Origin of the sequence: Streptomyces tamarix, assembly GCF_032423885.1 — a bacterium.
GTDB classification, from domain to species: Bacteria; Actinomycetota; Actinomycetes; order Streptomycetales; family Streptomycetaceae; genus Streptomyces; species Streptomyces tamarix.
On the sequence record NZ_JAWCTQ010000003.1, the window covers coordinates 1 to 56,806 of the forward strand.

At 73.5% G+C, this 56,806-nt stretch carries 52 protein-coding genes and 1 pseudogene (1 of these 53 cut by a window edge); 27 read left to right on the forward strand and 26 right to left on the reverse strand.

From position 1 onward, the window contains the following. Positions 1-407: 407 nt before the first annotated feature. From RND61_RS03350 to RND61_RS03360, 3 genes are read right to left on the reverse strand one after another with little or no spacing between them, the layout of a single operon-like run. Complete coding sequence (locus RND61_RS03350; RefSeq protein ID WP_315876330.1) at positions 408-1,187, reverse strand: sugar phosphate isomerase/epimerase family protein; 780 nt, start codon at positions 1,185-1,187, stop codon at positions 408-410. 35 nt (positions 1,188-1,222) lie between these two features. Next, positions 1,223-2,395 (reverse strand): dihydrodipicolinate synthase family protein, encoded by a 1,173-nt coding sequence (locus tag RND61_RS03355; protein ID WP_315876126.1) that lies wholly within the window; start codon positions 2,393-2,395, stop codon positions 1,223-1,225. Then, positions 2,392-3,543: a Gfo/Idh/MocA family protein gene (locus RND61_RS03360; protein ID WP_315876127.1), complete on the reverse strand. Its 1,152-nt coding sequence runs from the start codon at positions 3,541-3,543 to the stop codon at positions 2,392-2,394. The genes RND61_RS03355 and RND61_RS03360 overlap by 4 nt, the downstream gene beginning before the upstream one ends. Before the next feature lie 193 nt (positions 3,544-3,736). Between RND61_RS03360 and RND61_RS03365 the strand changes: the two genes are divergently transcribed. Together RND61_RS03365 and RND61_RS03370 are read left to right on the forward strand one after the other, a co-directional pair. Further along, positions 3,737-4,795, forward strand: coding sequence for a LacI family DNA-binding transcriptional regulator (locus RND61_RS03365; protein WP_315876128.1), 1,059 nt, complete (start codon positions 3,737-3,739; stop codon positions 4,793-4,795). A gap of 995 nt (positions 4,796-5,790) precedes the next feature. Next, positions 5,791-7,335 (forward strand): trypsin-like serine protease, encoded by a 1,545-nt coding sequence (locus tag RND61_RS03370; protein WP_315876129.1) that lies wholly within the window; start codon positions 5,791-5,793, stop codon positions 7,333-7,335. A gap of 292 nt (positions 7,336-7,627) precedes the next feature. Here the strand turns inward: RND61_RS03370 and RND61_RS03375 are convergent, their stop codons facing one another. From RND61_RS03375 to RND61_RS03385, 3 genes are all read right to left on the reverse strand, one after another. Next, positions 7,628-8,860: a multidrug effflux MFS transporter gene (locus RND61_RS03375; RefSeq protein ID WP_315876130.1), complete on the reverse strand. Its 1,233-nt coding sequence runs from the start codon at positions 8,858-8,860 to the stop codon at positions 7,628-7,630. 143 nt (positions 8,861-9,003) lie between these two features. Next, positions 9,004-9,990 (reverse strand): amidohydrolase family protein, encoded by a 987-nt coding sequence (locus RND61_RS03380; RefSeq protein WP_315876131.1) that lies wholly within the window; start codon positions 9,988-9,990, stop codon positions 9,004-9,006. A gap of 50 nt (positions 9,991-10,040) precedes the next feature. Next, positions 10,041-10,604 (reverse strand): quercetin 2,3-dioxygenase, encoded by a 564-nt coding sequence (locus RND61_RS03385; protein ID WP_315876132.1) that lies wholly within the window; start codon positions 10,602-10,604, stop codon positions 10,041-10,043. A gap of 223 nt (positions 10,605-10,827) precedes the next feature. On the opposite strand from RND61_RS03385, the gene RND61_RS03390 reads away from it, so the two are divergent. The 4 genes from RND61_RS03390 to RND61_RS03405 all read left to right on the forward strand — a co-directional run bounded on the left by RND61_RS03390 (position 10,828) and on the right by RND61_RS03405 (position 16,264). Next, positions 10,828-11,790, forward strand: a complete 963-nt coding sequence (locus tag RND61_RS03390; protein ID WP_315876133.1) for a helix-turn-helix domain-containing protein — start codon at positions 10,828-10,830, stop codon at positions 11,788-11,790. Between the two features lie 611 nt (positions 11,791-12,401). Next, positions 12,402-13,988 (forward strand): carbohydrate-binding protein, encoded by a 1,587-nt coding sequence (locus RND61_RS03395; protein WP_315876135.1) that lies wholly within the window; start codon positions 12,402-12,404, stop codon positions 13,986-13,988. Positions 13,989-14,076: 88 nt separating this feature from the next. Then, positions 14,077-14,862 (forward strand): sugar phosphate isomerase/epimerase family protein, encoded by a 786-nt coding sequence (locus RND61_RS03400; protein ID WP_315876136.1) that lies wholly within the window; start codon positions 14,077-14,079, stop codon positions 14,860-14,862. 361 nt (positions 14,863-15,223) lie between these two features. Next, the gene (locus RND61_RS03405; RefSeq protein WP_315876137.1) at positions 15,224-16,264 is read left to right on the forward strand and encodes a hypothetical protein; all 1,041 of its coding nucleotides are present in this window, start codon (positions 15,224-15,226) and stop codon (positions 16,262-16,264) included. A 223-nt stretch (positions 16,265-16,487) separates the two neighbouring features. Here the strand turns inward: RND61_RS03405 and RND61_RS03410 are convergent, their stop codons facing one another. After that, positions 16,488-17,267 (reverse strand): SDR family NAD(P)-dependent oxidoreductase, encoded by a 780-nt coding sequence (locus RND61_RS03410; RefSeq protein ID WP_315876138.1) that lies wholly within the window; start codon positions 17,265-17,267, stop codon positions 16,488-16,490. A 286-nt stretch (positions 17,268-17,553) separates the two neighbouring features. On the opposite strand from RND61_RS03410, the gene RND61_RS03415 reads away from it, so the two are divergent. After that, positions 17,554-19,395: a glycoside hydrolase family 3 protein gene (locus RND61_RS03415; RefSeq protein ID WP_315876139.1), complete on the forward strand. Its 1,842-nt coding sequence runs from the start codon at positions 17,554-17,556 to the stop codon at positions 19,393-19,395. 184 nt (positions 19,396-19,579) lie between these two features. Here RND61_RS03415 and RND61_RS03420 read toward each other — a convergent pair whose 3' ends face one another. The 7 genes and pseudogenes from RND61_RS03420 to RND61_RS03450 all read right to left on the reverse strand — a co-directional run. Continuing rightward, entirely contained in the window at positions 19,580-21,004 is a 1,425-nt protein-coding gene (locus RND61_RS03420) for a S28 family serine protease (RefSeq protein ID WP_315876140.1), read from the reverse strand. 95 nt (positions 21,005-21,099) lie between these two features. Continuing rightward, the gene (locus tag RND61_RS03425) at positions 21,100-21,459 is read right to left on the reverse strand and encodes a hypothetical protein (RefSeq protein WP_391652833.1); all 360 of its coding nucleotides are present in this window, start codon (positions 21,457-21,459) and stop codon (positions 21,100-21,102) included. A 401-nt stretch (positions 21,460-21,860) separates the two neighbouring features. After that, positions 21,861-22,328 carry a type II toxin-antitoxin system VapC family toxin gene (locus RND61_RS03430; protein ID WP_315876141.1) on the reverse strand — a complete coding sequence of 156 codons (468 nt, stop codon included), beginning with the start codon at positions 22,326-22,328 and terminating at the stop codon, positions 21,861-21,863. Beyond that, the gene (locus tag RND61_RS03435) at positions 22,318-22,587 is read right to left on the reverse strand and encodes a type II toxin-antitoxin system Phd/YefM family antitoxin (protein WP_315876142.1); all 270 of its coding nucleotides are present in this window, start codon (positions 22,585-22,587) and stop codon (positions 22,318-22,320) included. The genes RND61_RS03430 and RND61_RS03435 overlap by 11 nt, the downstream gene beginning before the upstream one ends. Positions 22,588-23,167: 580 nt before the next feature. Continuing rightward, complete coding sequence (locus RND61_RS03440; RefSeq protein WP_315876143.1) at positions 23,168-23,782, reverse strand: GNAT family N-acetyltransferase; 615 nt, start codon at positions 23,780-23,782, stop codon at positions 23,168-23,170. 23 nt (positions 23,783-23,805) lie between these two features. After that, positions 23,806-24,003 (reverse strand): hypothetical protein, encoded by a 198-nt coding sequence (locus tag RND61_RS03445; RefSeq protein WP_315876144.1) that lies wholly within the window; start codon positions 24,001-24,003, stop codon positions 23,806-23,808. Beyond that, positions 23,982-24,329 (reverse strand): annotated as a pseudogene (locus RND61_RS03450) (GNAT family N-acetyltransferase); the annotation flags it as partial. The pseudogene RND61_RS03450 and the gene RND61_RS03445, both read right to left, overlap by 22 nt. Positions 24,330-24,345: 16 nt before the next feature. On the opposite strand from RND61_RS03450, the gene RND61_RS03455 reads away from it, so the two are divergent. Together RND61_RS03455 and RND61_RS03460 are read left to right on the forward strand one after the other, a co-directional pair. Next, on the forward strand, positions 24,346-24,612 hold the full coding sequence (locus RND61_RS03455) for a hypothetical protein (protein WP_315876145.1): 267 nt from the start codon (positions 24,346-24,348) through the stop codon (positions 24,610-24,612). Then, complete coding sequence (locus RND61_RS03460) at positions 24,609-25,055, forward strand: hypothetical protein (protein WP_315876147.1); 447 nt, start codon at positions 24,609-24,611, stop codon at positions 25,053-25,055. The genes RND61_RS03455 and RND61_RS03460 overlap by 4 nt, the downstream gene beginning before the upstream one ends. A 400-nt stretch (positions 25,056-25,455) precedes the next feature. On the opposite strand, the gene RND61_RS03465 is transcribed toward RND61_RS03460, so the two are convergent. After that, on the reverse strand, positions 25,456-29,244 hold the full coding sequence (locus RND61_RS03465; RefSeq protein ID WP_315876148.1) for an ABC transporter ATP-binding protein: 3,789 nt from the start codon (positions 29,242-29,244) through the stop codon (positions 25,456-25,458). Between the two features lie 529 nt (positions 29,245-29,773). Here RND61_RS03465 and RND61_RS03470 point away from each other — a divergent pair. The 3 genes from RND61_RS03470 (at position 29,774) to RND61_RS03480 (ending at position 32,831) form a co-directional block, all read left to right on the forward strand. Further along, positions 29,774-29,935 carry a hypothetical protein gene (locus RND61_RS03470; protein ID WP_315876149.1) on the forward strand — a complete coding sequence of 54 codons (162 nt, stop codon included), beginning with the start codon at positions 29,774-29,776 and terminating at the stop codon, positions 29,933-29,935. Between the two features lie 98 nt (positions 29,936-30,033). Beyond that, a complete protein-coding gene (locus tag RND61_RS03475) occupies positions 30,034-31,410 on the forward strand; it encodes a glycosyltransferase (protein ID WP_315876150.1) in 1,377 nt (458 codons plus the stop codon). Between the two features lie 596 nt (positions 31,411-32,006). Next, positions 32,007-32,831, forward strand: a complete 825-nt coding sequence (locus RND61_RS03480; protein WP_315876151.1) for an endonuclease I family protein — start codon at positions 32,007-32,009, stop codon at positions 32,829-32,831. Positions 32,832-33,050: 219 nt separating this feature from the next. Here the strand turns inward: RND61_RS03480 and RND61_RS03485 are convergent, their stop codons facing one another. Then, positions 33,051-34,739: a thiamine pyrophosphate-binding protein gene (locus tag RND61_RS03485; protein WP_315876152.1), complete on the reverse strand. Its 1,689-nt coding sequence runs from the start codon at positions 34,737-34,739 to the stop codon at positions 33,051-33,053. Between the two features lie 300 nt (positions 34,740-35,039). After that, a complete protein-coding gene (speB, locus tag RND61_RS03490; RefSeq protein ID WP_315876153.1) occupies positions 35,040-36,017 on the reverse strand; it encodes an agmatinase in 978 nt (325 codons plus the stop codon). Positions 36,018-36,148: 131 nt separating this feature from the next. On the opposite strand from speB, the gene RND61_RS03495 reads away from it, so the two are divergent. After that, complete coding sequence (locus tag RND61_RS03495; RefSeq protein ID WP_315876154.1) at positions 36,149-37,558, forward strand: PucR family transcriptional regulator; 1,410 nt, start codon at positions 36,149-36,151, stop codon at positions 37,556-37,558. An 80-nt stretch (positions 37,559-37,638) separates the two neighbouring features. On the opposite strand, the gene RND61_RS03500 is transcribed toward RND61_RS03495, so the two are convergent. Continuing rightward, positions 37,639-38,001, reverse strand: coding sequence for a VOC family protein (locus RND61_RS03500; RefSeq protein ID WP_315876155.1), 363 nt, complete (start codon positions 37,999-38,001; stop codon positions 37,639-37,641). Here RND61_RS03500 and RND61_RS03505 point away from each other — a divergent pair. Beyond that, complete coding sequence (locus tag RND61_RS03505; RefSeq protein ID WP_449343272.1) at positions 38,000-38,179, forward strand: hypothetical protein; 180 nt, start codon at positions 38,000-38,002, stop codon at positions 38,177-38,179. The two genes, RND61_RS03500 and RND61_RS03505, sit on opposite strands and share 2 nt — an antisense overlap. Before the next feature lie 206 nt (positions 38,180-38,385). Beyond that, positions 38,386-39,912, forward strand: a complete 1,527-nt coding sequence (locus tag RND61_RS03510) for an NHL domain-containing protein (RefSeq protein ID WP_315876157.1) — start codon at positions 38,386-38,388, stop codon at positions 39,910-39,912. A gap of 50 nt (positions 39,913-39,962) precedes the next feature. On the opposite strand, the gene RND61_RS03515 is transcribed toward RND61_RS03510, so the two are convergent. Together RND61_RS03515 and RND61_RS03520 are read right to left on the reverse strand one after the other, a co-directional pair. Then, entirely contained in the window at positions 39,963-40,469 is a 507-nt protein-coding gene (locus tag RND61_RS03515) for a hypothetical protein (RefSeq protein WP_315876158.1), read from the reverse strand. Between the two features lie 40 nt (positions 40,470-40,509). Further along, complete coding sequence (locus tag RND61_RS03520) at positions 40,510-41,604, reverse strand: hypothetical protein (RefSeq protein ID WP_315876159.1); 1,095 nt, start codon at positions 41,602-41,604, stop codon at positions 40,510-40,512. Positions 41,605-42,013: 409 nt separating this feature from the next. Here RND61_RS03520 and RND61_RS03525 point away from each other — a divergent pair, with 409 nt between their 5' ends. Further along, positions 42,014-42,733: a hypothetical protein gene (locus RND61_RS03525; protein WP_315876160.1), complete on the forward strand. Its 720-nt coding sequence runs from the start codon at positions 42,014-42,016 to the stop codon at positions 42,731-42,733. 69 nt (positions 42,734-42,802) lie between these two features. Next, positions 42,803-44,647, forward strand: coding sequence for an FG-GAP-like repeat-containing protein (locus tag RND61_RS03530; protein ID WP_315876161.1), 1,845 nt, complete (start codon positions 42,803-42,805; stop codon positions 44,645-44,647). A 374-nt stretch (positions 44,648-45,021) separates the two neighbouring features. On the opposite strand, the gene RND61_RS03535 is transcribed toward RND61_RS03530, so the two are convergent. Then, positions 45,022-45,531, reverse strand: a complete 510-nt coding sequence (locus RND61_RS03535) for a DUF1203 domain-containing protein (protein ID WP_315876162.1) — start codon at positions 45,529-45,531, stop codon at positions 45,022-45,024. Between the two features lie 106 nt (positions 45,532-45,637). Between RND61_RS03535 and RND61_RS03540 the strand changes: the two genes are divergently transcribed. Then, positions 45,638-45,937, forward strand: a complete 300-nt coding sequence (locus RND61_RS03540; RefSeq protein ID WP_315876163.1) for a hypothetical protein — start codon at positions 45,638-45,640, stop codon at positions 45,935-45,937. A 23-nt stretch (positions 45,938-45,960) separates the two neighbouring features. Here the strand turns inward: RND61_RS03540 and RND61_RS03545 are convergent, their stop codons facing one another. Together RND61_RS03545 and RND61_RS03550 are read right to left on the reverse strand one after the other, a co-directional pair. Continuing rightward, positions 45,961-46,257 carry a hypothetical protein gene (locus RND61_RS03545; RefSeq protein WP_315876164.1) on the reverse strand — a complete coding sequence of 99 codons (297 nt, stop codon included), beginning with the start codon at positions 46,255-46,257 and terminating at the stop codon, positions 45,961-45,963. Next, complete coding sequence (locus tag RND61_RS03550; protein ID WP_315876166.1) at positions 46,254-46,556, reverse strand: hypothetical protein; 303 nt, start codon at positions 46,554-46,556, stop codon at positions 46,254-46,256. Before RND61_RS03550 ends, RND61_RS03545 begins: the two co-directional genes overlap by 4 nt. A 197-nt stretch (positions 46,557-46,753) precedes the next feature. Here RND61_RS03550 and RND61_RS03555 point away from each other — a divergent pair, with 197 nt between their 5' ends. The 3 genes from RND61_RS03555 to RND61_RS03565 all read left to right on the forward strand — a co-directional run bounded on the left by RND61_RS03555 (position 46,754) and on the right by RND61_RS03565 (position 48,035). After that, a complete protein-coding gene (locus RND61_RS03555) occupies positions 46,754-47,548 on the forward strand; it encodes a helix-turn-helix domain-containing protein (protein ID WP_315876167.1) in 795 nt (264 codons plus the stop codon). Continuing rightward, positions 47,541-47,756 carry a DUF397 domain-containing protein gene (locus tag RND61_RS03560; protein ID WP_315876168.1) on the forward strand — a complete coding sequence of 72 codons (216 nt, stop codon included), beginning with the start codon at positions 47,541-47,543 and terminating at the stop codon, positions 47,754-47,756. The genes RND61_RS03555 and RND61_RS03560 overlap by 8 nt, the downstream gene beginning before the upstream one ends. A gap of 63 nt (positions 47,757-47,819) precedes the next feature. Beyond that, a complete protein-coding gene (locus tag RND61_RS03565; RefSeq protein WP_315876169.1) occupies positions 47,820-48,035 on the forward strand; it encodes a DUF397 domain-containing protein in 216 nt (71 codons plus the stop codon). A 203-nt stretch (positions 48,036-48,238) separates the two neighbouring features. On the opposite strand, the gene RND61_RS03570 is transcribed toward RND61_RS03565, so the two are convergent. Further along, positions 48,239-48,844 carry a hypothetical protein gene (locus tag RND61_RS03570; protein WP_315876170.1) on the reverse strand — a complete coding sequence of 202 codons (606 nt, stop codon included), beginning with the start codon at positions 48,842-48,844 and terminating at the stop codon, positions 48,239-48,241. Between the two features lie 167 nt (positions 48,845-49,011). Between RND61_RS03570 and RND61_RS03575 the strand changes: the two genes are divergently transcribed. From RND61_RS03575 to RND61_RS03585, 3 genes are all read left to right on the forward strand, one after another. Beyond that, complete coding sequence (locus RND61_RS03575; protein WP_315876171.1) at positions 49,012-50,262, forward strand: helix-turn-helix domain-containing protein; 1,251 nt, start codon at positions 49,012-49,014, stop codon at positions 50,260-50,262. 103 nt (positions 50,263-50,365) lie between these two features. After that, positions 50,366-51,523 (forward strand): acyl-CoA dehydrogenase family protein, encoded by a 1,158-nt coding sequence (locus RND61_RS03580; protein WP_315876172.1) that lies wholly within the window; start codon positions 50,366-50,368, stop codon positions 51,521-51,523. Positions 51,524-51,529: 6 nt separating this feature from the next. Then, positions 51,530-52,402 (forward strand): acyl-CoA thioesterase, encoded by an 873-nt coding sequence (locus RND61_RS03585; RefSeq protein WP_315876173.1) that lies wholly within the window; start codon positions 51,530-51,532, stop codon positions 52,400-52,402. A 10-nt stretch (positions 52,403-52,412) separates the two neighbouring features. On the opposite strand, the gene RND61_RS03590 is transcribed toward RND61_RS03585, so the two are convergent. Further along, complete coding sequence (locus RND61_RS03590) at positions 52,413-53,192, reverse strand: phosphatase (protein ID WP_315876174.1); 780 nt, start codon at positions 53,190-53,192, stop codon at positions 52,413-52,415. A gap of 255 nt (positions 53,193-53,447) precedes the next feature. Here RND61_RS03590 and RND61_RS03595 point away from each other — a divergent pair, with 255 nt between their 5' ends. Then, on the forward strand, positions 53,448-53,963 hold the full coding sequence (locus RND61_RS03595; protein ID WP_315876175.1) for a hypothetical protein: 516 nt from the start codon (positions 53,448-53,450) through the stop codon (positions 53,961-53,963). A gap of 97 nt (positions 53,964-54,060) precedes the next feature. Here RND61_RS03595 and RND61_RS03600 read toward each other — a convergent pair whose 3' ends face one another. After that, positions 54,061-54,705, reverse strand: a complete 645-nt coding sequence (locus tag RND61_RS03600; RefSeq protein WP_315876176.1) for an SACE_7040 family transcriptional regulator — start codon at positions 54,703-54,705, stop codon at positions 54,061-54,063. A 96-nt stretch (positions 54,706-54,801) separates the two neighbouring features. On the opposite strand from RND61_RS03600, the gene RND61_RS03605 reads away from it, so the two are divergent. Beyond that, positions 54,802-56,433, forward strand: a complete 1,632-nt coding sequence (locus RND61_RS03605; RefSeq protein ID WP_315876177.1) for a carboxyl transferase domain-containing protein — start codon at positions 54,802-54,804, stop codon at positions 56,431-56,433. Positions 56,434-56,453: 20 nt separating this feature from the next. Then, positions 56,454-56,806: the 5' end (the start) of an acetyl/propionyl/methylcrotonyl-CoA carboxylase subunit alpha gene (locus RND61_RS03610; protein ID WP_315876332.1), read on the forward strand. It continues 1,600 nt past the right edge of the window; 353 of the gene's 1,953 nt are visible here — the first part of the coding sequence; it begins with the start codon at positions 56,454-56,456; its stop codon lies beyond the right edge, outside the window.

The window sequence follows — 56,806 nt, forward strand, 5'->3', positions numbered from 1 at the left end:
CCCAGGACGAACGACACCCGACTCTTACAGTGGCCCACGCGCCACCGGGACTCCCGCCCCGCCCAGCCGGGCCACTGGTGCGCCCCCTCCCCCCCCCCCCGCCTGCCCATCCCCCCCCCCCCACCCCCCCCCCCCCCCCCGCGCCCCGCGGCTTGGGTCCTACCCGCCCCGGGGGGGCGGCCGGCGCGGGAGGGCGGACGGGACCCGTCCGGGCCCGTCCGCTCCTCCCCCGCCGGTGCTCCCGGCCCCCCGCGTCCCCTTCCGGCGGAACCCGGCTCCCGGGGATCCCGGAAGCCGGTGGCGGCACGCGCCGCGCCGGAAGGGCCGCACAGACGACGCGGGGGGCGGGTCCTTCGGGGTCCCGGCGCCGGCACGGGGCGCCGGGACCCCCGTCAGAGGGTGTGCTCTCAGAGGGTGTGCTCGACGTACCGGCGGGCGGTCTCCTCCAGCAGTTCCACGCCGTCGCGCGCCCACAGGACGTCGTTGAACAGCTCGACCTCGATGGGGCCCGTGTACCCGGCCGCGTCGACGCGCGTCCGCCACTCCCGCATGTCGATCGAGCCGTCGCCGATCTGCCCGCGCCCGTTGAGGACGCCCTCCGGCAGGGGCGTGACCCAGTCGGCCAGCTGGAAGGAGTGGATGCGGCCCTGCTCGCCCGCGCGGGCGACCGCCGCCGGGGCCCGGTCGTCCCACCAGATGTGGTACGTGTCCACGACCACGCCGACCTGGGTGGCCGGGAAGCGCTCCGCGATGGCCAGCGCCTGGTCGAGGGTGGAGACCGCGCAGCGGTCCGCCGCGTACATCGGGTGCAGCGGTTCGATCGCGAGGCGCACGCCGCGCTCGGCCGCGTAGGGCGCGAGTTCGGCGATGGCGTCCGCGATGCGCTCGCGGGCCGCGGCCAGGTCCTTGCTCCCGGGCGGCAGGCCGCCGGAGACCAGGACGAGCGTGTCCGTGCCGAGCGTCGCCGCCTCGTCGATCGCCGCGCGGTTGTCGTCGAGGTCCTCGGCGGTGGTGAAGAAACCGCCGCGGCACAGGGTGGTGACGGCGAGCCCGGCGTCGCGGACCAGCTTGGCGGCCGCCTCCACGCCGTACTCCTGGACCGGCTCGCGCCACAGGCCGATCCCCGGGACGCCCAGGCGCGCGCACGCCTCGGTGAGCTCCGGGAGGGCCAGCTGCTTGACGGTCATCTGGTTGATGCTGAAGCGGGTCAGGTCGAGGCCGGTCACCGGGTCACCCCGTACACCGCGAGGAGGGACGTCATGCGGGCCGCCGCGAGCTGCGGGTCGGGGAACAGGCCGAGGCCGTCGGCGAGTTCGTACGCGCGTGCCAGGTGCGGCAGGGAGCGCGCCGACTGCAGGCCGCCGACCATCGCGAAGTGGTCCTGGTGGCCGGCGAGCCACGCCAGGAACACGACGCCCGTCTTGTAGAAGCGGGTCGGCGACTGGAAGAGGTGCCGGGAGAGCTCGACGGTGGGGTCGAGGAGCTTGCGGAAGCCCTCGGTGTTCCCGGTGTCGAGGAGCCGGACCGCCTCGGCGGCCAGCGGGCCGAGCGGGTCGAAGATGCCCAGCAGGGCGTGGCTGAAGCCGCGGTCGTCGCCCGCGATCAGCTCCGGGTAGTTGAAGTCGTCGCCCGTGTAGCAGCGCACGCCCCCCGGGAGGCGGCGGCGCAGGTCGACCTCGCGCTGCGCGTCCAGCAGGGAGATCTTGACGCCGTCGACCTTGTCCGGGTGGGCGGCGATGACCTCCAGGAAGGTCTCCGTCGCCGCGTCGAGGTCGGAGGAGCCCCAGTAGCCCTCCAGCGCGGGGTCGAACATCGGGCCGAGCCAGTGCAGGACGACCGGTTCGCTCGCCTGCCGCAGCAGGTGGGCGTAGAGCTCCAGGTAGTCGTCCGGGGTGCGGGCGGCGGCGGCCAGCGCGCGCGAGGCCATGAGGATCGCCTGGGAGCCCGTCTCCTCGACGAGGGCGAGCTGCTCCTCGTACGCGGCGCGGACGGCGTCCAGGTCGGCCGGGCCCGTCAGCTGGTCGGTGCCCACGCCGCAGGCGATGCGCCCGCCGACCGCCTTCGCCTCGGCGGCGGAGCGGCGGATCAGCTCGGCGGCGCCCGCCCAGTCCAGGCCCATGCCCCGCTGGGCGGTGTCCATGGCCTCGGCGACGCCCAGGCCGTGCGACCACAGGTGGCGGCGGAAGGCGAGGGTGGCGTCCCAGTCGACGGCCGCCGGGGAGTCCGGGGTCGTGTCGGCGTACGGGTCGGCGACGACGTGCGCGGCCGAGAAGACCGTGCGGGAGACGAGCGGGGCGCCGGTGGTGAAGGCGCGCGGCTCGGTACGGGGCCGGTACGCGCGCGTGGAGCCGTCCGGGTTCGGGAGGTGGACCGTGGGTCCGGCGGGGGCGGTCACAGCGACAGCTCCGGCACCTCGAAACGGCGGCCCTCGGCCGAGGACTTCAGGCCCAGCTCGGCGAGCTGCACGCCGCGCGCGCCCGCGAGGAGGTCCCAGTGGTACGGCTCGTCGAGGTAGACGTGGCGCAGGAACAGCTCCCACTGGGCCTTGAAGCCGTTGTCGAACTCGGCGTTGTCCGGCACCTCCTGCCACTGGTCGCGGAAGGAATGGGTGACGGGCAGGTCCGGGTTCCAGACCGGCTTGGGGGTCATGGAGCGGTGCTGGACGCGACAGCCGCGCAGCCCGGCGACGGCGGAGCCGTGCGTACCGTCGACCTGGAACTCGACCAGCTCGTCGCGGTGGACGCGGACCGCCCAGGAGGAGTTGATCTGGGCGACGGCGCCGCCCTCCAGCTCGAAGACCCCGTACGCCGCGTCGTCGGCGGTGGCGGTGTACGGCTTGCCCTGCTCGTCCCAGCGCTGCGGGATGTGCGTGGTGACGTGGGCGCTGACGCTGGTCACCCGGCCGAACAGCTCGTGCAGCACGTACTCCCAGTGCGGGAACATGTCGACGACGATGCCGCCGCCGTCCTCGGCGCGGTAGTTCCAGCTGGGGCGCTGGGCGTCCTGCCAGTCGCCCTCGAAGACCCAGTAGCCGAACTCGCCGCGCACGGAGAGGATCTCGCCGAAGAAGCCGCCGTCGATGAGGCGCTTCAGCTTGAGCAGGCCCGGCAGGAAGATCTTGTCCTGGACGACGCCGTGCTTGATGCCGGCTTCGCGCGCGAGGCGGGCCAGTTCCAGGGCGCCGGCCAGGTCGGCGGCGGTGGGCTTCTCGGTGTAGACGTGCTTGCCGGCGGCGATCGCCTTGGTGAGGGCGCCCACGCGCGCGGAGGTGACCTGGGCGTCGAAGTAGATGTCGGTGCGGTCGTCCGCGAGAACGGCGTCGAGGTCGGTGGACCACTCGGTGAGCCCGTGGCGCTCCGCGAGCTCGCGCAGGGCGTGCTCGCGGCGGCCGACGAGGACCGGCTCGGGCCACAGGACGTGGCCGTCGCCGAGGTCGAGGCCGCCCTGCTCGCGGATCGCGAGGATGGAGCGCACCAGGTGCTGCCGGTAGCCCATCCGACCCGTGACGCCGTTCATGGCGATCCGCACTGTCCTGCGTGTCACGAAGGTCCCTCCATGTCTGACTGTGTGAGCCGCGTGTGCTCTCTGGGGCGTACGCGAGGGGCCGCGACTTCTGCGAGAAGTGCGGCTCATCGTCATAGCAAGCGCTTTCTATCGCTGATGACGCTAGCCTGCCGACAGCGGCCGGTACAAGAGCCGCGGCCGACTTCCCCGACTTCTCCTCGGAGGGCACGCGATGACAGTCACCCTGGCCGACGTGGCGGCGCGCGCGCGGGTGTCGCCGGCGACCGTCTCGCGGGTCCTCAACGGCAACTATCCGGTCGCCGCGTCCACCCGGGAACGGGTGCTGCGCGCCGTCGACGAACTGGACTACGTCCTGAACGGCCCCGCCAGCGCCCTCGCCGCCGCGACCTCCGACCTCGTGGGCATCCTCGTCAACGACATCGCCGACCCGTTCTTCGGGATCATGGCGGGCGCCGCGCAGAGCGCCATCGGCGACACCGGGACGGGCCGCGCGGGCGGCGAGAAGCTCGCCGTCGTCTGCAACACGGGCGGCTCCCCCGAGCGCGAACTGACCTACCTGACGCTCCTTCAGCGCCAGCGCGCGGCCGCCGTGGTCGTCACCGGCGGGGCGCTGGTCGACCCGGACCACATCGCCGCGCTCACCGCCAAGTTGACGAAGCTCGGCGACGCCGGGACGCGCGTCGTGCTGTGCGGACGGCCGCCCATGCCGGGCGACGCCGTCGCGGCGACCCTCGCGTTCGACAACCGGGGCGGCGCCCGGAGCCTCACCGAGCACCTGCTGTCCCTCGGCCACCGCCGCATCGGGTACGTCGCCGGCCCGGTCGAGCGGAGCACCACCCGCGACCGGCTGGACGGCCACCGCGACGCGATGACCGCGGCGGGCCTGGACGGGCCGGGCCTGGACCGGCTCACCGTCTACGGCCGGTACACCCGCGCGTCCGGGTACGACGCCACCCGCGAACTCCTCGCCCGCGAACCGTCCCTCACGGCCGTCGTCGCCGCCAACGACACGGTCGCCCTCGGCGCCTGCGCGGCGCTGCGGGAGGCGGGGCTGCGCATCCCGGACGACGTGTCCGTGGCCGGCTTCGACGACCTGCCGTTCTCGGTCGACGCGGTGCCGTCCCTGACCACGGTCCGCCTGCCGCTGCACGAGGCGGGGGTGCGGGCGGGCCGCCTCGCGATGGGCGCGGACACGCCGCCGCCGGGCGGCGTGTCGACGATCCGGGGCGAACTGATGGTGCGCGCGTCGACGGCGCCTCCGCGCGCGTAGGGGCACCGGGCACTCCTCGCACGTCCCGACGGCGTGGCCGCTGGCGCCTCCGCGCGCGGAGGGGCGCCGGGGCCGGTCCGGCGCGGCCGGGCCGCAGGCGTCTTCGCGCGCAGGGGGCGTGCTCGCCGAGGGCCGGATCGGGTTCGGCACGGCGGCACTTCCGCGCGCAGACACCTCCGCGCGCAGGCACTCCGTGCGCAGGGGCGGCCTCCGCGTGCGCGGTCCCCCTACCGCGCGGGACAGGGCGCCTCCGCACGCGTAGAGGTGACCTCCGCACCCGGACCGGGACGGCCTCCGCGCGCCTGGTCCTCGTCCGCGCCGAACAGGGTGCCTCCGCGCGCGGAGGGTCGGCCCGTCCCGCCGACGGCCGCGCCCAGCGGCGCGGTCGGCACCTCCGCGCGCGGGGACCCCATCCCGTACATCCCGCCGAGCAGCGCCGCGTCGGCGCCTCCGCGCGCGTGGGGACGGCCTCCGGGGTCGGTCCCGCGGGCACACTCCCGCGTCCGCGCGCGGACGGCCGCACCGTTCGGGAGGGCCGTCGAAGCCCGTTCGCCGTCCCGCCCGGACACGGCCCGGGACGCCCGGGGCGCGTTCCCGGCGCCGGACCGCGCCACCCGCCTGCTCACCCGTCCGCGACATGACGAAGATCACAAGAGCTTCACACCTTTGCCCCTTTTGCAAGGTTTTGCTGTGCAAAAAATGATCATAGGGTGAGGCTCGACCACAAGATCGAACTGTTTCCCCGGGCGCCCCCGAGGCCCTCCCCTTCCAGACGACCCATGAGAAGAACCCCGCCCAGCGGCCCTCCTCCCGGCCGCCACCACGCCCGCCCCGGACGCGCGCCCGCGACCGGCGGCGAGGCCGGCAGACAGAGGGCCACGGGCACGGACTCGTGGGGGTCGAGGTCTCCGCGTGACGCCCGGGCAGTTCTCCACCCGCCCTTCTGCGCTCCGCCGGCCGGCCGCGCGCAGACCTTCCGCCAAGGAAACAAGGCCATGCGACACACCAGACCCCTGCGCCTCGCCGCGCTCGCCTCGGCCCTCGTCGCGGGTCCGCTCGCACTGTGCGCCGCGCCCGCGGCCGCCGTCACCGGGACCGCCGTCACGGACGACTCCCACGCGTTCACGGCGCGGTTGGAGATAGGCGCGGGCGACGCGCTCCGCTCCTGCTCCGGCGCCCTCGTCGACGCCCAGTGGGTGCTGACCGCCGCGTCCTGCTTCACCGGTGGCCTCACCGAACTCGCGGTCGGCAAGCCCGCCGAGAAGACCGTCGCCACGATCGGCCGCGCCGACCTGACCACCACCGGCGGACACGTCAGCGAGATCGTCGAGCTGGTGCCCCACACCGGCCGCGACCTGGTGATGGCGCGCCTCGCCACGCCCGCCACCGGGATCACCCCGGTCGCGGTCTCCACCGCACCCGTGACCGCCGGTACCGCGCTCACCGCCGCCGGCTACGGCCGCACCAGGACCGAGTGGGCTCCCCTCGCGCTCCACACCGCTTCCTTCACCGCCGACGCGGTCGCCGCCACCACCCTCGACATCACGGGGAAGACCCCGGGCGACGCCGTCTGCAAGGGCGACACCGGCGGCCCCCTGCTGCGGCAGGTGAACGGCGTGCCCGAGCTCGTCGGCGTCAACAGCCGCTCCTGGCAGGGCGGTTGCTTCGGCACCGACGCCGCGGAGACCCGCACGGGCGCCGTCGCCGCCCGCGTCGACGACGTCAGCCACTGGGTCCAGAAGACGCGGCTGGTCCACGGACTGTCGAACGTCACCGACGTGATGACGGCCGCTGACTTCAACGCGGACGGCCGCACCGACATCGCCGCGGTCCTCACGGACGGCGGTCTGCACGCCTTCTACTCCGGCCCCGACGGAACCCTCGGATACGGCCGCAACCTGTGGAAGGACAACGGCTGGAAGACGGTCAAGAAGATCGTCGGCGGTGACTTCAACGGCGACGGCAACACCGACATCGCGGCCATCTCCTCCACGGGGAGCCTCCTGCTGTACCCGGGTACGGGCAGTACCGGGAAGCTGGGGGCGAACGTGAAGATGTGGCCCGACTCGAGCTGGAGCGGAACGGCCCCCATGACCCGCTTCAAGACGGACGCGTCGGGCCGGGACGGCCTGGTGGTCCAGGCGGCGGACGGCGCGCTGCTCGGCTACGTGCCCGGCCCGAACGGGGTCCTGTCCACCACGACCCGGTCGATGTGGCCGGACAAGACGTGGACCAAGAAGACGATCGGGGGCGGGGACTTCAACCTGGACGGCAGGGACGACATCGTCGCCGTCGCCGAGGACGGCAGCCTGCACCTGTACGCGGGCAACGCCAGGGGAACGCTCGACCCCGCCCGCTCCCTGTGGCCCGACAAGTCCTGGATCAACATGAAGGCCGTGTTCGTCGGCGACGTGGACGGCAACGGCAAGGCCGACGTCATCGCCCGGGCGAACAACAACAACTTCTTCCGGTACTCCGGTGACGGTACGGCGCTTGCTCCGGCCCGTCCCCTGTGGCTCACGACGCCGGCGACTTCCTGACCGGCCCCCGGGCAGTCCCGCGCCGCCGTGCCACCCGGCACGGCGGCGCGGGCCCCGGAGCCCCGGACCGCCCTCCCGCCCCACGGCGTGCCGGTGCCGGTCCGCGCCCTGCCCCTCGGAACGCCCCGGGGCGATCGCCGTCGCGCCGGGCGAAGCGCGCGGAACGCCGTGGCCCCGCCCATGGGACGACCCCCGGACGTCAAGCGCGCTTGAGGACGAGCCCCGCCCGGGTGTGCCCGCCCCCTCCGGGGGTTCCGGCACCCGGGGCGGACGCGCGGGCGCCCGCCGTTCCTCAGCGACCGGCCCCGGTGACCTCCCCGTGGCCCTGCCGGGGGCGGACGAGGAGGACCAGCGCGAGCGCGGCCAGGGCCAGGGAGACGAGCATGACGAGGGCCATCGGCAGGGAACTGTCCTCGCCGAAGAGGCCGACCAGGGGGGAGGCGACCGCCCCACACAGGAACTGCAGGCCGCCCAGGAGCGCGGACGCCGCTCCCGGCGCGGCACGGCCGATGTTCTGCCCCAGGCTCATCGTGGCCGGTATGAGCGTGCCGATGCCGCACATCACCACGAAGAGGGTGATCCAGGTCCCGGCCATGGTCTCGCCGAAGGCGGCGGTGACGAGGACCTGGGCCAGCGCGCCGGTGCCGGCGAGCGCGACGCCCGCGCTGAGGAGGGTGTTGAGGCGGAAGCGGCGGGCGAGCCGGGCGAAGGCGGCGCCACCGAGCAGCATGCCCACGGCGTTGACGGCGAAGACCAGCGAGTAGGTGCCGGTGGTGACGCCGTGGACGTGCTCGAAGACGAAGCTGGACCCGCTGATGTACGCGAACAGGGCGCCGGAGGCCAGGCCCAGGACGAGGACGTAGCCGAGGAAGGCCCGGTCGCGCACCAGGTCCCCCATGGCGCGGTACGTGCCGGCCGGACCGCCGCGGTGGCGGCGCTCGGGCGGCAGGGACTCGGGCACCTTGGTGAGGACGCCGAGCAGCAGCAGGACGCCGACGAGGCAGAGCACGCCGAAGACCGTCCGCCAGGTGGACACGGCGAGGACGGCCCCGCCGAGCACCGGTGCGGCGACCGGGGCGACGCCGAGGATCTGGGAGAGCACCGCGAAGTGGCGGGGGATGTCCGCTCCGGTGAAGCGGTCGGTGATCACGGCCCGGGCGAGCACCATGCCGACGGCCCCGGCGACCCCCTGCAGGAAGCGGGCGGCGATCAGGACGTACACGTCCGGCGCCGCGGCGCAGGCGAGGGAGAAGACGGCGAACCCGGCGGCTCCGCCGAGCAGCAGCCGGCGCCGGCCGAGACCGTCGCTGAGGGGGCCCAGGAGGAGCTGGCCGACGACCAGGCCCAGTAGGAAGGCCGTCATCGTCAGTTGCACGGCCGAGCTGTTCGTGCGCAGGGCGGCGCCCATCGCGGGGAAGCCCGGCACGTACATGTCGGTCGCCAGCGGGGCGACCGCCGTGAGCGAGCCGAGGACGACCAGGAGGGCGGTGGCCCGGCGGGGCGGTGCGGCCGGGGTACCGGGCACGGCCGGGGCACCGGAGCCGGGTGCGGCCGGGGCACCGGAGCCGGGTGCGGCCGGGGCACCGGAGCCGGGTGCGGCCGGGGTACCGCGGACGGGCGCCCGGGAGACCTCGCGGGCGCCGCCCCGGGGCGGGGTGGCCCGGGCCATCAGCCGGCCTCACGGAGGTCGTGGACGGCGAGGCGGGGAAGGATGCGCCGGGCGTTGGCCGTGGTCAGGGACCGCCAGTCCCCGCCGCCCGGTGCCGGCGCGGCGTCGAGGCCGGCGACGTGGGCCTCCACCCCCGCCGCGGGGGTCCACACGTGGTCGCTGCCGTACAGCAGCCGGTCGGGGTCGGCCAGGCCGAGCAGGGCGGGGAGCTGGCGGGGCAGCGCGGGCCCTGCGAGGTCGTAGTACAGGCGGCGCAGTTGCGCGACCGCGTCGGGCGCCTGGGTGCCCTCGGGCATGAACATCCGCATGAAGCCGTCGACGCGGTCGGCCAGGACCGGCAGGGCGCCGCCGCAGTGCGGAACGATGATCTTCAGGTTCCGGTGGCGCTCCAGCGCTCCGGCCAGGAGGAGGTCGGTGACGGTGCGGGCCGTGTCGAAGACGAACTCGATCATGGGCCTGGGGCGGCCGAGGGCGGACCGCTCCCAGCACACCGGCGAGGTCGGGTGGAGGAAGACGACCGCGCCGCGCCGGTCGAGCTCCGCCCAGACCGGCTCCAGCGCCGGGTCGCCGAGGTAGGTGCCGTGGGTGTTGGTCTCCAGGACCACGCCGTCGGCGCCGAGCACGTCGAAGGCGTGGGCGGTCTCCTCCAGGGCGCCGTCGACGTCCGGGAGGGGCAGGGAGGCGAACAGCCCGAAGCGGCCCGGGTGCTCCCGGACGGCCTCGGCGCCGGCCTCGTTGACCTCGCGGGCCAGGCGGCGGGCGGAGGCGTCGTCACCGAAGTGCACGCCCGGCGAGGAGATCGAGAGCATCGCGGCGTCGATGCCGCACCGGTCCATCACCTCCAGGTGGGCGGCGGCCGACCAGGAGGGCCAGGCGGGGACGCCGTCGGGCATCGTGTGGCCGGCCTCCTTCGCCGTGCGGACGTAGGAGTCGGTCACGAAGTGGGCGTGTACGTCGACGAGGCCGACGGTGCCGTCGGGAGCCAAGGGGGCCTTCTTCCGGTAGGGGACGTGTACGGCTGGGCTGGCGGGCGGGGTCAGCTCCCCGACGAACGCCACTGGTGGTCGGGGAGGAAGGTCACGTCGTACTGCTGGGGGACGGTGGCGAACTTGCCGGGTTCGGGGACGACCGGTTCGCGGGGCAGGGTGAGCGCGTCGGTGGGGGCGCCGAAGTTCTCGAAGAACCGCTCGAAGGTGCCGCCGGGGCCGGCGGCCACGCCGACGACCCGGCTGTGGTGGCGCTCCATGCGGTAGGCGTGCGGACAGTTCTTGGGCACGAAGCCGAAGTCGCCCGGGGTGAGGAGCTTCTCGTGCTGGTTGCCTTCGAGGTCCTCGACGAAGAGGCGCACCGCGCCGTCGGTGACGTAGAAGACCTCGTGGGTGTCGGGGTGGGAGTGGGCCGGGATGATGTTGCCCTTGGGGCCCTCGACGGTGAAGAAGTTGAAGGTGTTCTCGGTCTGCTCGCCGCCCGCGTAGACGGTGACCAGGTCGCCGAAGAGGTGGGCGCGGTCGCCGTGCCCCTTCTCGATGAAGTAGGGGGTGCCCGGCTCGGCGGGGATGTGGGAGCGGGTGCGGTAGCGGGTGGCGTACTCGATGGTCATCTGCGGTCTCCCGGTCGTCGTGGAGGGGGCCCGCACGCGGGGTCGCGGGGATGGCCGCGCGCCGCGGTGCTGGCGCGGGAGGCGGCCGGGACCGGCCGTGTCTGACGGTTTCGGTCACCCGGGTCTTCGGGCGCTTTGCCTCCCCCGGGCGTACGGGCCGCTCTCCAGCCCTTTTCACGCTAGTGCCGGGTGTCGGCCCGACCGCCTACACTCGGGACACGCCATGAAGAAAAACGGACAGACCGCGGAGGAGCCGCCTCCGCGTGACATCGCGGCCGTCCCCTACCGGCCGACGCCGGGCACCCCGCCGGGCATCGAGGTGGTGCCGCTCGACCGCCTCGCCGAACGCGCGCACGGCCACGGCATCGACCCCTACCGGCCCAGCCGTCCGGTCTTCCACCTGCTGATCCACGTGCGGGCCGGTGTCGCGCGCTGCTCGGTCGACTTCGCCGCGGACGCGATCCCGCCCGGCGGCTGGCTGTGGGTGCGGCCCGGGCAGGTCATGCAGTTCCTCTCCCCGCTGGACCGCACCGAGGGCACGGTGGTCGTCTTCCCGGCCGGTTTCCTCAGCGGCACCACCGCCGTCCTCACCGCCGCAGCCGGACCCGCCCCGCGCCGACACGTGACCCCCACCGCCCGGCACGCCGGGTCGCTGTGCCGCGTCCTCGACGCGCTCGAGAACGAGTACGCCCACCTCTCCGACCTGCCTCTGACGGCCCACATCGAGACGATGCGCCACCTGCTGTCCGCCCTCCTGATCCGCCTCGCCCACGTGGACGGCTCCGCGCTCCCGGAGGGCGCGGCCGGCGAGCCGTTCCGCCGCTTCCGCGAGGCCGTCGAGCAGGACTTCGCGCGCACCCACCGCGTCGAGGACTACGCCGCCCGCCTCGGCTACAGCACGCGCACCCTCACCCGCGCCACCCGGGCCGCCGCCGGATGCGGCGCCAAACGCCTCATCGACGACCGGGTGCTCCTGGAGGCCAAACGCCTCCTCGTCCACACCGCCCTGTCCCCCGCCGCCATCGGCGACCGCGTCGGCTTCACGCACCCCACCGCCTTCAGCGCCTTCTTCCGCCGGCGCACCGGCACCACCCCCACCGGCTTCCGCGCCCTGGCCGCCGGCGCGCCCACCGCGCCGCACACCGCGGGAGGACCGCCCGCCGACGGCCGGACCGCGCCCGGATAGCCTGCCCGCACGGGCACGGTACGAGCACGGGCACGGCACGAGCACGGTCGACGGGCACGGGCACGGTCAACGGGCTGCCGGACGCGGCGCGCGCCCGGGCGGAGGGCCGACTCCCCGGCGGGGAAGCACCGTGGACGCCGCACCGCTGCGGGGCGGCTGGACCTCGCGGACGCGGCGCCCGGAGGCGGACGGGCCCGGCGGGCGCCGCTCGCTGGTCCTGCGGTCGTTCGTCGAGCCGTTCCTCGTCCGGCCCGCCCTTCTTCGTACGGCCCGCCCTTCTTCGTACGGTTCGCCCTTCTCCGTACGTCGAGCCGTTCTCCGTACGGCACGCCGAGGGACCGCTGTCCCACGAGGTCGACGTCCTGCGGCTCCCCGGCCGTACGGGCGTGCCCGCCGCCGGGCCGGTGGCCGTGGAGTGACGGGCGGGTGAGGGGCGGACGACGGGCGGATGGCGCGCAGGGGTCGCGTTCGAAAGTTTCCCTTCGTACGCGGCGATTGACGTGCCCATGGCGCACTCCTAGCTTAGCAAGCGCTTTCCATCTCTCGTGCCGAGAGCCGCACTCCCCTGCCTGCGCCCCGCAGGCGACCACGGAGAAGGACGAGGACCCCCCATGAAGACGAAATCCACGCTGTCCGCGCTGGCGTGCGCCGCCCTGGCGGCCGGTACCGTCGTGGTGCTGCCCGCCACCGCGTCGGCCGCGCCGATCCGTTACGAGGCCGAGCGCGCGCCCGCCACCTGCGACGGCAGCGTCGACACCAACCACGCCGGGTACTCCGGGACCGGCTTCTGCAACGGCCGCAACGCCGTCGGCGCGGCCCTGCAGTTCACGGTGGACGCCCCGCAGGCCGGCACCGCGACGCTGACGGTCCGCTACGCCAACGGGACCACCACCCCGCGGCCCGCGAACCTCACGGTCAACGGCGCGTCGGCCGGGTCGTCGACGTTCGCCGGCACCGGCGCCTGGGCGACCTGGGCGACGGCGACGTTCACCGTCCCGCTGAACGCGGGGAGCAACACCGTCCGGTTCGCCCCCACCACCGCCGAGGGCCTGGCCAACATCGACGCCCTGGACGTGGAGACGGGCGGCGGTACGACCACCCCGCCACCCCCGGGCAACGCCCTGTACGTGGCGCCGAACGGCACCGACGGCGCCGCCGGCACGGAGTCGGCGCCGACGACGCTCGCCTCGGCGATCAACCGCATCACCCCCGGCGGCACCATCTACGTGCGCGGCGGCACGTACCGCTTCTCGCAGACCGTCACCATCCCGGCCGGCAAGAACGGCACGGCGAGCGCCCGGACGAAGCTGGCCGCGTACCCGGGCGAGACGCCGGTGCTGAACTTCTCCGCCATGGCGGAGGACCCGGCCAACCGCGGGCTCGCCCTCAACGCGTCGTACTGGCACGTCAACGGCCTCGTCGTCGAGCGCGCCGGCGACAACGGCATCTTCGTGGGCGGCAGCAACAACGTCATCGAGCGCACGGTGACCCGCTTCAACCGCGACACCGGCCTCCAGCTCTCGCGGGCGGCCTCCACCACCCCGCGCGACCAGTGGCCGTCCCACAACCTCGTCCTGAGCGCGGAGTCGCACGACAACGCCGACTCGGACGGCGAGGACGCCGACGGCTTCGCCGCGAAGCTCACCGTCGGCCCCGGCAACGTCTTCCGGTACGCCGTGGCCCACAACAACATCGACGACGGCTGGGACCTGTACACCAAGACGGACACCGGCCCCATCGGCCCGGTGACCATCGAGGACTCCCTCGCCTACGAGAACGGCACCCTCTCCGACGGCACGCAGAACACCGCCGGTGACCGCAACGGCTACAAGCTGGGCGGCGAGGACATCGGCGTCGACCACGTCGTGCGGCGCAGCATCGCGTACGACAACGGCAAGCACGGGTTCACGTACAACCGCAACCCGGGCTCGATGACCGTGTCGAACAACCTCAGCGTCGACAACGCCCAGCGCAACTACACCTGGGAGGCCGGGTCCTCGGTGTTCCGGAACAACACCTCGTGCCGCAGCGGCAGCGGCACGAACGACAAGGTCGTGGGCAACGTCGACGCCACGAACCAGTTCTGGACCGGCACGAACGGCTCCCGCTGCTCCTCCTACACCGGCGCCCTGACCTGGACGTACGCCTCCGACGGCCGCCTGGTCGTCTCCTTGGGCGGCCGGGTGGTCAGCCTGTAGGCACCCCGCGCCGCCATCCGGCCCCGTTCGCCACGTGCGGACGGGGCCGTTTCTGTTCGGACGGGCCGGGCGGGGGTAGCTTCGGGGGATGAAGTTCGCGTTTTCCACCCTCGGGGTGCCCGGAATGGCTGTCGGTGACGTGGTGCGGTTGGCCGGGGAGGCCGGGTGCCGGGGGGTCGAGTTGCGGGCGCACCCCGAGGAGCCCGTGCACCCCGGGCTCGTCGCGCACGAACGGCGGGCGGTCGCGCGGGAGTTCGCCGCCGCCGGGGTCGACGTCCTCTGCGTCGCCGGGTACGCGCGCGTGGCCGCCGAGGGGGACGACGACGCCGTGTACGAGGAGCTGTACCGGCTGATCCACCTGGCGGCCGACCTCGGGGCGCCGTTCGTGCGGGTCTTCCCCGGGGGCGGCGAGCAGCCGCAGGACCGTGCCGACGCCGTCGCCGCCCGGCGGCTCGGGGCCGCCGCCGAGGTCGCCGCCGAGACCGGCGTGCGCATCCTGCTGGAGAACCACGACTCGCACCCCGCGGGCGCCGACACCGCCCGGGTCGTCGCCGCCGTGGGCCACCCCCACGTGGGCGTGGTGTGGGACGTGATGCACGCCTGGCGGGCCGGTGAGGAGCCCGCGCGGACGTACGGGCTGCTGGAGCCCTACCTCGGGTACGTGCAGGTCAAGGACTGCGCCGGGCGTGACGACACGACACCGGTGCCGCTCGGCGCCGGCGCCCTGCCGCTGCGCGCGTGTGTCGAGCCGGTCGGACCGGACGGCTGGTTCTGCTGGGAGTACGAGAAGCGGTGGTACCCCGACGTCCCCGAACTGCCCGCCCTGCTCGCGGCCGGGCGCGCCCACGTCGAGGGGCTGCTCGCCACCAGGTGAGGCCCGGTCCCGGCGCCGGGGCGGGCGGTGACGGCCGTACGGGGTGACGGCCCCGTGCCGGGGGCCGCGTACGGCCTCGGCGCCCTGGCGCGGGATGCGGCGCCCCGGCGGTAGAGCGGCGGCGGGGACGCGGATCTCCGGCGCGTCGCGCCGTCCGCCCGGCGGGGACGGGGTTGGGGCTCCACGCACCGGGCCCGGGGCGGCTCCGGGGCGGGCGGGGCGTTCCCTGGGCGGCTCCGGGGCGGGCGGGGCGGCTCCGGGACGGGCGGTGACTGGCGGGGGGTCGGCGGAACGCGATAGGAGTGGACCGGTATCCGCCGGCCCGCCGCCGCAGGCGCGCCATCCAGGAGGGGACGTCGTCGTGTCGTTCGGGGGACAGAATCCACACGGAGGCGACCCGTACGCGGGCCATCCGTACGGCGGCGACCCCTACGGCAACCCGTACGTGCCGGGGCCGCGCCCGCCGTACCAGCAGCCGTACCCCTACCCCTACCCCCACCAGCACCCGTACCAGTCCCCGCATCCGTACCCCTACCGGCCGCCGCTGTGGCAGCGGTTCCGGGAGGACGAGTGGCCGACCCTACGGGAGCTGCTCGGGTACATGAGCGGGGGGAGGGCGCTGCTGTGGGTGCCGTTCGTCTGCTGCGTGTGGCCCGCGCTCGCGATCCTGGTCGGCTACCCGATGGCCCGCGCGGCGCGCAGGAAGGCTCGGCAGGTCTTCCCGTACGACGCGCGCCGGATCGGGGACCCGGACATCGCGCGCGTGCAGAAGGCCAGGGCCTGGGCGGCGGCCGTCGCGTCGCTGCTGATCCTCGCCGTCTACGGAACGGCGGAGGACTGGGACCAGGCGCAGGATCAGTACCTCATGCGGCTCGCGCTCACCCCGTGGCTGCTGCTGCTCAGCACGCCCGTGGTGGTCCTCGTCCTGTTCCGGCTGTCGCCGCCGGTGGCCCGGCCGGGGATGCGGGCGGGGCTGCGGCCGGCGGTCCGCTCGGTCCTGTGGTACTTCGGGGCGCTCACCGCGACGCCGCTGCTCGCCTGGGGCAGCGTCCTGGTCAGCAGTGCGATGCGGGGGCGGGTGCCCGATCCGGTCGCGGCGCTGATGGGTCTTTCGGTGCTGGTGGTGATGGCGGGAACGGGGTTGTTCCTGGTGTTCTCGTCGGGCCGGGCGGTGCGCAGCGCGTTCAACACGACGGAGGTGCACGCCGCGTTGCCCGCGCTGCTGACGGGCGTCCTCGTGTGGGAGATGGCGGCTGTCAACCTCGCCTACGGCGGCCCGCCGCCGGGCCCGCCGCTGGTGCAGGTCTGCGCCCTGCTCGGCGGCCCGGCGTCGGTGTCGGCCGTGGCGTGGTGGGAGATGCGGCAACTGCGCCTCCGGTACGGGGTGACCGTGCGCGGCTGAGCCCGGGCCACCGGGCCACCGAAGGCCAGGCCGCCGAAGCGCCAGGCCATCAGAGCCCCGGAGAGCCCGGCCGCCGAAGCGCCAGCCGCCAGGCCGACCGGAACGCCAGGCCACCGGGGCCCCGGAGAGCCGGACCGCCAGACCGCCGGAGCACCGGGCCGCCGGGCCGCCGGGCCCCCCGAAGAGCCGGGCCGCCAGGCCGACCGGAGCGCCGGGCCGCCGTTCAGTGTGCGTGGAAGCCGCCGTCGACGTACACCGACTGGCCCGTGACGTACGCCGAGGCGCGGCTCGCCAGGAACACGGCCGCGCCCGCGAAGTCCTCGGGCACCCCGTTGCGGCCGACGAGGGTCCGCTTCGCCAGGGCCTCGACCGTGTCGGGGTCGGACTGGAGCCGCGCGTTGAGCGGGGTCAGGACGAAGCCGGGCACGAGGGTGTTGCAGGTGACGCCGTGCGGCGACCACGCCTCCGCCTGGGAGCGGGCCAGCGACTCCAGGCCGCCCTTGGACACCCCGTACGCGCCGCTCTGGACGAACGCGCGGTGCGCCTGCTGGGAGGTGACGTGGATGATCCGGCCGAAGCCGCGCTCGGCCATGCCGGGCCCGAACCGCTGGCCCAGCAGGAACGGCGCCTCCAGGTTCACCGCCATCGTCGTGTCCCACACGTCCTCGCCGATCTCGCCCATCGGGGGACGCAGGTTGACCCCGGCGCAGTTCACCAGGATGTCCGGCTCCCCGAACACGGCGGCGGCCCGCTCGGCGGCCTCCCGCACGCCGTCGCGCGTGGCGAGGTCGGCGCTGACCCAGGCGGCGCGGCAGCCGTCCGCCTCCAGCTCCTCCACCGTCGCGGCCAGCTCCGCCTCCCGCCGGGCGACGACCACGACGCTCGCGCCCGCGCGGGCCAGCGCCCCCGCGACGGCCCGGCCGATGCCGGAGCTGCCGCCCGTGACCAGGGCGACATGGCCGTCCAGCGAGAAGAGTTCGGAGAGGTACGTCTGCGAGTTCATGCCCGCCACCCTAGGCGGGCACCCTCCCGGAACCGGTGGCGGGCCCGGCCCCGGCGCCCGCGCCGTGTCCAGCACTCAGGCCACGTGCCCGGCGCTCAGGCCGTCTGTCCGGCACTCAGGCCCCGGGTCCGGCACTCAGGCCGCCTGTCCGGCACTCAGGTCGTCGGGCGGCGCCGGGCGCGGGTCCGTCCTGCGCGCGTCCTTGACCTGGAAGTTACTTTCGCCTACGTGTGACACCTTGGAAGTTTCCTTCACCCCTCGTCACGCACGGCCGGAAGGAGCACCAGTGCACCACCGCGCCACCTCCAGACGTACCGTCCTCGCCGCGACCGCCGCCGCTGCCGCCGCCACCGGGGTCACCGCCCCGCGGGCCGCCGCCGCACCCGTCCCCCCGCCCGCCGCCGCGGGCGACGGCGACGGGGAGGAGCGGAGGCTCGCGCGGATCGTCTCCCGCATGAGCCTTGAGGAGAAGGTCGGCCAGTTGTTCGTCATGCGGGTGTACGGGCACTCCGCCACCCACCCCGACCAGGCCGACGTCGACGCCAACCTCCGCGAGATCGGCGTCCGCACCGCCGCCGAGCTGATCGCCAAGTACCACGTCGGCGGCATCATCTACTTCGCGTGGGCGCACAACACGCGCGACCCGCACCAGATCGCCGAGCTGTCCAACGGCATCCAGCGGGCCGCGCTCGCCCAGCGGACCCCCGTCCCGGTGCTCGTCTCGACCGACCAGGAGCACGGCATCGTCGCGCGCGTGGGCGAGCCCGCGACGCTGCTGCCCGGCGCGATGGCGCTCGGCGCGTCCGGCGCGCGCGACGTGGCCCGGCGCGCCGCGCACATCGCCGGCGCCGAACTGGCCGCGCTGGGCATCCGTCAGAACTACGCGCCCGTGGCGGACGTGAACGTCGACCCGGCCAACCCCGTCATCGGCGTGCGGTCCTTCGGGGCCGACCCGCGGGCCGTGGCCCGGATGGTCGCCGCTCAGGTGAAGGGGTACCAGGGCGCCGGTGTCGCGGCGACCGCCAAGCACTTCCCCGGCCACGGCGACACGACCGACGACAGCCACACCAAGCTGCCGTACATCCACCACACGCGCGAGGAGTGGGAGACCCTGGACGCGCCGCCGTTCCGGTCGGCGATCGCCGCCGGGATCGACTCGGTGATGACCGCGCACATCGTCGTGCCGTCCCTCGACCCGTCGGAGGACCCGGCGACCCTGTCGCGGCCCATCCTCACCGGCATCCTGCGGGAACGGCTCGGCTACGACGGGGTGGTGGTGACCGACTCGCTCGGCATGGAGGGCGTCCGCACCAAGTACGGCGACGACCGGGTGCCGGTGCTGGCGCTGAAGGCGGGCTGCGACCAGTTGCTCAACCCGCCGGACCTGGACCTGGCCTGGAACGCCGTGCTGGACGCCGTGCGGGGCGGGGAGATCGACGAGGACCGGCTGGACGAATCGATTCTCCGCGTCCTGCGACTCAAGGCTCGCCTGGGGCTCCTGCGCGACCCCTACGTCACCCGCGAGGGGGTGGACCGGATCGTCGGCAAGCAGGCCCACCTCGACGCGGCCGACCGGATCGCGGAGACGACCACGACGCTGTTGCTCAACGAGGGCGGGCTGCTGCCGCTCAACCGGCTCACCCACCGCGACCTGCTCGTCGTCGGCGCCGACCCGGCGTCGCCGTCGGGGACGACGGGTCCGCCGACCGCGACGCTCGCCGCGGCCCTCACGGAGCTCGGCTTCACCGCGACCGCCCTGTCCACGGGCACCGCCCCGTCCACCGCCCGCATCGAGCAGGCGGTCGCGGCGGCGGCCGGCAAGGACGCGGTCGTCGTCGGCACGTACAACGTGTCGGCGGGGAGCGCGCAGCGCACCCTCGTCGCGCGGCTCGTCGCGACGGGCGTCCCCGTCGTCACGGTGGCCATCCGCAACCCGTACGACATCGCGCACCTGACGGGCCAGCGGGCGACGCTCGCCGCGTACGCGTGGACCGACGTGGAACTGCGGGCCGCCGCCCGGGTCATCGCCGGCCGCGCCCGCCCGGAGGGCCGCCTGCCGGTGCCGGTGCAGCGCGCGGACGACCCGTCGCGGGTGCTGTACCCGATCGGGTACGGCCTGTCGTACTGACCCGGGGTGACGTGCGCGGGGCGCGCGCGCCGGCGTCGGTGCCGGCGCACGCGCCCCGTTCGGGTCCCGCCGTGTCACAGGCGGCCCCCCGCGCCACAGGCGACCTCCGTGTCACGAGCGGCCCTCGTGTCACGGGTGGTCACCGCGTCACGGGTGGCCCCCTGTCACGGGCGGTCCCCCCGTGTCACGGGCGGAGTTGCGGCTCGCGCTGGAGGTCGCGCTTGTCGAGCCGGGCGTCGTACCGGGCGAGCGGCTCGGCGCGCTCCGGGTCGGCCTGGACGGCGGCCGGGGCGACGCCCGCCCACTGCAGGAGCTTCGCCGTGGCGAGGTCCCGGTCCCGCTCGGACAGGCCGGCGATGCTGGCGCCGTGGTTGGCACCGGGCGCGGTGAGGACGTAGCTGTCCTTCGCGCCCCGGTCGACGCGGAACGGCTCGGCGCTCCACGGGTCGCGCTCGCCGTTGACGAACAGCATGCGGCGGGCGTTGTTGCGGACCCACGTGTCGACGTCGCGCATCGCCCACGGCTTGAACCGCACCGGGATCTCGTCCGGCACGAAGGTGTGCGCGGGCTGGTAGCCGTAGCGGCTGAGGCCGTCGAGGTGGCGCATGCGCATGCTCGGCGAGCCGAGCTCGGTGGCCGCCTGGTAGTAGTACGGCGTGTACGGCTCCAGGCCCTGGTCGGTGTAGAAGGACCAGCCGGAGTACGCGTCGATCGTCTCGTACACGGCGTCGTCGGTGGCGGTGGCGGCGTCCGGGACGCTCGCGCAGTCCTGCTCGCCCCAGTACTGCCAGAACGCCCAGACGAAGTCGAGGACGACGGCCTCGTACGCCTTGTCGACGCTGCCGACGGTGCGGAAGGTGGCGCCCTCGGCGGCGGCCCACTCCTGGTACCGCTTCCTCAGCGGCTCGCGGCGGACGAGGGCCTCGCGCTGGAGGGCGTTGAGCCGGTCGCGGCACTCCTGGCTGCCGACGGTCGCGAAGAAGCGGTCGTAGGCGGAGTCCTCCTTCTCGACGACGTCGTTGGGGGCGACGTACGCGACGACGGCGTCCATGTCGCGCGGGTAGAACCGCTCGTAGTACGTGGCGGTCATGCCGCCCTTCGAGCCGCCCGTGGCGACCCACTTGCGGTCGTAGACGCCCTTCAGCGCCGTGAACAGCCGGTGCTGGTCGGAGGCGGCCTGCCAGATGTCCAGCTTGGACCAGTCGGCGGGCTGGGGGCGGGAGGGGGTGAAGAAGCGGTACTCCAGGGAGACCTGGTTGCCGTCGGTGATCCGGGTCGGCTCGGAGCGGCGGGGCTCGGTGTTGAGGCCGTAGCCGCTGGTGAAGAAGACCGTGGGCCGGCTGGTGTCCTTGTGCAGCAGGGTGAGCCGCTGCTGGAAGGTGCCGCGGGAGGGGCGGCGGTGGTCGACCGGCTGGGTGTAGTTCAGGACGAAGAAGCGGTAGCCGGGGTAGGGCTTCTCCTCGACGAGGGACATGCCGGGGATCGCGAGGACGCGGTCCTTGATGTCCGGGGCGGTGCTGTCCCGGCCGGCGGCGGTGGCCGTGCCGACCGTGCTCAGGGTGCCTATGAGCACCACGAGCGACAGCAGCCGTCTGAGCGTCGTGCGCATGCGCTGCCTTCCACTGGGTTCGTTGTGGTCGCGGTGAACCTAGCGGTGGGCGCGGGGCCGTGACCAGCCCCCGGCCGGGTGTCCCTGACGTCCGGTCAGCAGAGGATCCAGCCGGTGGCGCCGCCCCGCCCGGCGACGGAACCGGTGGCGCGGACGCAGCGGTTGAGGGCGTGGACGGTCACCGGGCCGGCCTGCCGGGCGAACCGGCCGGCGTCGACGACGGCCCGGCCGCCGCGCGGCTGGAGGGAGACGGACATGGCGCGGCGGGCGCCGGGGGCCTGGGCGACGGTGACGGCACAGGCGTACTGGCGGTTCTTGTAGACCCGCAGCTCGCCGGTGGCGAACCGGACGGTCTTGGCCAGCCGCCCGGAGCAGCCCGCGAGCCCGACGGCCTGGGCGGCGGCCACCCCCGGCCCGGCCGCGCCGAGCACCCCGGCGGCCACGACGACGGCCACCGCCGTGGCGCCCCGCCCCCGCCACGCGCCCGTACCCCACCCGAACACCCGCCGCCCCCTCACCTCGTCCCCGTACACGCGTACGACGCGAGAAGCCCCGGAACGGTTGCCCCCTCCCCTGACCATCCGGTCACACGGGTCCACCACGGCACCCGCCCCGCCCTGCCGGGGCGCGCCCACCGGGACCCGGTCTGCCCGGACACAGCCCTCACAGGACGACGCACACAACTCAGCTGCGGAGCGCTGCTCTGACAAAGCAGGTGTCGGTGGTTCGGCTCCTGCCGGGGCGCACGGCGAAGGGCCGGTTCGAGGGGCACGCCCCTGGAACCGGCCCTGCTTCGTGACCGCGTCCGTGCTCGCGCACCACGTGGTCCGCGCTCCCGCCGTCCTGGGGCCCGGCATCAGCCCTCGTGAGGTGCCTTCGGGCGGGTGACCGGTACGACGGTGAGGAGTTCGTCCAGCCCCTTGAAGTCGTCGGGGTTGGTGGTGAAGAGGGGGAGGTCCTCGGCCACGGCAATGGCGGCGATCATGAGGTCAGCCACCCGGCGACGCGGCTTGCGGCCCGCGCCGATCACCGCGGCACAGATGCGGCCGTAGATACGGGCCGCTTCAGCGTCGAAGGGAATGGGGTCGAACTCGTTCTCGGCGCGTTGGAGAACGTCGAGCCTGCGGGCGCGTTCGGCGTGTTCGTCGTAGTCGCTCTGCTCGTCGTTGCGACGGACCTCGTGCGGGCCGGCGGACAGCTCGGCCAGGGTGATGGCGGTGATCGCCATCTCGTCCGGCAGTTCCTCGGGGGCCACCCACCGGCGCAGGATCATGATGTTGGTGTCGAGGAGCCCCTGCGCGTACGTCGAGCGGTCAGCGGGCATAGGGGTCGTCCAGATAGGTGTCGGCCGTGGCGTCCTGGTCGGCGCGGAACGTGCCGAGGTCGATGTCGGGAGCGGTCCTGGACATCGCGGCGAACTCCTGACGGGAGACGAACCGGCGGCGTCGCCGCAGGGGGACGAGTTGCCCGATCGGATGTCCGTCACGGGTGACGGTGAACGACTGGCCGCCCTGTATGGCGTCCATGATCTCTCGGGACCGGTTGCGCAGGTCCCGCTGGGTGATTTCGGGCTGAACGCTCATACCCCTCACGGTAGCACCGGGTGCTACCGGGTAGCACCCTACGTGGAAGGCTTGCGCCGACGGGCCTTCGGCCGCGGGCACAGCGAGCGAGCGGGCGGTCCGGCAGCCGTCGCGGGCGGTCTGAAGCCCCCGACACGCACGCGTGCCGCGCCGCTCGCGGAGGATCCGCGTCCTCTGCCCGCATGCCATCGGGTCGACGTACGGGTCCGGAGCAGGGTCGGACGACACGGCCCTGCCCCTCGCTCCGTGCGGCTCGACGCGCACGGGGTAGGGGGCAGGGCCTTGCTCCCTCAGCGCCCTTGCGAAGCGGACGCCACCGAGACCGGTGCGGTGTCCCCGTCGCGGGCCTCGTGCTCCGGCTCGCCCACGAAGGTGCGCCACAGTTCGGCGTACCGGCCGCCGCGGTCGACGCACCGTGGAGCAGGCCACCGACGCACTCAGCGAGCACGGGCGCCGACTCCTCGACGACCGGCACTTCACCGTTTCGCGCGCACGTGGCGCCGACGGGCCGGGCAGCCCGCCGCGCGCGAACTCGGCGATGCCGGGGATCACCAGATGTGCGGTGAACCCGCTTCGGTGATCACCGGCTGCCCTCTCCCCCGCGGTCCGTGTCGGACGGGACGGCGGGCGGGCGGCCTTGGGTGTCGATGTCCTCGATCGGCGTCCACTCGTGCTCCAGGATCGAGTACGTGATCGAGTCCCGCCACGCTCCGCGGACGAAGACGTGGTCGCGGATGCGGCCGTCCTCGGTCATGCCCGCCCGCAGGAGGGTCCGCGCGGACGCCTCGTTGAGCGGGGAACGGGCCGCCCAGACGCGGTGGAGGCCGAGCCTCCGGAAGCCGAGCGCGCACAGCAGGTGGACGGTCTCCGTGCCGAGGCCCCTGCCCCACTCGGCCGGGTGCAGGGCGAACCCGATGGTGGCCGCCTGCTGCGGTTCGGTCGCCAGACGGGCGTAGCCGATCAGCCGGTGCTCGCCGCGCCGGGTGATGGCGAGGCAGTACTCGGTCCTCGGGGTGTCCGCGGCGGAGGCGATGGACCGGTCGACGATCGCCTGGACCTGCTCGGGAGTGCGCGGTTCGAAGCTGAGGTGCCGGGTGGCCTCGGGGTCGCCGTAGACGGCCAGGAGGGCGTCGGTGTCCCCGGGTTCGACTTCGCGCAGGGCCAGGCGGGAGCCGGCCAGGTGGACTGGGGTCATGGGCGCGGAGCCTACCGGCGGCCTCATCGGACCGGGACGGAGGTCGGGGTGGCGGTGAAGGCTTCGCTCTCCTCACGGAGACCGGCCGCGGCCCCGCCGCTGCGTCGCCCGTCGGTGCGCAGCGCGGCGTGGACGCGCCGGGCGCTGCTCGTGGTGCCGGAGTTCCGCCGCTCGGCGGGGAGGTCGAGCGCGGGGCGTCGGAGGAAGTGACCGAGGACCACGTGCCGAACCGCTGATCGGCGCCGTACGCCTCGAACCGCTCCACTTCGGTGAACCCCAGCTTCGCCGCGAGGTGCGTCAAGCGGGCGTTGGCGGTCTGGGTGGCGAGCACCACTGGGTCGCTGGGAAATGCGCCGGTGACCCAGTCGAGTGCCGTGGCGCACGCCTCGGCGGCGTATCCGCGTCCCCACGCCCGCGGCAGGAACAGGTAGCCGAACTCGGCCTCCCCGGCGGCCTGACGGGGGTATCCCGTGGGTTGGGGCCGTCCGGCGCCCCCCTGCACTTCGGAGTCGGTTCTCCGGGAAAGGCAGGCCACGCCACACAGTGCGTGACATACTTTAAGTATGGCAACCCGGAAGATCACCATCACCGTGCCGGAAGAGCTGGTGGAGTCGATCAAGGAGCGCGTCGACGCACGCGGTGTGTCCGGCTACATCGCGGCCGCCGCCGCCCATCAGGACGCCATGGACCGACTGCGCGAGTTGGCCGAACGTCTCGAAGAAGAGCACGGCGCCGTGACGGACGACGAGCAGCAGGCGGCGCTGGACCGCATCGCCTCCATCGACGGTTGGCACGACAAGCAGCGACCGCGTTCGGACGAGGCCGCGTGAGCCGCACCGCCCGGGTGAAGCCGCACCGGCCGCGACGGCGCGTCTTCGTGTTCGACTCCGAGGCTCTCTCCAAAGCGGTCCAGGGCGACCGGGAGGTGGCCGCGCTGATCAAGACGGCTCCGCGGCTGGACATCCCGATCGTCACCTCGGCGCTGGCGACCTTGGAGGCGTGGGACCCCCGTGAAGCGTCCAGGCAGGCACTGTGGAACTGGACGCTGTCCCGGATCCGCGTCGTGCACACGGACGACCAGGTGATCGCCATGGCGCGCGACATGCTGAAGGCGGCCGGCCTGCACGGGCACAAGTACGCCATCGACGCCGTTCTGGCGGCTGTGGCCGGGCGGGAAGCCGCGCAGGGCGCCCAGGCGACCGTCTTCACCTCCGACACCGACGACATGGATCAACTCCTCGCGGGCCGCTCCGTGCGAGTCGAGAAGGTCTGACGGGACGCCGGTACCTGACTCCGGACGCCGGCCGCTCGTCGGCTCCCCCGCGGGGACCAGGGACGGGCACTGGCTTCCGCAGCCGACATCGACGGCGCCGGGCAAGGGCGGCGCCAGACGGTCGTGGGCGGGGGGCCGGCGTCGGGGAGCGGGCCCTGTGGCACCTGCCCGGGCGGACTTGCGGAGCGGATGCCACCGGAACCGGGACCGAGGCCGGGGACGGAGCCGGGCCCGGCCCGGGACCAGGAGGACCGGAACCAGGGCTCAGGACCGGGCCCGGGGCCAGGCCCGGGGTCAGACCGGGTCCAGCCCCATGCCTGGGACCAGAACCGGGACCGGAACCAGGGCCCGGGCCCCGTGCGGCTCGACGCGTACGGGGCGGGGGCAGGGCCTTGCTCCCTCAGCGCCCTTGCGAAGCGGACGCCACCGAGACCGGTGCGGTGTCCCCGTCGCGGCCCTCGTGCTCCGGCTCGCCCACGAAGGTGCGCCACAGTTCGGCGTACCGGCCGCCGCGGGCCAGGAGTTCCTCGTGGGTGCCGTCCTCGACGGCCCGGCCGTGGTCCATGACCACCACGCGGTCCGCGCGGGCGGCCGTGGTGAGGCGGTGGGCGACGACCAGGGTGGTGCGGCGGCCCGCCAGGCTCTCGGTGGCGGCGTTGACCTGGGCCTCCGTCGCCAGGTCCAGCGCCGCCGTCGCCTCGTCGAGCAGCAGCACGTCCGGGTCGACCAGCTCGGCGCGCGCCAGGGCGATGAGCTGGCGCTGGCCCGCCGACAGGTTGCGTCCGCGCTCGGCGACCTCGTGGAGGTACCCGCCGTCCAGCGTGGCGATCATGTCGTGCGCGCCGACCGCCCGCGCCGCGGCCTCCACCTCGGCGTCGGTCGCGTCGGGCCGCCCGTAGGCGATGGCGTCCCGCACGGTGCCGGGGAACAGGTACGCCTCCTGCGGGACGACGCCGAGGCGGTGCCGGTACGCGGTGAGGTCCAGCTCCCGCAGGTCGGTGCCGTCGACGGTGACCCGTCCGGACGTCGGGTCGTAGAACCGCGCGACCAGCTTCACCAGCGTCGACTTGCCCGCGCCGGTCTCCCCGACGAACGCGACGGTCTCCCCGGGCGGGATGCGCAGGGAGACGCCGCTCAGCGCCTCCTCGCCGTCGCCGTACGCGAACGACACGTCCTCGAAGGCGATGTCGCCCTTCAGGGACCGCACCGGCCGCGGGTCGGCGGCGGGGGGCGTGGACGTCGGTTCGCGCAGCAGTTCCTGCATGCGGCCGAGCGACACGGACGCCTGCTGGTAGCCGTCGAAGACCTGCGAGAGCTGCTGTACGGGCGCGAAGAACAGGTCGATGTACAGCAGGTACGCGACGAGGGCGCCCGGGGTCAGCGTGCCCGCGTCGACGCGGCCCGCGCCGACGACGAGCACCGCCGCCGCGGCCAGCGACGACAGGAGCTGCACGAACGGGAAGTACACGGAGATCAGCCACTGGCCGCGCACCCGCGCCTCGCGGTACTCCAGGCTGCGCGCCACGAACCGGGCGCCGCCCGACCGCTCGCGGCGGAACGCCTGCACGATCCGCAGTCCGGCCACGGTCTCCTGGAGGTCGGCGTTGACGACGCCGATCCGCTCGCGCGCCAGCTCGTACGCCTTGACGCTGGCGCGCCGGAAGAAGAACGTCCCGACGACCAGCAACGGCAGCGTCGCGAAGACGACCAGCGCCAGCTCCACGTCGATGACGACGAGCGCCACCATGATCCCGAAGAAGGTCACCACGGAGACGAAGGCGGTGACGAGGCCGGTCTGGAGGAACGTGGACAGGGCGTCCACGTCGGTCGTCATCCGGGTCATGATCCGCCCGGTCAGCTCGCGCTCGTAGTAGTCGAGGCCGAGCCGCTGGAGCTGGGAGAAGATCTTCAGGCGGAGCGCGTACAGCACCCGCTCTCCGGTCCGCCCGGTCATGCGGATCTCGCCGATCTGGGCCGCCCACTGCGCGACGACGGTCAGCAGCGCCAGCCCGGACGCGGCCCACACCGCGCCGAGCGCCAGCTGGGTGACGCCCTCGTCGATGCCGTGCCGGATCAGTACGGGCAGCAGCAGGCCCATCCCGGCGTCGACGGCGACGAGCAGGAGGCTGACCAGCAGCGGCGCCCCGAAGCCGCGCAGCAGGCGGCGCAGCCCGTACGACTCCTCGGGCCGCACGGCGTGGGCCTCGTCGACGTCCGGGGTGTCGGACGCCGGGGGGAGCGCCTCGACCTGGGCGAGCAGCTCGGGAGTGGCACCGGGTGCCGTGTCCGGGCCGGGTGCGGCGGCCTCGCGGTCCCAGAGGGCGGGCGTGATGCCGCGCTCGGCGTCGAACTCGGCGTCCAGCTCGTCGCGGACCGTGTGGTCGTCCTCGTCGGGGGCGCCGGCCGGGGAGGCGTGGCCGGGAGAGACGCCGCCCAGCTCGTCGGGGTCGGTGAGCAGCCGCCGGTACAGGGCGGAGCGCTCCTGGAGCTCCTCGTGGGTGCCGATGTCGGAGAGGCGCCCGCCGTCGAGGACGGCGATGCGGTCCGCGAGGTTGAGGGTGGAGCGGCGGTGGGCGATGAGGAGGGTGGTCCGCCCGGCCATGACGGTGCGCAGCGCCTCGTGGATCTCGTGTTCCACGCGCGCGTCGACGGCGGAGGTGGCGTCGTCGAGGAGGAGCAGCCGGGGGTCGGTGAGGATGGCCCGGGCGAGGGCGATGCGCTGGCGCTGCCCGCCGGAGAGGGTGAGCCCGTGCTCGCCGACGGTCGTGTCGTACCCGTCGGGCAGGTCGGTGATGAACCCGTCGGCGCGGGCGGCGCGGGCGGCGGCCTCGACCTCTTCCGGCGTGGCGTCGGGCCGCCCGTAGGCGATGTTGGCGCGGACCGTGTCGGAGAAGAGGAAGCTGTCCTCCGGTACGAGGCCGATGGCGGCGCGCAGCGACTGGAGGGTGAGGTCTCGCACGTCGTGGCCGCCGACGCGGACGGTGCCGCCGGTCGCGTCGTAGAAGCGGGGCAGGAGGAGCGAGACGGTGGACTTGCCGCTGCCGGACGCGCCGACGACGGCGACGGTCTCGCCGGGCCGGACGGTGAGGGAGAAGCCGTCGAGGACGGGGGGCCCGTCGTCGCCGTAGGAGAAGGAGACGTCGTCGAACTCGATGCCGGCGGGGGCGTCGGCGGGCAGCTCCCGGGTGCCGTCCTTCAGGGAGGGCTCGGTGTCGATCAGCTCCAGGACGCGCTCGACGCCGGCGCGGGCCTGCTGGCCGACGGTGAGGACCATGGCGAGCATCCGCACGGGGCCGACGAGCTGGGCGAGGTACGTGGAGAAGGCGACGAACGTGCCGAGGGTGATCTCCCCGCGGGTGGCAAGCCATCCGCCGAGCGCCAGCATGGCGACCTGGCCGAGCGCGGGCACGGACTGGAGGGCGGGGGTGTAGCGGGCGTTCAGCCGGATGGTGCGCAGGCGGGCGGCGAACAGCTTCCGCCCGGCGGTGCGGAGCTTGCCGGTCTCCTGGTCCTCCTGCCCGAAGCCCTTGACGACCCGCACCCCGGTGACGGCCCCGTCGACGACCCCGGCGACGTGCCCGGCCTGCGCCTGGGCGTACCAGGTGGCGGGGTGGAGGCGGGTGCGGCTGCGCTTGGCGATGAACCAGAGGGCGGGGGCGACGGCGAGGACGACGAGGGTGAGCGGCGGGGAGAGCCACGCCATGATGCCCAGGGAGATGAAGAAGAGCAGGAAGTTCCCCAGGGTCATGGGGAGCATGAACAGGAGTCCCTGGATCAGCTGGAGGTCGCTGGTGGCCCGCCCGACGACCTGCCCGGTGGACAGCTCGTCCTGCCGCCTGCCGTCGAGCCGGGTGATCGTCCCGTACATCTCGGTCCGCAGGTCGTGCTGGACGTCGAGGGCGAGGCGACCGCCGTAGTAGCGGCGGACGTACGCCAGCGCGTACACGGCGACGGCCGCGGCGACGAGGACCCCGACCCACAGGCCGAGGGAGCCGGTGCCGGCCCCGATCACGTCATCGATGACGATCTTCGTGATGAGCGGTACGAGCGCCATGAGCGCCATGCCGCCCAGCGACGAGCCGAGCGCGAGCACCACGTCCAGCCGGTGCCGCCAGGCGTAGCCCCACAGCCGCCGGGCCCACCCCGGCTCCGCCGCGCGCGCCTGTTGTTCCCCCGTCGCCGACACCACGTTCCCGCCTCCTGCTTTCCGCTGCTCTGCCGGAAGGGACCAACAGGGGGCGCTCCGATTTTCATCCCGGAGGCGCCGGAACGAGCACAAGATCGTCCTTTCGGCCTAGGACTCGTCCCCAGCGCGTCAAGCCCACCTCAGGAGCGTTGCGGGGGCGACGGCCGCCCGGCGGGCCGGGCGGTCACGTCGTACCGGGTGGGCCCGTCGTACCGGGTGGGCCCGGACGGTGTCCGAGTACGACCGGCACGGGCCGCTCGACGCGCCACCACTTCGCGATCCACCACACGATCCACCACGCGAGACCACTTCGGCGACGGGCCCCGTCGGGCGCGCGGCCGGGAACGCGGTCCGGTCGACCGGCGGGATCCGCGGGGTGGCGGGCGGAGCGGCCTCGGCGCGGGCGCCCCTCCGGGGCGGCGGCCGGTTCGCGCACCGCTTCCGGGTCGGAGTGGATGCACTACCGAAGCGATCTTTGACGCTAATGTCCGCCTTGTCCGATACGGCATCAACCGGATCTACAGGAGGCGAGATGGCATACGGTTCGATCATGGCTCCCGGCGGCACGCTGGCGGCCACGGGACTGGCCACGGGGCAGGTGTGGCTCCTGGCGGCGAGCGTCGCCGCGGTCCTGCTCGGCGTGGTGGCGGTACGGCTGGGGTTCCGGCAGGGCAGAGGGCCGGTCGAACGGTGACGTCCACCGACAGCGGCCGAACCGCTGCCCCTGCGCCGCGCGGGCGAGCCGCCTCCGGGGCGGCACCACAGGACCGGCCACCGGCGCGGTGGCCCGGCGTGCGGCCGATTCCGCGGGCCTGGCCCGTCTCCTCCACCGCCCTGACCCTGCTGGGCGCGCTGCCGGTGACCGCGTTCCTGGCCTGGGGCACCGCCCACGCGTTCTCCGCGGTCACCTCGTTGACCGGAAGGGACTCGGGCGGCATGGCGCTGCCCTGGCTGGTGTCGTTCCTGCTTCTGTGGTGGGTGCCGCTCTCCTGGCTGGAGCGGCCCCGCACGGTGCCCCCCGGCGCACAGGCCGGTCTCGACGCGCTGAAGGTCACCGTGCAGGTCCCGGTCTACAACGAGGACCCCCACGCGGTACGCGCCTGCCTGCACTCGGTCCTGGCGCAGTCCCGGCCCGTCGACCGGATCCGCGTGGTGGACGACGGCTCCGTGCACGACGACGGCACCCCCATGACGTACGACGACGTCCGGGCCGAGCTGTACGAGCGCGCCGCGGCGCAGGGCGTCGAGGTGACGTGGGACCGCACCCCCAACCGGGGCAAGCGCTACGCGCAGATGCACGTCCTCGCCCACGACGACGCCGACGTCTTCGTCACGCTCGACAGCGACTCCGTCCTCGACGCCGACGCCGTCGCCGAGGGCCTCAAGCCGTTCGCCGACCCGAAGGTCACCTCCGTCGCCGGACACGTCCTCGTGCTCAACCACGACACCACCGTCCTCACCCGGATGATCAACCTGCTCTACCTGCCCTTCACCCGGGGGCTGCGCAGCGCCCAGTCCGTACTGGGCCGCGTCACGATCAACTCGGGCACGCTCGCCTTCTACCGGGCGCACATCGTCCGGGACGCGGCCGGAGCGTACGAGAACGAGACGTTCCGCGGCCGGCCCATGCAGATGAACGACGACTCGATGCTGACGTTCTACGGGCTCCTCGCCGGCGACACCGTGCACCAGCCCTCGTCCCTGGTGTTCACCCTCGCCCCGGAGCAGTGGAGCCACTACCTGCGCCAGCAGTTGCGCTGGATGCGCGGCACGACCGTGCGCCACCTGTGGTGGCTGCGCTACATGCCCATGAACGGCATCGTGTTCTGGACCACGGTCGCCGAGTACCTCCACATCGTCCTCGGCTTCGCGATCCCCGTCGTCCTGCTCGCCGACCCGGAGCTGCGCACCCACCTCGACACGATCCTGACGTACGGCGCCGTCATCGGCGTCGCCATGAGCTACCTCATGGCGCTGCGCCTGTTCACCGTGGCCCGCACCGACATGCGCCGGCGGCAGGCCCTCCTCCTCTTCGCGCTCGCCCCCCTCGCGACGGCCTGGCGCGCGCTCGTCCTCCGCCTGGTGTACCTCTACGCCATGGCCACCTGCCACCGCATCAACCGCTGGGGCACCCGGGAGCGCGTGGAGGTCGGGCTCGCCCCGTCCTGAGGGGCCGGCACCGACGGGGATCTCGGAGGTCGCGGACCGGAGGACCCGGTCGTCCGGCGTTCGGGGCTTCCGCCGTCCGGGCCGTCCCCGTTCGACGGCTCCCTCCGAGCACCGGGGAGAAGCGGAACGACTCCGACCCGGAGTCCGGCCCGGCCCGCGTCGAGGTCCGGGCCGCTCCCACCGCCGCCGGGCCGGGAGACGCGGGAGGGGCGCTCGACCTCGGGGCGGACCCGGACGCCGGCGGCCCGTCCGCCGAACGCCGGCCCGGGCTCCTGACGGACCCGGGCCGGCCCACCCCCGGCTCGGCACTCCGGTGACGCGCCGGGCCGCCCGTCGACACCACGCCGGCCGGGTGCCTCCGCCGCCCCGTACGACGGCAGCACCCGCTTCCGCCGTACGCGCCGTGCCGGGGACCCGGGGCCCCGGCACGGAACCGTTTCGGTCATATCGCCACGTCCATGACAACGACACAGGACCGACCCGTTCCGTTCACGCGCCGGTGACCGCGGACGTGGCACTCTCCCCTTGCCGCAGCGGTCAACTCGCGTAGACCGCGGAAACGTTCCCCCGTGTCCCCGCCTCGGGAAAGGACTCCCATGCCGTCATCCCCGGCCGCCTCCGCTCGCCGCTGGAGGCTCCCCGTCCTGGCCGCCGCCGCCCTGCTCGTCGGGGTGGCCGTACCGGGGGCCGCCGCCGCTCCGGCGCCCGAGGCGGGCACCGCCGCCGTCACCGCGTACGACGACACGTACTACGCGAGCGCCGCCGGCAAGACCGGGGCGAGCCTCAAGAGCACCCTGCACTCCATCATCCGCAACCAAACCAAGATCTCGTACTCCGCGGTCTGGACGGCCCTGAAGGAGACCGACGAGGACCCCGCCAACAGCGCCAACGTCCGGCTCCTCTACAGCGGCACCTCCCGCAGCAAGGCCCTCAACGGCGGCGACGTCGGCGACTGGAACCGGGAGCACGTGTGGGCCCAGTCCCACGGCGACTTCGGCACGTCCGCCGGGCCCGGCACCGACCTGCACCACCTGCGCCCCGCCGACGTGCAGGTCAACAGCATCCGCGGCAACAAGGACTTCGACCTGGGCGGCAGCGCGGTCAGCGGCGCGCCCGGCAGCTACACCGACTCCAACTCCTTCGAGCCGCGCAACGCCGACAAGGGCGACGTGGCGCGCATGATCCTCTACATGGCCGTCCGCTACGAGGGCACCGACGGCTGGCCCGATCTGGAGCCCAACGACGCCGTCACCAACGGCACCGTCCCGTTCCACGGCCGCCTCTCCGTGCTGAAGCAGTGGAACGAGCAGGACCCGCCGGACGCGTTCGAGCGGAACCGCAACGAGCTGATCTACAGCGCGTACCAGCACAACCGGAACCCGTTCATCGACCACCCGGAGTGGGTCGAGGCCATCTGGTGACCGGACGCTGAGGCCCGGTCAGCCCTCCGCGCGGGTCGGCCGGCCCCCTGCGCGGGTCGGCCGGCGCCCTCCGCGCGGGACGGCCAGCGCCCTGCGCAGGTCGGTCAGCCCTCCGCGCGCCGGTCAGCCCCCGTGCGGGTCAGACCTCCGCGCGGCCCGGTCCGTCCCCCGCGCGCCTGTCAGTCCCCGCGCGGCCCGGCCGGTCCCCGCGCGGGCCGGTCAGCCCTCCACGTGCGTCGGCGCGAACATGCGGAGGACCGCCGGGAGCACCACCACCGAGGGGCCGGGCGACTCCAGGGCCTCCCGCAGGTCGCCCTCCAACCCCTCGGGCGTCGTCCGCCTCGCCGGTACGCCGAACGACTCGGCCAGGGCCACGAAGTCGGGGCGCGCCAGCTCCGTCCCCGTGGCCCTGCCGTACGTCTCCGTCATGTACGCGCGCAGGATGCCGTAGCCGCCGTCGTCGACGATCAGCCAGGTCACCGGCAGGTCGTGCTGGCGGGCCGTGGCGAGCTCCGCGATCGAGTACAGGGCGCCGCCGTCGCCGGAGACCGCCAGGACCGGGCGGCTCCGGTCGGCCACCGCGGCGCCGAGGGCGGCCGGGTAGGCGTAGCCGAGGCCGCCCGCGCCCTGCGCGGAGTGCATCGTGCCGGGGCGCCGGGCGTCGAACGCCGACCACGCCCAGTACGCCAGGACCGTCATGTCCCAGAAGCTCGGCGACCCGTCCGGCAGCGCCGCGCGCACCGATGCGAGGAGCCGCCGCTCCAGGGTGAGGCCCTGCGCGTCGATCCGCTCCCGGACCGCCGCCAGCACCTCCCGTACGCGCTCCGGAGCCGCCGGGTCGTGGCGTTCCGGGACCGTCTCCAGCAGCGCCGACAGGGCGAGCCGGGCGTCCGCGTGGATGCCGAGCGCCGGGTGGTTGGACTCCAGTTTCCCGAGGTCCGCCTCGATCTGCACGATCCGCCCGCGCGGCCGGAACGTGTGGTAGTTCGACGACAGCTCGCCCAGCCCGGAGCCGACGACGAGCAGGACGTCCGCGTCCTCCAGGAAGTCCGTCGTGTGCCGGTCCTCCAGCCACGACTGGAGCGACAGCGGGTGCTCCCACGGGAAGGCGCCCTTGCCGCCGAAGGTCGTCACGACCGGCGCGGACAGGCGCTCGGCCAGCGCCCGCAGCTTGCCGGACGCGTCCGCCCGCACGACCCCGCCGCCCGCGACGATCGCCGGGCGCTCGGCCCGCGACAGCCAGTGCGCCGCGAGCGCGGTCAGCTCCGGCCGGGGGACGAGCTCGTGCGGCATCGCGTCCGGCGCCGTCACCACGGGCAGGTCCGTCGGGGCGCCCAGTACGTCGGCGGGGATCTCCACCCACACGGGCCCGTGCGGGGCGGTGAGCGCCGACTCCCAGGCCGCGGTGATCGCGGAGGGGATCTGGGAGGCCGTGCGCACCGGGTGCACGGACTTGACGACGTCGCGGAACGACGCCTGCTGGTCGCGCAGTTCGTGCAGGTAGCCGTGGTGTCCGCCGCCCAGGCCCCGGACCGGGACCTGCGCGCCGATGGCGACGACGGGCGCCGAGGCCGCGGCGGCCTCCTGGAGGGCGGGCAGGGCGGTCAGCGCGCCGGGCCCGGCGGACAGCAGCAGCGGCGCGGCCTCGCCGGTGGTCCGGCCGTACGCGTCGGCGGCGAAGCCCGCGTTGTTCTCGACGCGCAGCCCCACGTACTCCAGGTCCGAGCGGCCGAGCGCGTCGAACAGGCCGAGCGCGTGCTGCCCGGGCACCCCGAACACGGTCGTGGCGCCGAGGCCCCGCAGGGTCTCGATCACCAGGTCGCCGCCGGTGCGCCCCGGCGGGGGGTTCAGGGCGGCTTCCGTCTGCGCGGCGGTGGGGCGCAGGACGAGGTCGTGGTCGTGGGTCATGCGGGGGCCTCCAGGGGGCGGTGCGGCGGCGCCGGATCCCGTACGGGGTGTCCGTCCCGTAGGGGGCTTCCGCCACGTAGGGGACTTCTGCCCCGTGCGGGGCCTCCATCCCGTACGGGTTTTCCGCGTCCCGTAGGGGGCTTCCATCCCCTACGGGTTCTCCATCCCGTACGGGTTCTCCATCCCGTACGGGTTCTCCATCCCGTACGGGTTCTCCATCCCGTACGGGATTTCCGGCCCCTACGGGGTTTCCGGCGCCGCGTGGAGGCTAACGCGCCTCCGCCGGGCTCGCGGGGGCGGTCACGCCCCGGCGGAGCGGGCCGCCGCGATCTGCCGGGACATGATCGTCGTCAGCTCGTACGCCGTGTGGGAGGCCGCGACCGAGGTGATCTCGGCGTGGTCGTACGCCGGGGCGACCTCGACCACGTCGGCGGAGACCAGGTTGCAGGAGGCCAGGCCGCGCAGGATCTCCAGCAGCTCGCGGGAGGTCATGCCGCCCGCCTCGGGCGTGCCGGTGCCGGGGGCGTGGGCCGGGTCGAGGCAGTCGATGTCGATGGAGATGTACAGCGGGCGGTCGCCGATGCGCTGGCGGAGCTGGTCGGCGACCTCGTCGGCGCCGCGGCGGTACACGTCCGCCGAGGTGACGATGCCGAAGCCCATCTTCTCGTCGTCCGTCAGGTCCTGCTTGCCGTACAGCGGGCCGCGGGTGCCGACGTGGGAGAGCGCCTCGGTGTCGAGGATGCCCTCCTCGACGGCCCGGCGGAACGGCGTGCCGTGGGTGTACTCGGCGCCGAAGTAGGTGTCCCACGTGTCGAGGTGGGCGTCGAAGTGGAGCAGGGCGACCGGGCCGTGCTTCTTGGCGACCGAGCGGAGCAGCGGCAGGGCGATCGTGTGGTCGCCGCCCAGCGTCATCAGGCGGGCGCCGGTGGCCAGCAGGTCGTCGGCGGCGGCCTCGACGGTCTCCACGGCCTCGTTGATGTTGAACGGGTTGACGGCGATGTCGCCGCCGTCCGCGACCTGCGCGAGGGCGAACGGCGAGGCGTCCTGCGCCGGGTTGTACGGGCGCAGGAGGCGCGACGCCTCGCGGATCGCGTTGCCGCCGAAGCGGGCGCCGGGCCGGTAGGAGACGCCCGAGTCGAAGGGGACGCCGACGACGGCGACGTCGGCCGTGCCGACCTCGTCGAGGCGCGGCAGCCGGGCGAACGTCGCCGGGCCGGCGTAGCGCGGGACGCGGGAGGAGTCGATGGGGCCGCGGGGCGTGCCGCTGGTGCTGCTCATGTGGGTGCCTTCTTTCCTGCGCTCGCGCCGTACGTCACACGGCGTCCATGGGATCGACGGTACGGGCGCCACCGGAGCCGCAGAAGTGTACGTTTCTTCCATTCGGGGGTGTCGGAATGGAGGGAAGGTCCATGGCGGAGCCGCTGGTGCCGTTCGCCCCGCCGGTGCGGCTGGCCGCGCTGCTGGCCCGGGAGGAGCTGGGGCTGCGGCTGGTCGCCGGCGATCCCGGTACGGAGCTGCACTGGGTGCACACCTCCGAGATGGCCGACCCGTACCCCTACCTGCTGGGCGGGGAGCTGCTGCTCACGGCCGGTGTGCAGCTGGCGGACCCGGAGCGGTTCGTGGCGCGGGCCGCCGAGGCGGGCGCGGCGGCGCTGGGCTTCGGGGTGACGCCGGTGTACGACACGGTGCCCGGGGCGCTGGCGGAGGCGTGCGCGCGGCACGGGTTGCCGCTGGTGGAGGTGGAGCCGGGCACGACGTTCGCGGCGGTCGCCCGGGCGGTGTGGCGGCTGATGGCGGACGCGCGGCTGCACGAGCTGCGCCGGGTGACGGACGCGCAGCGGGCGCTGGCCACGGCCGCCGCGCGCCCCGGCCCCGTACCGGCGGTGCTGCGGGTGCTGGCCGCGCGGCTGGGCGGGCGGGCCGCGCTGTACGCCCCGGACGGCACCGAGTACGCGGCGGCGGGTCGGGAGCTCGCGCCCGGGGAGGCGGCGGCGCTGGGCCGGCTGGTCGCGGTGGTCGCCCGGGAGGAGCGGCACCCGTCGTCGGCGGCGGACACGGCGGGCGGGGCGCGGCTCGCCGCGTACAGCCTGGGCACCGGGCGGGAGGGGCTGACGCTCGGCCTGGCCCCGGCGCGGCACGGGGAGGCCGACCAGCGGATCGCCGAGACCGCGATGGTGCTGCTGTCCCTGCTGACCGCGCCCCACCAGGGCGCCGACGAGGCCGTACGGTCCGCCGCGCTGGTCCGGCTCCTGCTGGGCGCCCGCCCGGAGGAGGTGGCGCCGCTGCTGGGCGAGGCGCCCTGGACGGTGGTCCACGCGCGCGGGGGCGACGGGCAGGCCCCGCCGGCGTTGGGCACCCCGCTCGTGGACGCCGGGGAGTGCACCGTACGGGCGCTGCTCCCGGCCGGGCGGGACGTGGCGCCGCAGCCGGGCTGGACGCTCGGGGTGAGCGCCCCGGCCGGGCCCGGGGAGCTGGCGGCGGCCGACGCGCAGGCCGGCCGCGCCCTGCGCCGCGCCGAGGCCGCGCACACGGGCCTGGTCCGGCACCGCGCGGGCGGCCTGGACGCCCTGGTGGACCCGGCCGAGGCGGACGCCCACGCCCGCGCCCTGCTGGGCCCGCTGCTGGAGCGCCCCGCGCTGGTGGAGACCCTGCGGGTGTGGCTGTCCCTGCACGGCGGCTGGGACCGCACGGCGACCGCGCTGGGCGTGCACCGCAACACGGTCCGCCAGCGCATCGCCCGCTGCGCGGCCCTGCTGGACGCGGACCTGGAGGACGCCGGGACGCGCATGGAACTGTGGTTCGCACTGCGGAGACTGTGAAGCGGGTCGGTCGCGCGGGGGCCGCAGGGCGGGGCGGGCCTCCCGCCACCGGCACGCCGACAGCCGAAGGCGGTGCGGACTCAGGTCCCGTGCGTCGCCAGGCAGAAGGGATGACCCGCCGGGTCCAGGAGCACCCGCCACACGTCGGGCCGCGGCTGGAAGGAGGGCAGGACGGCGCCCAGGGCGAGCATCCTCTCCTGCGCGGCGTCCAGGTCGTCGACGCCCAGTTCGAGGTGGGCCTGCTTGCTGTGGGAGGGGTCAGGCCAGGCCGGGGGCCGGTAGCCCGCCTGGCGGACGAAGCCGAGACCCGGGGCTCCCTCCCGTCCCAGCAGGACGAAGTCGTCGCTGCGGTACAGCACGGGCAGGCCCAGGGCATCGCCGTAGAAGACGATCCGCCTTCCGCTCCCCCTGGACCACGCCCTGCGGAAAGTCCCGCCCACCATCGGTACGCACAGCCCTGACGGCCCCGAAGCCACCGTGGTCCGGATCGGCGGCAACAGCGCCGACCAGCTCGCCGCCTACCTCCTCGGTCTGGCCGCACCGCTCACGGTGCTGTCCCCGGACGAGGTGCGTCGGGCACTCGTCCGCCACGCCCACGCCTTCCTGGCAGCCCATCGCTGACCGCGACGGACACCGAGGCGGAGGAGCATCACGTTCCCCGGGACCGGCGGCGGGGGTCGGCTGTCCGTCCGGTGCGTTGTCCCGGCACCGCGCTCAGCGGCAATCACTCGGAAGTGTCCTTGCCAACTCAGATGCTCTTGTGACTTTCTGGAGTCAGTCAAGAACCGTCCGTAGCGGGCGGTCGGGTGATCGGTGAGGGGACGATGATGAGCACTGCCCACGCGGCGGCCACGGGTGACGAGAGTTCCGACCCGCCGATCAGAACGGTCGCGGGGACCGGGGGCGTGGGGTTCCAAGGGGACAACGGGCCCGCCGTCTCGGCCCAGTTGAACCGCCCGTACGGGATCGCGGTGGACAGCGCCGGCACCCTCTACTTCTCCGACTTCAACAACCAACGGGTCCGGAAGATCACGACCGACGGGAAGATCAGCACGGTCGCGGGGACCGGGGTCGCGGGCTACTCAGGGGACAGCGGCCCTGCCGTCTCGGCCCAGTTGAACTATCCGCGTGATGTTGCGGTGGACAGCGCGGGCGCCGTCTACATCGCCGATGCCAACAACCACCGGGTCCGGAAGGTCACGGTTGACGGGACGATCAGCACGGTCGTCGGCACGGGCGCCGCGGGCCTCAGTGGTGACGGCGGCCCCGCCACCGCCGCCCGGCTGAACCTCCCCATGGGGGTGGCGGTGGACAGCACCGGCGTTCTTTACGTCTCCGAGTATCACAACAATCGCGTTCGGAAGATCACGGCCGACGGCAGGATCAGCACGTTCGTCGGCACCGGTGCCGTCGGATCCGGGGGAGACGGCGGTCCGGCGGTTTCAGCTCAGCTGAACCGCCCGCACGCAGTGGCCGTGGACGGCTCGGGCGCCCTCTACATCGCCGACCACGGCAACCACCGGGTGCGGAAGGTCACCGCTGACGGGAAGATCAGTACGGTCGCCGGCACGGGTGCCGCGGGCTTCAGCGGTGACGACGGCCCCGCCACCTCGGCTCGGCTGAACGGTCCGGTGGGAGTGGTGGTGGACGGCACGGGCGTCCTCTGCATCGCCGACTACGGCAACCACCGGGTCCGCAAGGTCACGGCAGAGGGGAAGATCGGTACGGTCGCCGGCACGGGCACGGCGGGCTTCAGCGGCGACGGCGGCCCGGCCGCCACGGCCCAGTTGTACCACCCGTACGGGTTGGCGGTGGACTGCGTCGGCACTCTCTACATCGCCGATCACGTCAACAACCGGATCCGGAGGGTCGCGTCGGTGAGGCTGGCCGGGCTGCCCGATTCGGGCACGGTGGTCTCCTGGGCGAACGTCCGCAGCAGGTTGCGGATGGGGGTCGTGCGCGAGTCCACCAAGGACGGGGCCGAGGTCCACCAGTCCCTCGCCGTCCCCAGGGACCACCAGCGGTGGCGGCTGGTCGCGGCGGGTCAGGACGACGGCGACGTCCTGTACCGGATCGAGAACGTGCGCAGCGGCAAGGTCCTGGAGGTCGTCGGGGCGCAGGAGGCGGCCAGGGCGGTGGTCGCGCAGCGCGCCTACGAGGGCGCTGACGCACGCCACCAGCAGTGGCGGCTGATCCCGGTGGGCCCGGTGAGCGACGCCCCGCGGACGTACGAGATCGCGAACCGGAACAGCGGGCTGCTCCTGCGAGTCGACACCAACGCCCCCACGGCGATCAAGCAGGACAGGGCGGAGGGCGACCACCGGGACCGGCAGTGGCAGTTGCTTCCCGTGTGATGCGTGAGGGGCAGGGGCGGTCTCGCCCCTGCCCCCCTCGTACCCGGGCCCTACTCGGAGCGGGACGGCTTCTCCGCGGTCGCCTTGGGCGCCTTGGGAGCCTCCGGTGCCTTCGGCGTCTCGGGGGTCTTGGGCGCCTGGGCGTAGTCGCTCTTCTTCGGCCTGTTCTCCAGGTCCTCGTCCTTCTTCAGGTCGCCGCGTTCCGTCACCGTCGCGCTCGCCTCCTGCATGCCGGCGGACGCCGCCCCGCTCACCGACCCGGGGTCCTGGGCGTACTGGGCCTGCTCGCCGGCGGACGCCTGGGTGGTGTGGATGAAGGAGCCGAGGAAGCCCAGGACGGCCCGTGCTTCGGGCGACGTGTCCTGCACGATCTTCGCGCGGGACGAGGCGCCGTGGATCGCGTTGTCGAACAGGCTGGTGCTCGTGTCGTCGTACGTGTCGTCGTCGGCGTCCTCGAAGTCGACGCCCTCACCCGGCTGGGGCTTCGTGCTGTCGGTGGTCACGGAGAAGAGCCCCGCGCCCTTGCTCGCGGAGTTGAAGATGTTGTCGAACACCACGGTCGTCACCTCTGGTCGTCGTTGCGGCGGCGCCGCGCGGTCAGGGCTGCTTGTACAGCGTTTGCTGGCTGACGGACAGGCTCTCGCCGTCGAGCATCGTGTGGTGGACCTCCAGGTCGGAGACGACCTCGGCCAGCCCTTTCAAGCGGAAGCCGCCGGGTGCCAGGTCGATGTCGCCGATGTCGCGGGCGACCAGGTGGTCGAGGCCGGGGTAGGTTCCGGGCTGCGGAGGAGACAGGACCGCCACCGGCACGGCGTACTTCACCGCGATCAGCCCGGAGAAGGTCACCGGGATCTCATAGGTGTACTGCTTGCGGGTGCGCCGCTGCGTGACGATGGTCTGCACGCGGGAGTTCGGCGGAACCTTGCCGGAAATCTGCGACTTCGAGGCCCAACTGGTGTTCAGGGAGCCGCCCACGGTGGCCGCGATGCCCAGGGCCAGCGACGCGTTGAGCGACGCGTTGCCGGTGGCGCTGCCGGTGGTCGTGAACCCCACCGAGTTGGTCATCGTGTTCGACGAGGAGTTCGTCGCGGAGCTGCTCGCGGACGTCTCGGTGGTATTGGCGTTGTCGACCCCGACGCTGTCCTTGCTGTTCTTGTTGGTCACCGTGTTCGCGTTCTTGTTCGCCGTCCCGTTCTGGCACGACGCCGCGAGCTGCGACTGGAGGTCCAGCCGGAGCTGGTTCTGCAACTGGAGTTGGAGCGACGCGCCGACGCTGCCGCCGAAGGTGAGCTTGGCGTCTCCGTGGAGCGACCACGTGACCCCGTTCGAGACGGTGAAGTCGACCGAGTCGGTGAAGGTCATCTCGGACTGGCTGCGGTTGACGTAGGCGCGCGAGGAGAACGTGTCGGGCGGGGGCTGGACGATGTCGCCCCGCACCTCGATCAGCGGCTCCCCGAGGTTCATGTAGGCGAGCCAGCCGAGCTGGTACGCGGTCCCGGGGAAGTCGCCGAAGCTCGACTTGTTCACGGAGAACCCGACGGGTTCGTGCTTCACACCGTTGGTGTCGACGTAGACCAGGTTGGGGTGGTTCAGGATGGATTGCCAGGTCTGCTGGATGTTGAGTTCCCGCAGGTTCTTCTTCGTCAGCGGCTGACGCTTGGCCGGTACCAGGTTGTACGCGTTGGAAGACATTCCCCGCCCTCGACTAATCTGGCCGAATTTCACCCAGTGAAATATGAACAAGAATCTGCGCGCATTCCCGAAAGGCGAAGCTAGCACGCCCTCCGGACCCCTAGAAGATGTCACCGCATTATGCGCTCAATCGAGTGATAAAGCCTCTGCGGCCTCGTCAACTCCCCTACTGGTCAACTAACTTGAGGGGCCGTCGGTCGCTCATGCGCGACTTTCTGAATTACTGGCCAGCAGATGTCACGTCGCCCGGCCGTTTCCATGGTTGGGCTATTTTGCGCCAGCCGTCCATGCGTTTGGGCGTTGTTTCGATCGAATTCGGCTCGGCTCGCGGCAGTGGATCGCGACAGGCCACCGCATGGAGGGTCCGACGCGTTGTTCTCCACGTTCAGGGACAGGTGAGGTTTCCGCGATGTACACCCAAGAACGCACGACGATGTCGAACCTGGTGGTCGGCGGCCCGGTGGCGGTCAACAGTTACGACAACGCGATCGTGGCGGCGCTGGTCGAGAACCGGCCGGTCATGCTCGTCCACGCCTTCAACGGCGGCTACCTGCGGCCGGTCGAGCTGAAGGAGGAGAGCCACGACAAGGGGGTCAAGCTGGCCACCGCCCTCGACGAGGCCACCAAGGAGGCGAAGGGCCACCTCTGGTACCTCACCCCTGCCGGCTTCTTCGGGCAGCGGCCGCTGTACTTCGTCGAGAGCGCCGCGGGCCAGGTGTCGCCCAAACCGGCCGGTGCGGGCGCGACCGACGCCGGGCGCGGCGACGACGGCGCGCCGAAGCCGCAGCGCAGGCGCGTCACCGTCCACCAGGAGGCCCCCAAGAGCACGGCCGACACGGTCCAGGTCGGCCTCCCCGACAAGGTGGGCGACAAGTGGCGCGGGAAGAACGGCGCGATCGAGGACACGCAACTCTGGGTCGTCACGGTGACGCCGTGGGGCGGGATCACGTTCGTGCCGATCACCCACCCCGACGCCATCCTCGGGTTCAAGGACCACGCGGTGGCGGCCGACAGCGAGGTGCGTCTGACCTACAACTGGGGCGGGGACTTCACCGGGACGGTCATCAACACGTTCTACCCGCGGCTGCCCAACGAGTGGAACGTGCCGTACCACCACGTCTTCACGTGATCCGCGGCCACCGTCGCGCGCCACACCCGTCCCGAGCCCACGCCCGCACCGCCTGGAAGAGGCAGCCCGATGCCCGTGCCCACGGAAGAACTGAAACTGGAGATCGTCAACGCCGCCACGGGGAAGACCCTCGGCGCCAAGGCCGCGCCGGGCGCGGACGGGTCGCTCGTCGTCCGCGACTTCCCCGACGGCGGCCCGAGCCCGGAGCGGTGGCAGCTCACCCCCGTGCGGGCCGCGCAGGGCGGGCGGGCCCAGGACGACCCGGCCTACGTGATCCGCAACGCGGCCAGCGGCAAGGTGCTCGACGACCCCGCCGCCGCGGACCGCGGCGTCCGCCAGGGGGACGCCGCCGCCGGCAAGAAGAGCCAGCAGTGGCGCGTCGTCCCCGTCGAGGGCGAAGCGGGCCTCTACTTCATCGAGGGCGTGACCGGCGGCGCCGTTCTCGACCTCGCCGACCCCGGCGAGGAGGACACCCGGGTCGTCCTGCGCGCGTACGACGACGGCACGGAGAGCCAGCGGTGGCGGTTCGTCCCGGCCGAGCCCGAGCGCGTCAGCGACCCCGTGCTGCGCTGGGCGCCGCTGAGCCACTGGAACGGCCGCCGGTCCTGGCGGCTGGCCCGTTCGACCGCGCTGCGGCCGGCACCCGACGCGACGCCCTCCTTCAGCGACATGCTGCTGGTCCTCAAGCGGTTCGGGAGCGACCAGGACGCCGGCGGGTGGAAGGGCGACGGAGCCGGTCGCTTCCGCGGCGGGCAACCGGGCTGGTGGGCGGGGTCCGGTGCGCGGTTCCTCGCCGACACCACGGGGGCGGGGCGGGCGGACATCGTGGGGCTCAGCCCCGCGAAGGGGGCCGTGACGTCGTCCAGCAGGGGCGACGGCACGTTCGACGACGAGCGCGTCCTGCACCAGCCCGCGCCCTCCCCGAGCCCCGCGGACCTGTGGACCCTCGTGGACACGACGGGCGACGGCAGGCCCGACGTCGTCGTGCTCGCCGCCGACGGCGTCCGGGTGTCCTCCCAGGACGCGGGAGGGAGGTTCGCGCCCGCGGCCGGCGAGCCGGCTCTCAAGGCGTTCGGCCACGGCCGGCAGGCCGGCGGCTGGCTGGCCGACGAGCACCCGCGCTTCCTCGTCGACACCACCGGTGACGGGCGCACCGACATCGTCGGCTTCCACGACGACGGCGTCTGGATCTCGCTCCAGGACGAGGACGGCACGTTCGCACCGCTCGCCGACGAACCGGTCCTCAAGGCGTTCGGCCACGGCGAGGAGGCGGGTGGCTGGCTGGCCGACGAGCATCCCCGCTTCCTCGTCGACACCACCGGTGACGGGCGCACCGACATCGTCGGCTTCCACGACGACGGCGCCTGGGTCTCGCTCCAGGACGAGGACGGCACGTTCTCCGAGCCCCTGTACGTCCTCGACGACTTCGGGACCGGCCAGGGGTGGAGCTCGGTCGGGGAGCACCCCCGGTTCCTGGTCCGGACGACCGGCGGCGGAGCGGTGGACATCGTCGGGTTCGGCCCGCAGGGCGTCGTCGTCTCACGCGGGCGCGGCGACGGCACGTTCGAACCCGCGAAGCTCGTCCTGAACGACTTCGGGCTCGCCCAGGGGTGGACGGGCGAGAAGCACCTCCGGTTCCTCGCCGACGTCACCGGCGACGGCAACCCGGACGTCGTCGGCTTCGGTGACGAGGGGGTCTGGGTGTCGCACAACCGCGGCGACGGCCGGTTCGAGCAGGCCCAACTGGTGTGCCGCGGCTTCGGGTACGACGACGACGCGGGCGCCTGGCGGGTCGACCGCCACCCCCGGTTCCTCGCCGACATCACCGGTGACGGACGCGTCGACATCGTCGGCTTCGGCGGCCCGGGGGTGTACGTGGCCCGCAACCTCTTCCGCCGCTTCAGGACCCGGTAGCCCCGGAAGACCTTCCACGTCCCCGTCACGGCGACCCGCCACCGGCGTGCCGAGGCCCGTCGCCCCGCCCCGACGTGCGGCCCGGCACGCCCCACCCGCCGGGCCGCACGTCGGACGACCCCACCGGACGGCCGGCCGCCGCTTCCCGGAGCAGGACCTCGGCTCCGGGGGTGCCGGCCGACCGGGTTCGACACGATCGACTATCGCGAGCGCCACGCGATCGAGGGTGGGGCCCACCGCCTCAAGCGCCACCGGGCCGTGGCCACGAGGTACGACAAGTTCGCGGTCCGCTACGAAGCGACTGTCCTCGTGGCCGCCGTCAACGAGCGGCCGTGATCGGCACATGCCGTGCGGAGCGAGGCCCTGGCTTGTGGTCAGGGCCTGCGCACCTCGTATTGGAAGCAGCCGTACTCCACCGCCCGTACGTGCACGAGTGCGACTTCGGGGTCGGCGAAGGCCGCGTGCAGGGCGCGGTCCACGACGGTCTGTGCGTGGCCGGGATCGTCCGGCAACTGCACGATCGTGCCTCCCGCGATCCGACCGTCACCGCCGTATCGGCGGAAGACGCGCAGTGCCCCGGTCTCGGCGAACGGATAGAACGCCGCATCCGGGCCCTCGCACGGGTCGGTGTGGATGAAAACCGGGCCCACCTCGTCATAGGCCCCGGGGTCGACGCCCACCTCCGCCGCCCACCGGCGCAGCGGAGCGTACGACACCAGCGAGATCCGCTCGCCGGCACGGCTACGGCGCAAACAGCAGCGCAAGGGCGATCCGTCCGTGTCGTACGCGTAGGGACGGGGAACCACACCGGCATCGTCGCGTTCGCGGAGCACGTCGAGAACGTGGGGAGCGATGGCAGTCGGCTGATAAGTCGCTGTCGTCATGCACACAGGCTGCGTGGGTGAAATCACCGACGCTGGCGGGAATCCGACATCAAGTTCGGTCACAGACGCGCGCCAGCGCATTCGAGACACGCCTTAACATGCCCTTATGGGAATCAGCGTTCAGGTTCGGACATTTACCGGCACGGTCGAAGCCACGTGCGCGCACCCTTCCGTCCCCGCCCTGTGTGAACGGGCGACGAGCCAGAACCTGCCCCTGCTCGGATGCGTCGATCCCTACGACGACACCGTGTTCAATCAGTCGCAGCTCAGGGTCCTGATCCCGGAACTCCGGGCCTTGGCGGAAGGCGCAGCCGCCGAAGAAGCCGAGGCGGTGCACGAAATCCTTGCCCTGGCCGCTCAAGTCGACCGCAAGGCCCACCGGTACCTCGTCTTCAACGGCGACTGACGACGTCACTTCCACCACCGGCGCTATCCGGTTCGGAGCGCCAGCCGGGCGCCCCGGCTGCGCGCGATGCGGTGCACGTCGCGCAGGGACTCCGCCAGGCGGGCGACGACGTAGCGCAGTTGCTCGGAGGTGGCCCGGTGGTCGCCCAGCAGGTCGTCGACGTGGCTGAGCAGGTCGTCGGCCATGTCGAGCTGCACGCTCTCGACCTCGTCGGCCATGCGGGAGACGTACCCCTCACCGTCCCCGATGAGGTAGCAGGGCTTCCCCTCGGACCCGGTCCACGGGAGCAGGCGGACGTACTCCGCGCTGTGACCGGTCACGCCGCCGCCTCCGTTCCGCGGACGACGCGCGGGCCGAGGTCGACGCCGTGCACGGCGAACCGGAGGACACGGTGGCGGGTCTCCGCCCGGCGGCGCTCGTGGGCGACGAGGTACGGGCGGACGAGGGGGCTGTCCTCGCCCCGGAAGCACGGCCGCGGCGGGAGGGCGGGCCGGGGCGGGGCCGCCGCCGGGCGGCACTCGGGTTCACGGCCGGGGCGCGGCGGCCGGTGCCGTCCGTACGGCGGGGGCCACAGGAGCCGCAGCAGTGGGTCGAGCAGGTGGGCGATACAGTGCAACACGTCGTCAACTCCTGGTCAGTTGATGGCCACGCCCCCGGACCGTTCACGTCGGTCGCGGGGGTCCTGTGCGTGGAGCGGCGCCGAGACGGCCGCCCGGCACTCCGCTCCGTAGCGATTCACTCACAGCGTGAGACCGGTCGGGCTACGCTGACCAGGGGGTTCGGTGTGACAGTGCATTCGTCGCAAGGGAGTTGACGGTGAGCAACGTCTATGGGGAATGGTTGAAGGCGCAACGGGAAGCGGCCGGCCTCACCCAGCAGGAACTGGCCGATGCCGCGATCATGACCCGTTCGCACATCGCCCACATCGAAGCGGGCCGCCGCATCCCGTCCAAGGAGGACGCCCGCAGGCTGGACATGGCGCTGAACACGGGGAACGTCCTGAGCAGCTTCCTGCCGCAGGAAGACGTGGCGGTCGCGGACTACTTCGAGGCGGCCCGACAACTCGAACAGCAGGCGACGGTGATTCAGGAGTTCGCACTGTCACTAGTTCCTGGCGTGTTGCAGACAGAAGGATACGCCCGCGCAGTTCTACGTCCCTGGTTCCCTCCTCGGAGTGAAGAGGAATGTGACAGGCTCCTTGTCACACGACTGGATCGGGGGAAAATTCTCACCAATCCGGTCACCCCGCTGTTCTGTGCTCTCTTGGACGAGTCGGTGCTGCGTCGCTGCGTCGGAAGCCCAACGGTCATGGCGGAACAACTCATCCATATCGTCCGCATGGCGGAGCAAGAGCGCATCCGTGTACACATCCTGCCTTTCAAGGCCGGTTACTACCCACTGCTCCAGGGGATGCTGTCGCTCATGTCGTTCGACGACCAGCCTCCCGTCGCCTACGGCGAGGGCATACTGATGGGCAAGCTGCACGACTCACCTGCTCTGGTTGAGACACTGCATCGCACCTACACTCTCGCCTTGGGTGACGCGCTCCCCCGCAAGGAGACGCTCGCCCTCCTGAGGGCAACGGCAAAGGAATACGGGCACCATGGCTAAGCGCACGATCCCCAACGCGGCCACACTGAGCGGCTGGCGCAAGTCCCCCTACAGCAGTGGGGACGGGGGGAGTTGCGTCGAAGTACTGGACAACCATCCGCAGGGCATCCCCGTCCGCGACTCCAAGATCCCCCACGGCCCCGCCATCATCTTCCCCACGACCGCTTGGACGCCCTTCGTCGCAGCCCTCAAGAGCACCCCTGCCTAACCCAGAAGCCACCGCTCAGCAAGCCACCCCCTCTCACGAGAGCACTCGCGAAAGGACACGTACATGACTGAGCACACCGTTCGAGACGCAGACTGCCTGACCGGCTGGCGCAAGTCGTCGTACAGCGGCCCTGAAGGCGGCAGTTGCGTCGAAGTCCTGGACGGCCACCCCTCCGGCGTCCCCGTCCGCGACTCCAAGGCCCCCCACGGCCCCGCCATCGTCTTCCCGGCCACCGCCTGGGCGCCCTTCGTCGCGGCCCTCAAGAACACCCTCGCCTGACCCGGGCGCCACCCGTCCCAAGGGGGCGTTCGAGCGCTCGGCCGCGCGGCGGCCCCTCCGGTCGCCGGTACGGCGCAGGAGCCTCGCGGTACCCACCGCCCGGGGGCTCTCGGCGCTCCGAACCAGAGGGGCACGACAGCGGCGCGGCCGGGTTCCGGTCGCGCCGCTGTCGAGCTGGGGTCGGCCCTCGGGGAGCCCCCGGGTCAGTGGAGCTTGTTGACGGCGGTCTTCGTCGTGGTGCGGAAGGCGGTCAGCGGGGCGTCCTTGAAGTCGCCCATCTGGCCCCAGCGGACGAAGGTGACGGTGCGGCCGTCGCGGCCGACGGAGAACAGGTGGATGTCGGAGTTGCCGATCTGCGGGTCGGCGGTGTCCAGGCTGTAGACCCAGGCGCCCTCCTCGACGGCGAGCTTGCCGTGGAAGGCGCTGACGGCCTGCAGGCCCGGGTTCTGCCGCTCCAGCAGGGGGCCGCAGCCGGCGAGGGACGTGCGGAGGGTGTCGACCAGCTTCACGGCGTCGGCCTCGGTGCGGGCGACGGTGGTGATCTGGAGGCCGTTGGTGTCGAGCTCGGTGTTGAACTCGCGGTAGCGGCTGTTCTGCGCCGGGATCTTGTACGGGGCGCAGAGGGCGCCGCCGTTCTCCGGGACGCCGGTGAAGACCTGGGTGGCGGTCCACGGCGTCGACGACGGCGGCATCTGGGAGGCGGCGAGGAAGGCGGGCTGGGCGGCGGCCTGCGCCGGGGCCGTGGCGAGGGCCGCGAGGCCCAGGGCGGCAGCGGCGGCGGTGGCGAGTGCGGTGCGGAGCTTGTTCACGGTGGTGGATCCCCCGTCGGGTCGTTCGTTCGGTCGGTTCTCCACCAGCGTGGGGCCGGCGCCCGCCGCCTGCAACGATCATGCGCCCACCATCCGTCCCGGAACCATTCCACCCCCGCTGACGTGCAAGGACGTGAAGGGTGGGACGCGGGGTCGAGGGGGATGGAATGCCGAAGGACGCAGCCGTCGAGGAGTTCGCGGGGCTCGTGCGCGCGCTGAAGGCGCGGGACGGTCGGAGTTACGAGGCGCTGGGCCGGCGGCTGAGCGTCAGCGCGTCCACCCTCCACCGCTACTGCTCCGGCGCGACCGTCCCGGAGGAGTTCGCCGTGGTCGACCGCCTCGCCCTGCTGTGCGGGGCGGACGAGGAGGAACGGCGGGCCCTGGAGGCGGCCTGGGCGGAGGCGGACCGCGCCCGCCACCGAACGGCCTCGCCCACGCCCATGGCCTCACCCCCGCCCGCGCCCACGACCTCGCCCTCGCCCTCGCCCTCGCCTGTGCCGACCGCGCCGGTATCGGACCCGGAACCGGCCGCGCCCGAATCGAAGCCGCAACCGACCCTCACCCCCGCCCCGGACCCGGCCGCCCCCGCCCCGGCCGCGCCGGAGGCGCCCCGCGCCCGCCCCCGTCGTGCCGCCCCCGCTTCCCTCCTCGTCGCCGCCGCCGTGGCCCTCGTCGTGCTCGCCCTCGCCGCCGCCCTGCTCGGCCACCCCACCCGTACGCCTTCCGCCCCCGCTCCCGCTCCCACCCCTCCGGGGCGGACCGCGGCCCCCCTCCCCTTCACCTGGACCATCGCCTCCCAGCTCTGGCAGGGCGGCTGCGGGCACACCTACGTCGTGGACCGGGCCCCCCGCGCGGTCGCCCCGCCGCCGGTCGCGGCCGACTCCGGAGCGTGGGCCCGGACGCACGGTGCCGTGCACGGCGGGGAGGCGCTGGTGCGGATCACGCTCCAGGGCCGGTCACCGTCCGACGCCGTCGTCCTCCAGGCCCTGCACGTGCGCGTGGTCGACCGGGCCGCGCCGCTGCCGTGGAACGCGTACCGGATGGACAACGGCTGCGGCGGCGCCGTCACACCGCGCCACTTCGCCGTGGACCTCGACCGGCCGCGCCCGCTCGCGAGGCCCGTCGACGGCCTTGACGCCTCCGGCGCCGAGGTCCGGACGATCCCGGCCGTCTCCTTCCCGTACAAGGTCACCTCCTCCGACCCCGAGGAGTTGCTCGTCTCCGCCCGGACGGCGGGTTGTGACTGCCGCTGGTACCTGGAGCTGGAATGGAGCGCCGGGGGCCGTTCGGGGACGGTGCGGATCACGGACGGCGGGAGGCCCTTCCGCACGAGCGGGATCCGGGGGAGGCCGGCGTACGCGTACGACTCCGCCGAAGGGCTCTGGATCACAGACGCGGAGTCTGGACAGACCGGATGACTGATGAGTAACTTCGACTGACACAGGCTGAGCAAGCGCTTAGACACATGTCGGAGCGTCGGTGTGCCGGCCGGACCAGGACAGGAACCGAAGGAGGCGGCTCGTGCGCCGTACCGTATTCAACGAGGACCACGAGGCGTTCCGGGACACCATCCGCGCCTTCATCGAGGCCGAGGTCGTCCCCGTCTACGACGAGTGGTTCGCCGCCGGCCAGGCGCCGCGCGAGTTCTACTACAAGCTCGGTGAGCTGGGCGTCTTCGGCATCAACGTTCCCGAGGAGTTCGGCGGCGCCGGGCTGGACACCCACAAGTTCGAGGCGGTCCAGTACGAGGAGACCGCCCGCGCGGGCGTCAGCTTCGGCGGCTCCGGCGTGCACGTGCTGCTCGCCCTGCCGTACCTGAAGATGCTCGCCACCGACGAGCAGAAGAAGCGCTACCTGCCGAAGTTCGTCACCGGCGAGGAGATGTGGGCGCTGGCGATGACCGAGCCGGGCACCGGCTCCGACGTCGCGGGCATGAAGACCACCGCCAAGCTCTCCGAGGACGGCACGCACTACGTCCTCAACGGCGCCAAGACCTTCATCACCGGCGGCGTGCAGGCCGACCGCGTCATCGTCTGCGCCCGCACCTCCGCGCCGCGCGAGGACGACCGCCGCTTCGGCATCTCCCTGTTCGCGGTGGACGCGAAGTCCGAGGGCTACTCCGTCGGCCGCAAGCTGGACAAGCTGGGCCTGCGCACCTCCGACACGGCCGAGCTGGCCTTCGTCGACGTCAAGGTCCCGGTCGAGGACCTGCTCGGCGAGGAGAACAAGGGCTTCTACTACCTCGGCCAGAACCTGCCCTCCGAGCGCTGGGGCATCGCCTTCGGCGCGTACGCGCAGGCCAAGGCCGCCGTCCGGTTCGCCCAGCAGTACGTGCAGGAGCGCACCGTCTTCGGCAAGCCGGTCGCGCACTTCCAGAACACGAAGTTCGAGCTGGCCGCCTGCCAGGCCGAGGTGGACGCCGCCGAGGCCGTCGCCGACCGCGCCCTGGAGGCCCTGGACGCCGGGGAGCTGACCGCCGCCGAGGCCGCGTCCGCCAAGCTGTTCTGCACCGAGGTCGCGCACCGCGTCATCGACCGCTGCCTCCAGCTCCACGGCGGCTACGGCTACATGAACGAGTACCCGATCGCCCGCCTGTACGCGGACAACCGCGTCAACCGCATCTACGGCGGTACCAGCGAGGTCATGAAGTCCATCATCGCCAAGTCGATGGGCCTGTAACCGCAGGTGGGCGAAGCACTCGACGACCTCCTCGACCTGCTCGACGTGGAGCGGGCCGGGGAGGACACCTTCCGGGGCCGGTCGCGCGGCGCGGTCGCGCCCCGGGTCTTCGGCGGCCAGGTCGTGGCCCAGGCGCTGGTCGCGGCCGGCCGCACCGTGCCCGAGGGGCGCGCGGCGCACTCCCTGCACGCGTACTTCCTGCGCGCGGGCGACCCGGACGCGCCGATCGCCTACGCCGTGGAGCGCATCCGCGACGGGCGGTCCTTCACCAACCGCCGCGTGGTCGCCGTCCAGCACGGGAAGCCGATCTTCCACCTGTCGGCGTCGTTCCAGGCGTACGAGGAGGGCCTCGACCACCAGGCGGGCATGCCGTCCGTGCCGGGCCCGGAGACCCTGCTGACGACGCGGGAGTCCCTCGCCCGGCACGCCGACCGGTTCACCGTCCCGGACTTCGCCGAGCGGCTGCTGGAGGCGCGCGCCGCGGTGGACCTGCGCTACGTGGGCGAGCCGCCGTACGCGGCGCCCGGCGAGCCCCGCGCGCCGCGCTCGCGGGTCTGGTTCCGCGTGGACGGCGAGCTCCCGGACGACCCCCTGCTGCACGTCTGCCTCGTCGCGTACGTCTCCGACATGACGCTCCTCGACCCGGTGCTGCTCGCCCACGGGCGGGGCGGCTGGGGCGTCGGCGACGTGGTCGGCGCGTCCCTGGACCACGCGATGTGGTTCCACCGCCCGCTCCGCGCCGACGCGTGGCTGCTGTACGACCAGGAGTCCCCGTCGTCGTCCGCCGGCCGGGGCCTGGGCCAGGCCCGCATCTGGACGCGCGACGGCCGCCTGGCCGTCTCCGTCGTCCAGGAGGGCGTGGTCCGCGTCCCGCGGTGAGCCCGGCGGGTCAGAGCAGGCCGGCCGCGCCCAGGAGGTAGGCGGTCAGGGGCTCGTAGAAGCGCGGGTCCAGGACGTGGTCGTCGAGGGGGACCGTGACCTGGAGGGTGCCCTCGGCCTCCCCGATGAACAGGGCCGGGTCGTTGCAGTCCGCGTAGCCGACCGCGTCGACGCCGCGCTGGCCCGCGCGGCCCGCCCAGCCGTGGTCGGCGACGACCAGGTCCGGCAGGGGCTGTTCCACGGCGCGCAGCCCGTCGAGGACCGCGTTCATCGGCTCCGGCGAGTGGGTGTGCCACAGCGTGGCGCCCCGCTCGAACACGGCCACGTCCGCGAACTGCACCACGTACCCCTCGTCGGCGGTGAGCCCGCCGGGGATGCGGACGACGTCGCAGCCGGCGGCGCGCAGCGCGGCGGCGGTGCGGCTGTGCACGTCGAGGAGGGCGCCGGGGTGGCCGGTCGCGAAGAGGACCCGCTCCCGGGCCGCGGCGGCCTTGCGGAGGCGGGCGGCCATCCGGTCCAGGGCGTCGACGGTCAGCTCCGGGTCGATCGTGTCCTGGCCGGCGCGGTGCCCGGGGTCGTCGTCGACGCCGCACCGCTCGGCCATCACGGCGAGCACGTCCTGCTCGTCGGTCCAGCGGTCGCCCAGTTCCAGGCCGAGCCAGTAGTGGCGGTCGCCGTTCGCGAGCTTGCGGTAGTGGGCGAGGTTGTTGTCGCGCGGGGTGGCGACGTCTCCCGCGATGCGCGTGCGGACGAGGTGCTCGACGAGGGCGGCGCGGCTGGGTATCGGCATCCCCCCATTGTGCCGCCCGCCTCCGGCCGTGGCCGAGCCGTTCCGCCGCGCGGGTCCCCCTGCGCACGGGACGCGCGGGCCCCTTCGTACGGGATCTTCGGATTCGTACGGGATCTTCGGACCGACTGGCGGGAAACCCGCCCGTAACCGCCGCGGGGCGGGCAGACTGGCGCCCGCCACCCCTCACCGCCCGGGACGCGACGTCCCCGAACGGCCGGGCCGCCGTGCCCGGCACCGCAGGAGAAAGGCACCTCTTTGAACCGTGCGATACGCGCCGTCGCCCTGTCGACGGCCGCCCTGTCCCTCGCCGCCCTGCCCACCAACGGCCACGCCGCCTCCACGACGGGCGCGCTCATGGTCACCCACGTGCGGCCCAACACCTCGGGGGCGGACGTCAGCGGCAGTCGCCAGCTCAACCTGAACGGCGAGTACTTCGTCATCAAGAACGTCACCACGCGGACGGTGAACACGGGCGGGTACGTCCCGGACATCTCCACCAACTCGTACGGTCGCGCGCTGCCCTCGTACAACCTGCCCGCCGGGGCCAAGGCGTACGTGCACACCGGCAGCGGCACCAACCACCGGGACAGCAGCGGCTGGCACCACATCTACCGCGGCTACGCGCGGCACGTCCTGCCCAACGACGGCCGGTCCCGCAACCCGGACCTGCGCCTGAAGAAGCCCGGCAGCCCGGACAACAACACGTCCACCGGCTCCATCAGCCCCTGCAACTGGGGCAACGCGGCGGACGGCACGACGTACGCCTGCTGACGCGGGCGTGACGTGGAGGGGCCGGCCGCGGGGTCACCGACCGCCGCGGCCGGCCCTTCGCGCGTCCCACCGGCGGGCGCCTCACCCGGCGGGCGCCTCAGCCGGCCGCGGGGGCTCCGGCGACAGGGGCTCCGGCGGGGGCTTCCTGGGTGCGGGGCGCCGCCGCCGCGAAGGCGCCACGGGCGAGGCGGTGCAGCAGGGCGGCCGTGGCGGGGCTGTCCGCGAGGGTCCCGGCGGGGCCGAGGTGCGGGGTGGAGTTGAGCAGGCCGAAGACCGCGTGGACGGCGGCCCGGGCGTCGGACTCGTCCAGGGACGGGTAGGCCCGGCGGACCGCGTCGACCCACAGCTCGACGTACTGCCGCTGGAGCTGGCGGACCCGCTTGCGCTCGGCGTCGCGCAGGCGGTCCAGCTCGCGGTCGTGCAGGGTGATGAGCGAGCGGTCGTTGAGCGCGAAGTCGATGTGGCCGTCGATCAGGGCGGAGAGCAGCGCCTCCGGGTCGCCGTCGGACTCCGCGACGCGGCGGCGACCGCCGTCGAGGAGGCGCTCGCTGATCCCGACGAGCAGCTCGGCCAGCATGGCGTCCTTGCCCGCGAAGTGCCGGTACAGGCCGGGACCGCTGATGCCGACCGCGGCGCCTATCTCGTCGACGCCCACGCCGTGGAAGCCGCGCTCGGCGAAGAGACGGGCGGCCTCCCGGAGGATCTGCTCGCGGCGTGTCGGGGCGTCGGTCCTGGTGGTCATGGATCGATTCTAGACAATGCGGTTAGCGCTCGTTAACCTGAAGGCCATACGTTAACGCTCATTAACGCTCTCGTACGGGCAAGGGGGCTCGACACGATGCAGCAGGCACCTGTGCTGGCGAGCGCGGCGGATCCCGCGTCGGCGGCCTGGCAGGCCAACGAGGCGGCGCACCGGGAGCTGGCCGACGACCTCCGGGCGCGGCTGGCCGCCGCCCGGCTCGGCGGCGGCGAGAAGGCGCGCGCCCGGCACACCGCGCGCGGCAAGCTGCTGCCGCGCGACCGCGTCGACGCGCTTCTGGACCCGGGCTCGCCCTTCCTGGAGCTGGCCCCGCTCGCGGCGAACGGCATGTACGACGACCAGGCGCCCGCCGCCGGGGTGATCGCCGGCATCGGCCGGGTCAGCGGTCGCGAGGTGGTCGTCGTCGCCAACGACGCGACGGTCAAGGGGGGCACGTACTACCCGATGACCGTCAAGAAGCACCTGCGCGCGCAGGAGGTGGCCCTGGAGAACCGGCTGCCCTGCGTGTACCTGGTGGACTCGGGCGGCGCGTTCCTGCCGATGCAGGACGAGGTGTTCCCGGACCGGGACCACTTCGGGCGGATCTTCTACAACCAGGCCCGCATGTCCGGCGCGGGCATCCCGCAGATCGCCGCCGTCCTCGGCTCGTGCACGGCCGGCGGGGCGTACGTGCCGGCGATGAGCGACGAGGCCGTGATCGTCCGGAACCAGGGCACGATCTTCCTGGGCGGCCCGCCGCTGGTGAAGGCCGCCACGGGCGAGGTCGTCACCGCGGAGGAGCTGGGCGGCGGCGAGGTCCACTCCCGCACGTCCGGGGTGACCGACCACCTCGCAGAGGACGACGCGCACGCCCTGCGGATCGTGCGGAACATCGTGGCGACGCTCCCCGCGCGCGGGGAACTCCCCTGGACGGTCGAGCCGGTCGAGGAGCCGAAGGTCGACCCGGCGGGGCTGTACGGGGCGGTGCCGGTCGACCCCCGCACGCCGTACGACGTGCGGGAGGTGATCGCGCGCGTCACGGACGGCTCCCGGTTCTCGGAGTTCAAGGCCGAGTTCGGGCAGACGCTGGTGACGGGCTTCGCCCGGATCCACGGGCACCCGGTGGGGATCGTCGCCAACAACGGCATCCTGTTCGCCGAGTCCGCGCAGAAGGGCGCCCACTTCATCGAGCTGTGCGACCAGCGCGGCATCCCGCTGCTGTTCCTGCAGAACATCTCGGGCTTCATGGTGGGCCGGGACTACGAGGCGGGCGGCATCGCCAAGCACGGCGCGAAGATGGTCACGGCCGTGGCCTGCACGCGCGTGCCGAAGCTGACGGTCGTCGTCGGCGGCTCGTACGGCGCGGGCAACTACTCGATGTGCGGCCGGGCCTACAGCCCCCGCTTCCTGTGGATGTGGCCCAACGCCAAGATCTCCGTGATGGGCGGCGAGCAGGCCGCGTCCGTCCTCGCCACCGTCAAGCGCGACCAGTTGGAGGCGCGCGGCGAGAGCTGGCCGGCGGAGGCGGAGGAGGAGTTCAAGGCCCCGGTCCGCGCCCAGTACGAACGGCAGGGCAGCGCGTACTACGCGACGGCCCGGCTGTGGGACGACGGGGTCATCGACCCGCTGGACACCCGCCAGGCGGTGGGCCTGGCCCTGACCGCGTGCGCCAACGCCCCCCTCCCCCAGCGGGACCCCGGGGCGCCCGGCTTCGGCGTCTTCCGGATGTGAGGGACCTGACGACCATGACGATGTTCGACACTGTCCTCGTCGCCAACCGGGGCGAGATCGCGGTCCGCGTCATCCGCACGCTCCGCGCCCTGGGGGTGCGGTCGGTCGCCGTGTTCAGCGACGCCGACGCCGGTGCCCGGCACGTGCGGGAGGCCGACACGGCGGTGCGGATCGGCCCCCCGCCGGCCCGCGAGAGCTACCTGCGCGTCGACCGGCTGCTGGAGGCCGCCGCCCGGACCGGCGCCCGGGCCGTCCACCCCGGGTACGGGTTCCTCGCGGAGAACGCCGCGTTCGCGCGGGCCTGCGCCGACGCGGGGCTGGTCTTCATCGGGCCGCCCGCCGACGCGATCTCCCTGATGGGCGACAAGATCCG

Excerpts from the sequence above, each read along its gene's own strand:
- RND61_RS03385 (WP_315876132.1), bottom strand. The coding sequence starts at position 10,604 with ATGACCATCGAGTACGCCACCCGCTACCGCACCCGCTCCCACATCCCC.
- speB (WP_315876153.1), bottom strand. The coding sequence starts at position 36,017 with ATGAGCAGCACCAGCGGCACGCCCCGCGGCCCCATCGACTCCTCCCGC.
- RND61_RS03495 (WP_315876154.1), top strand. The coding sequence starts at position 36,149 with ATGGCGGAGCCGCTGGTGCCGTTCGCCCCGCCGGTGCGGCTGGCCGCG.
- RND61_RS03510 (WP_315876157.1), top strand. The coding sequence starts at position 38,386 with ATGAGCACTGCCCACGCGGCGGCCACGGGTGACGAGAGTTCCGACCCG.
- RND61_RS03440 (WP_315876143.1), bottom strand. The coding sequence starts at position 23,782 with ATGACCCCAGTCCACCTGGCCGGCTCCCGCCTGGCCCTGCGCGAAGTC.
- RND61_RS03520 (WP_315876159.1), bottom strand. The coding sequence starts at position 41,604 with ATGTCTTCCAACGCGTACAACCTGGTACCGGCCAAGCGTCAGCCGCTG.
- RND61_RS03400 (WP_315876136.1), top strand. The coding sequence starts at position 14,077 with ATGAAGTTCGCGTTTTCCACCCTCGGGGTGCCCGGAATGGCTGTCGGT.
- RND61_RS03410 (WP_315876138.1), bottom strand. The coding sequence starts at position 17,267 with ATGAACTCGCAGACGTACCTCTCCGAACTCTTCTCGCTGGACGGCCAT.
- RND61_RS03605 (WP_315876177.1), top strand. The coding sequence starts at position 54,802 with ATGCAGCAGGCACCTGTGCTGGCGAGCGCGGCGGATCCCGCGTCGGCG.
- RND61_RS03430 (WP_315876141.1), bottom strand. The coding sequence starts at position 22,328 with ATGCCCGCTGACCGCTCGACGTACGCGCAGGGGCTCCTCGACACCAAC.
- RND61_RS03575 (WP_315876171.1), top strand. The coding sequence starts at position 49,012 with ATGCCGAAGGACGCAGCCGTCGAGGAGTTCGCGGGGCTCGTGCGCGCG.
- RND61_RS03395 (WP_315876135.1), top strand. The coding sequence starts at position 12,402 with ATGAAGACGAAATCCACGCTGTCCGCGCTGGCGTGCGCCGCCCTGGCG.
- RND61_RS03530 (WP_315876161.1), top strand. The coding sequence starts at position 42,803 with ATGCCCGTGCCCACGGAAGAACTGAAACTGGAGATCGTCAACGCCGCC.
- RND61_RS03365 (WP_315876128.1), top strand. The coding sequence starts at position 3,737 with ATGACAGTCACCCTGGCCGACGTGGCGGCGCGCGCGCGGGTGTCGCCG.
- RND61_RS03525 (WP_315876160.1), top strand. The coding sequence starts at position 42,014 with ATGTACACCCAAGAACGCACGACGATGTCGAACCTGGTGGTCGGCGGC.
- RND61_RS03390 (WP_315876133.1), top strand. The coding sequence starts at position 10,828 with ATGAAGAAAAACGGACAGACCGCGGAGGAGCCGCCTCCGCGTGACATC.
- RND61_RS03500 (WP_315876155.1), bottom strand. The coding sequence starts at position 38,001 with ATGGTGGGCGGGACTTTCCGCAGGGCGTGGTCCAGGGGGAGCGGAAGG.
- RND61_RS03420 (WP_315876140.1), bottom strand. The coding sequence starts at position 21,004 with ATGCGCACGACGCTCAGACGGCTGCTGTCGCTCGTGGTGCTCATAGGC.
- RND61_RS03485 (WP_315876152.1), bottom strand. The coding sequence starts at position 34,739 with ATGACCCACGACCACGACCTCGTCCTGCGCCCCACCGCCGCGCAGACG.
- RND61_RS03535 (WP_315876162.1), bottom strand. The coding sequence starts at position 45,531 with ATGACGACAGCGACTTATCAGCCGACTGCCATCGCTCCCCACGTTCTC.
- RND61_RS03540 (WP_315876163.1), top strand. The coding sequence starts at position 45,638 with ATGGGAATCAGCGTTCAGGTTCGGACATTTACCGGCACGGTCGAAGCC.
- RND61_RS03565 (WP_315876169.1), top strand. The coding sequence starts at position 47,820 with ATGACTGAGCACACCGTTCGAGACGCAGACTGCCTGACCGGCTGGCGC.
- RND61_RS03435 (WP_315876142.1), bottom strand. The coding sequence starts at position 22,587 with ATGAGCGTTCAGCCCGAAATCACCCAGCGGGACCTGCGCAACCGGTCC.
- RND61_RS03600 (WP_315876176.1), bottom strand. The coding sequence starts at position 54,705 with ATGACCACCAGGACCGACGCCCCGACACGCCGCGAGCAGATCCTCCGG.
- RND61_RS03370 (WP_315876129.1), top strand. The coding sequence starts at position 5,791 with ATGCGACACACCAGACCCCTGCGCCTCGCCGCGCTCGCCTCGGCCCTC.
- RND61_RS03590 (WP_315876174.1), bottom strand. The coding sequence starts at position 53,192 with ATGCCGATACCCAGCCGCGCCGCCCTCGTCGAGCACCTCGTCCGCACG.
- RND61_RS03455 (WP_315876145.1), top strand. The coding sequence starts at position 24,346 with ATGGCAACCCGGAAGATCACCATCACCGTGCCGGAAGAGCTGGTGGAG.
- RND61_RS03560 (WP_315876168.1), top strand. The coding sequence starts at position 47,541 with ATGGCTAAGCGCACGATCCCCAACGCGGCCACACTGAGCGGCTGGCGC.
- RND61_RS03480 (WP_315876151.1), top strand. The coding sequence starts at position 32,007 with ATGCCGTCATCCCCGGCCGCCTCCGCTCGCCGCTGGAGGCTCCCCGTC.
- RND61_RS03350 (WP_315876330.1), bottom strand. The coding sequence starts at position 1,187 with ATGACCGTCAAGCAGCTGGCCCTCCCGGAGCTCACCGAGGCGTGCGCG.
- RND61_RS03470 (WP_315876149.1), top strand. The coding sequence starts at position 29,774 with ATGGCATACGGTTCGATCATGGCTCCCGGCGGCACGCTGGCGGCCACG.